30 protein-coding genes, 1 tRNA gene and 1 pseudogene (1 of these 32 cut by a window edge) are annotated in these 57,671 nt (G+C 49.6%); 18 read left to right on the forward strand and 14 right to left on the reverse strand.

Annotated features, from left to right (window positions below):
- From F1593_RS04300 to F1593_RS04310, 3 genes are all read left to right on the forward strand, one after another.
- On the forward strand, positions 1–1,674 hold a 1,674-nt coding region (locus F1593_RS04300; RefSeq protein ID WP_149400316.1), incomplete at its 5' end, for an amino acid adenylation domain-containing protein.
- 21 nt (positions 1,675–1,695) lie between these two features.
- Complete coding sequence (locus F1593_RS04305; protein WP_149400317.1) at positions 1,696–12,882, forward strand: non-ribosomal peptide synthetase; 11,187 nt, start codon at positions 1,696–1,698, stop codon at positions 12,880–12,882.
- A gap of 96 nt (positions 12,883–12,978) precedes the next feature.
- Positions 12,979–16,998: a non-ribosomal peptide synthetase gene (locus F1593_RS04310; RefSeq protein ID WP_149400318.1), complete on the forward strand. Its 4,020-nt coding sequence runs from the start codon at positions 12,979–12,981 to the stop codon at positions 16,996–16,998.
- A gap of 143 nt (positions 16,999–17,141) precedes the next feature.
- Here the strand turns inward: F1593_RS04310 and F1593_RS04315 are convergent, their stop codons facing one another.
- Positions 17,142–17,912, reverse strand: coding sequence for a helix-turn-helix transcriptional regulator (locus tag F1593_RS04315; RefSeq protein WP_149400319.1), 771 nt, complete (start codon positions 17,910–17,912; stop codon positions 17,142–17,144).
- Between the two features lie 322 nt (positions 17,913–18,234).
- Between F1593_RS04315 and F1593_RS04320 the strand changes: the two genes are divergently transcribed.
- Both F1593_RS04320 and F1593_RS04325 read left to right on the forward strand, forming a co-directional pair.
- Entirely contained in the window at positions 18,235–19,074 is an 840-nt protein-coding gene (locus tag F1593_RS04320; RefSeq protein WP_149400320.1) for a helix-turn-helix transcriptional regulator, read from the forward strand.
- A gap of 207 nt (positions 19,075–19,281) precedes the next feature.
- A complete protein-coding gene (locus tag F1593_RS04325) occupies positions 19,282–21,051 on the forward strand; it encodes a fatty acyl-AMP ligase (protein ID WP_149400321.1) in 1,770 nt (589 codons plus the stop codon).
- Between the two features lie 141 nt (positions 21,052–21,192).
- Here the strand turns inward: F1593_RS04325 and F1593_RS04330 are convergent, their stop codons facing one another.
- The 3 genes from F1593_RS04330 to F1593_RS04340 all read right to left on the reverse strand — a co-directional run bounded on the left by F1593_RS04330 (position 21,193) and on the right by F1593_RS04340 (position 38,899).
- Positions 21,193–36,774: a non-ribosomal peptide synthetase gene (locus F1593_RS04330; protein ID WP_149400322.1), complete on the reverse strand. Its 15,582-nt coding sequence runs from the start codon at positions 36,772–36,774 to the stop codon at positions 21,193–21,195.
- A gap of 141 nt (positions 36,775–36,915) precedes the next feature.
- Positions 36,916–38,136, reverse strand: coding sequence for a cytochrome P450 (locus F1593_RS04335; RefSeq protein ID WP_149400323.1), 1,221 nt, complete (start codon positions 38,134–38,136; stop codon positions 36,916–36,918).
- 151 nt (positions 38,137–38,287) lie between these two features.
- Positions 38,288–38,899 (reverse strand): TetR/AcrR family transcriptional regulator, encoded by a 612-nt coding sequence (locus F1593_RS04340; RefSeq protein ID WP_149400324.1) that lies wholly within the window; start codon positions 38,897–38,899, stop codon positions 38,288–38,290.
- Between the two features lie 166 nt (positions 38,900–39,065).
- Between F1593_RS04340 and F1593_RS04345 the strand changes: the two genes are divergently transcribed.
- The 3 genes and pseudogenes from F1593_RS04345 to F1593_RS04355 all read left to right on the forward strand — a co-directional run.
- Positions 39,066–39,944, forward strand: a complete 879-nt coding sequence (locus F1593_RS04345; RefSeq protein ID WP_216368771.1) for an SDR family NAD(P)-dependent oxidoreductase — start codon at positions 39,066–39,068, stop codon at positions 39,942–39,944.
- A gap of 65 nt (positions 39,945–40,009) precedes the next feature.
- Entirely contained in the window at positions 40,010–40,867 is an 858-nt protein-coding gene (locus tag F1593_RS04350; protein WP_216368772.1) for an SDR family NAD(P)-dependent oxidoreductase, read from the forward strand.
- 14 nt (positions 40,868–40,881) lie between these two features.
- A pseudogene (locus tag F1593_RS04355) lies at positions 40,882–41,136 on the forward strand (cysteine hydrolase family protein); the annotation flags it as partial.
- A gap of 34 nt (positions 41,137–41,170) precedes the next feature.
- On the opposite strand, the gene F1593_RS28865 reads toward F1593_RS04355, so the two are convergent.
- Together F1593_RS28865 and F1593_RS04360 are read right to left on the reverse strand one after the other, a co-directional pair.
- Positions 41,171–41,329, reverse strand: a complete 159-nt coding sequence (locus F1593_RS28865) for a hypothetical protein (protein ID WP_216368773.1) — start codon at positions 41,327–41,329, stop codon at positions 41,171–41,173.
- 54 nt (positions 41,330–41,383) lie between these two features.
- The gene (locus tag F1593_RS04360) at positions 41,384–41,998 is read right to left on the reverse strand and encodes an alpha/beta fold hydrolase (protein ID WP_216368774.1); all 615 of its coding nucleotides are present in this window, start codon (positions 41,996–41,998) and stop codon (positions 41,384–41,386) included.
- Between the two features lie 385 nt (positions 41,999–42,383).
- Here F1593_RS04360 and F1593_RS04365 point away from each other — a divergent pair, with 385 nt between their 5' ends.
- Positions 42,384–43,130, forward strand: coding sequence for a MerR family transcriptional regulator (locus F1593_RS04365; RefSeq protein ID WP_149400326.1), 747 nt, complete (start codon positions 42,384–42,386; stop codon positions 43,128–43,130).
- A gap of 23 nt (positions 43,131–43,153) precedes the next feature.
- A complete protein-coding gene (locus F1593_RS04370) occupies positions 43,154–43,384 on the forward strand; it encodes a hypothetical protein (RefSeq protein WP_149400327.1) in 231 nt (76 codons plus the stop codon).
- A gap of 32 nt (positions 43,385–43,416) precedes the next feature.
- Here F1593_RS04370 and F1593_RS04375 read toward each other — a convergent pair whose 3' ends face one another.
- Together F1593_RS04375 and F1593_RS04380 are read right to left on the reverse strand one after the other, a co-directional pair.
- Positions 43,417–43,878 (reverse strand): hypothetical protein, encoded by a 462-nt coding sequence (locus F1593_RS04375; protein ID WP_149400328.1) that lies wholly within the window; start codon positions 43,876–43,878, stop codon positions 43,417–43,419.
- Between the two features lie 302 nt (positions 43,879–44,180).
- Positions 44,181–45,059, reverse strand: a complete 879-nt coding sequence (locus tag F1593_RS04380; protein WP_149400329.1) for an AraC family transcriptional regulator — start codon at positions 45,057–45,059, stop codon at positions 44,181–44,183.
- Positions 45,060–45,555: 496 nt separating this feature from the next.
- On the opposite strand from F1593_RS04380, the gene F1593_RS04385 reads away from it, so the two are divergent.
- Positions 45,556–46,344 (forward strand): AraC family transcriptional regulator, encoded by a 789-nt coding sequence (locus F1593_RS04385; protein WP_149400330.1) that lies wholly within the window; start codon positions 45,556–45,558, stop codon positions 46,342–46,344.
- A 295-nt stretch (positions 46,345–46,639) separates the two neighbouring features.
- A complete protein-coding gene (locus F1593_RS04390) occupies positions 46,640–47,191 on the forward strand; it encodes a dihydrofolate reductase family protein (protein WP_149400331.1) in 552 nt (183 codons plus the stop codon).
- Between the two features lie 530 nt (positions 47,192–47,721).
- Here F1593_RS04390 and F1593_RS04395 read toward each other — a convergent pair.
- Positions 47,722–48,564, reverse strand: coding sequence for an NmrA family NAD(P)-binding protein (locus F1593_RS04395; protein ID WP_172631851.1), 843 nt, complete (start codon positions 48,562–48,564; stop codon positions 47,722–47,724).
- A gap of 187 nt (positions 48,565–48,751) precedes the next feature.
- Complete coding sequence (locus tag F1593_RS04400; RefSeq protein ID WP_149400332.1) at positions 48,752–49,309, reverse strand: luciferase domain-containing protein; 558 nt, start codon at positions 49,307–49,309, stop codon at positions 48,752–48,754.
- A gap of 216 nt (positions 49,310–49,525) precedes the next feature.
- Between F1593_RS04400 and F1593_RS04405 the strand changes: the two genes are divergently transcribed.
- From F1593_RS04405 to F1593_RS04425, 5 genes are all read left to right on the forward strand, one after another.
- Positions 49,526–49,879 (forward strand): winged helix-turn-helix transcriptional regulator, encoded by a 354-nt coding sequence (locus tag F1593_RS04405; protein ID WP_149400333.1) that lies wholly within the window; start codon positions 49,526–49,528, stop codon positions 49,877–49,879.
- 228 nt (positions 49,880–50,107) lie between these two features.
- Positions 50,108–50,959 (forward strand): sugar phosphate isomerase/epimerase family protein, encoded by an 852-nt coding sequence (locus F1593_RS04410; RefSeq protein ID WP_149400334.1) that lies wholly within the window; start codon positions 50,108–50,110, stop codon positions 50,957–50,959.
- A 304-nt stretch (positions 50,960–51,263) separates the two neighbouring features.
- Positions 51,264–52,367 (forward strand): 4-hydroxyphenylpyruvate dioxygenase, encoded by a 1,104-nt coding sequence (hppD, locus tag F1593_RS04415; RefSeq protein WP_149400335.1) that lies wholly within the window; start codon positions 51,264–51,266, stop codon positions 52,365–52,367.
- Complete coding sequence (locus tag F1593_RS04420; protein ID WP_149400336.1) at positions 52,368–53,258, forward strand: fumarylacetoacetate hydrolase family protein; 891 nt, start codon at positions 52,368–52,370, stop codon at positions 53,256–53,258.
- A gap of 45 nt (positions 53,259–53,303) precedes the next feature.
- On the forward strand, positions 53,304–54,464 hold the full coding sequence (locus F1593_RS04425) for a homogentisate 1,2-dioxygenase (protein ID WP_149400337.1): 1,161 nt from the start codon (positions 53,304–53,306) through the stop codon (positions 54,462–54,464).
- Positions 54,465–54,712: 248 nt separating this feature from the next.
- Here the strand turns inward: F1593_RS04425 and F1593_RS04430 are convergent, their stop codons facing one another.
- Complete coding sequence (locus tag F1593_RS04430; RefSeq protein WP_149400338.1) at positions 54,713–55,264, reverse strand: GNAT family N-acetyltransferase; 552 nt, start codon at positions 55,262–55,264, stop codon at positions 54,713–54,715.
- A 75-nt stretch (positions 55,265–55,339) separates the two neighbouring features.
- Here F1593_RS04430 and F1593_RS29225 point away from each other — a divergent pair, with 75 nt between their 5' ends.
- Positions 55,340–55,450 carry a heavy metal-binding domain-containing protein gene (locus tag F1593_RS29225; protein WP_268907011.1) on the forward strand — a complete coding sequence of 37 codons (111 nt, stop codon included), beginning with the start codon at positions 55,340–55,342 and terminating at the stop codon, positions 55,448–55,450.
- A gap of 428 nt (positions 55,451–55,878) precedes the next feature.
- Here the strand turns inward: F1593_RS29225 and F1593_RS04440 are convergent.
- The 3 genes from F1593_RS04440 to F1593_RS04450 form a co-directional block, all read right to left on the reverse strand.
- Positions 55,879–55,959, reverse strand: a tRNA-Leu gene (locus F1593_RS04440).
- 379 nt (positions 55,960–56,338) lie between these two features.
- A complete protein-coding gene (locus F1593_RS04445; protein ID WP_149400339.1) occupies positions 56,339–57,475 on the reverse strand; it encodes an RNA-guided endonuclease InsQ/TnpB family protein in 1,137 nt (378 codons plus the stop codon).
- Positions 57,459–57,671, reverse strand: partial view of an IS607 family transposase gene (locus F1593_RS04450; protein ID WP_149400340.1) — the final stretch only. The gene runs 414 nt beyond the window's last position; the window shows 213 of its 627 coding nt (coding positions 415–627); its start codon lies off the right edge, out of view; its stop codon occupies positions 57,459–57,461. Before F1593_RS04450 ends, F1593_RS04445 begins: the two co-directional genes overlap by 17 nt.

A 57,671-nucleotide genomic window follows, 5' to 3' on the forward strand; every position in this document is an offset into this window, starting at 1 on the left:
GCGGGCGGGGCGTATCTGCCCCTCGATCCGATGTATCCCACCGAGCGTTTGCATTTTATGCTTGCCGATGCCGGGGTAGAGCGCATCGTGACCGAGCCAGCTCATACCCGGCTCTTTGCTGCGCAGCCCGATCTGCAGCTGTTCCTGCTCGATCCCAGCGAACAGTGTTTTGTCGACGAGAGCATCCAGAATCTGGAGAACCGGAACACGCCACAGGATCTGGCCTATGTCATCTATACCTCGGGTTCAACCGGCAAACCGAAAGGGGTCTGTATTCCGCATGCCAATGTCCAGCGTTTATTTGCGGGTACCGAGCACTGGTTCTCCTTTGATGCCCGTGATGTCTGGACCTTGTTCCATTCCTATGCCTTCGATTTCTCGGTCTGGGAGATCTGGGGGGCGCTGCTCTATGGCGGCAAACTGGTCGTGGTTTCCTATGAGACCAGTCGGACTCCGTCAGCCTTTTATCAGTTGCTAGTGGATGAGCAGGTCACGATTCTCAATCAGACCCCCTCGGCCTTTGAGCAGTTGCAGCAGGCGGAAGCCCTGTTTGCAGGCTCTTCGACGAAGACGCCGGGTGCGCTGCGGGCCGTGATTTTCGGGGGTGAGGCGCTGGAATTGGGGCGTCTGCGCCCCTGGTTGCAGCGACATGGAGACGAGCACCCGCAGTTGATCAATATGTATGGCATCACGGAGACGACGGTTCACGTCACCTATCGCCGCATTCGCTGGGAGGATGTGGAGCAGGGGCGTGGAAGTGTGATTGGTCGGGCGATTCCAGACTTACAGCTCTATGTACTCAATCGGTGGTTACAACCTGTGCCGATTGGGGTAGCTGGTCAACTCTATGTTGGAGGAGCGGGATTGGCCGCAGGCTATCTCCAGCGCGAGGAACTGACGGCGCAACGCTTTATCCGCTCGCCATTCAGTCAAGGGGATCAGCGCCTCTATCAGACCGGGGATCTGGTGCGCTATCGCAGCAATGGAGAGTTAGAATATCTGGGCCGGATCGATCAGCAGGTCAAGATCCGTGGTTTCCGCATTGAGTTAGGAGAGATTGAGGATCGCTTGCTGAAACTTGCTGGCATCCGAGCCTGTACGGTGCAGGTTTCAAGTGATGCTCAGGGTGACAAGCGTCTGGTCGGTTATATCGTGCAGGAAGAGGAGGGGACCTGGGAAACGGGTTCGTTGCGCCAGCAGTTGCGAACCGACCTGCCCGATTACATGGTGCCATCTCTCTTTATCAGCTTGCCCGAGTTGCCACTGACGGCCAATGGAAAACTAGATCGGAACGCTTTACCGTCCCCGGAAAAAGCTGCCACGCATACTATTCGGGAATGTGTGGCTCCGCGCGATCCAGTTGAGGAAATTGTGGTTGATCTCTGGAAAGACATTCTAGGGTTAGAAACGATTAGCGTGTACGATAATTTCTTTGAAATCGGCGGCCATTCTTTGTTAGCAACCCGGCTACTCTCACATCTGCGCCAGCTCTTACAACTGGATGTACCTTTACGTGATCTCTTTGAAAAACCAGTTCTGGCGGATTTCGCTTTGCATCTGCAATCGTTTGCTGTTGATGAGACTGCTGATGCAGAGGCCGCAGAGATGTTAGCTGAGATCGAACAGCTTTCTGAACAGGAAGTCGAGCAGTACTTCCTTGAGAAGAATGCCTGAGTGCCATAGAGGAGTAGAATTATGCCTGGTCTTGCTCAACGCATTGCAACCCTTTCACCAGAGAAGCGCAAGCTTTTTCTGAAGAATATCGCCGAGAAGCGTGAGAATACGGCATCTTATCCAGTCTTAATGCGGCGTAAAAATGATGATCTGGCACCACTCTCGTTTGCTCAACAGCGTCTCTGGTTTCTTGAGCAATTGGAGCCTGGTCTCTCTACCTATACTATTCCGCTGGCTTTACGTTTACATGGCGCGTTCAATGTGTCTGCTCTCGAGCAGACACTACGCGAAATTGTGCGTCGCCATGAAAGCTTGCGTACGCGCTTTGTCTCTCGCGCTGGTGTAGCGTATCAACAGATTGATCCTATCGAGAGTTTTGTCTTTTCGATTGTCCCTGTTGAGCAGGAGGAGCAGGTACAGAGCTTGCTTGAGCAGGAGGCACAACAGCCTTTTGATCTGGAGCAGGGTCCCTTGTTTCGGGCATGTCTGTTGTTGCTCTCAGATCGGGAAGCGGTTTTACTGCTGACACTGCACCATAGTATCGCCGATGGCTGGTCAATGGGTGTCCTGACGCATGAGCTCGGTCAACTTTATCCAGCTTTTGTGGCTGGTCAGCCCTCACCACTGCCAGAATTGCCGCTGCAATATGCTGATTATGCGCTGTGGCAGCGCCAATGGTTGCAGGGAGAGGTTCTGGATGTACAACTGGATTATTGGAAAAAGCAACTGGGCGGGGCCGAGCCACTGGCATTGCCCACTGATCGTGCGCGCCCAGCCATACAGACACATCGAGGTGCCAGTCAGCGCATTGAACTGTCTGGTGAGCTGAGCCAGGCACTTAAACTGTTCAGCCAGCGCGAAGGCTGTACGTTATTTATGACATTGCTGGCCGCCTGGCAGGTCCTGTTGAGTCATTACAGTGGACAGGACGATATCAGCGTGGGTACGCCAATTGCTAACCGCACGCAAGCTCAGCTCGAAGATCTGATTGGTTTTTTCATCAATACATTGGTCTTACGCAGTGATCTCTCTGGTAATCCTGATTTTCGTGAAGTTTTACGCCGCGTGAAAGAGGTCTCTCTGGGAGCCTATGCTCACCAGGATATTCCCTTTGAACAACTGGTTGATGTGGTACAACCGGAACGTGACCGTAGCCGTTCCCCCCTCTTTCAGGTCCTTTTTGTGCTGCAAAATCTGCCTGAGAAGCAGCAAACATGGACAGATATTCGCATTGAGGCGATTGAGATCGAGCATAAGACCGCCAAATTTGATTTGAGCCTGGCGGCTTCAGAAGCACCACAGGGATTAATTTTTGACCTGGAATATAATACTGATCTATTTGATGCTGAGACCATTGAACGTTTGTTAGGCCACTGGCAACGCCTGCTGTCAGTTCTGATAACACAACCAGAGATCCCAGTACAGGAACTTACTTTCCTCAGTTCGCAGGAGCGGCAACAACTGTTGTTTGACTGGAATGAGCCGCAACAGCAATTTCCTGTAGTGGACACCCTGGTACAGCGCTTTGAGCAGCAAGCCCGGATGCATCCCCAGGCGATCGCAGTGAGTGATGAGCAACAGAGCCTGACCTATGCGCAACTGAATGCCCGGGCGAACCAGTTGGCGCATGCCCTGCGACGGCAAGGAGTTGAGCCCAATCAATTGGTCGGGTTAAGTATGGACCGTTCTGTGCAGCTACTGGTCGGTCTGCTGGGGATTTTAAAAGCGAGCGGGGCGTATCTGCCCCTCGATCCGATGTATCCCACCGAGCGTTTGCATTTTATGCTTGCCGATGCCGGGGTAGAGCGCATCGTGACCGAGCCAGCTCATACCCGGCTCTTTGCTGCGCGGCCCGATCTGCAGCTGTTCCTGCTCGATCCCAGCGAACAGTGTTTTGTCGACGAGAGCATCCAGAATCTGGAGAACCGGAACACGCCACAGGATCTGGCCTATGTCATCTATACCTCGGGTTCGACCGGCAAACCCAAAGGGGTCTGTATTCCGCATGCCAATGTCCAGCGTTTATTTGCGGGTACCGAGCACTGGTTCTCCTTTGATGCCCGTGATGTCTGGACCTTGTTCCATTCCTATGCCTTCGATTTCTCGGTCTGGGAGATCTGGGGAGCGCTGCTCTATGGCGGCAAACTGGTCGTGGTTTCCTATGAGACCAGTCGGACTCCGTCAGCCTTTTATCAGTTGCTATTGGATGAGCAGGTCACGATTCTCAATCAGACCCCTTCGGCCTTTGAGCAGTTGCAGCAGGCGGAAGCCCTGTTTGCAGACTCTTCGACGAAGACGCCGGGTGCGCTGCGGGCCGTGATTTTCGGGGGCGAGGCGCTGGAATTGGGGCGTCTGCGCCCCTGGTTGCAGCGACATGGAGACGAGCACCCGCAGTTGATCAATATGTATGGCATCACGGAGACGACTGTTCACGTCACCTATCGCCGCATTCGCTGGGAGGATATGGAGCAGGGGCGTGGAAGTGTGATTGGTCGGGCGATTCCAGACTTACAGCTCTATGTACTCAATCGGTGGTTACAACCTGTGCCGATTGGGGTAGCTGGTCAACTCTATGTTGGAGGGGCAGGATTGGCCGCAGGCTATCTCCAGCGCGAGGAACTGACGGCGCAACGCTTTATCCGCTCGCCGTTCAGTCATGGGGACCAGCGCCTCTATCAGACGGGGGATCTGGTGCGCTATCGCAGCAATGGCGAGTTAGAGTATCTGGGCCGGATCGATCAGCAGGTCAAGATCCGTGGTTTCCGCATTGAGTTAGGAGAGATTGAGGATCGCTTGCTGAAGCTTGCTGGCATCCGAGCCTGTACGGTGCAGGTCTCAAGTGATGCTCAGGGTGACAAGCGTCTGGTCGGTTATATCGTGCAGGAAGAGGAGGGGGCCTGGGAAACGGGTTCGTTGCGCCAGCAGTTGCGAACCGACCTGCCCGATTACATGGTGCCATCCCTCTTTATCAGCTTGCCCGAGTTGCCACTGACGGCCAATGGAAAACTAGATCGGAACGCTTTACCTGCGCCTGAGAGTAGTCTGGCGCAATTGGCACTTGAGTATGTCGCTCCACGCACGCCGCTTGAAATGCGACTCGCTGCCATCTGGAGTGCTGTGTTACAGCATGAAAAGGTTGGCATTCATGCCAACTTTTTTACCCTGGGTGGTGACTCTATTCGCAGTATCCAGATTGTTGCAAAGGCGAAGGAGCAGGAAATCTATTTTACTTTGCAGCAACTCTTTCAATATCAGACTATTGCTGAGCTGGCTGCACAACTTCAGACGTCACAAACGCAGCTCCCGCTTCAGGAGAGCGTTTTGCCATTTGCCTTGATCTCTGAAAAAGATCGTTTGAAGCTACCGGAAGATGTTGAAGATGCCTATCCTCTGGCTTTAATGCAGGCAGGGATGTTGTATCATAGTCAACTCAATTCTGCCAATGGTATGTATCATGATATAACCAGCTATCATCTTGAGGCAGTGTTTCATCCAGCCTATTTTCAGCAGGCAATCCAACTGTTAGCTATGCAGCATCCTGTGCTAAGAACTTCTTTTGATATTACGAACTATAGTGAATTTTTGCAGTTAGTACACAAAAATGTGCAGGTCCCTTTCTCTATCCATGACATCACCGCTATGACCGAGTTGGAGCAGCGCGAGGCACTCTTGCATTGGATTGAAGAGGACAAACTGCAGGTGCTCAACCTTGCTGAAGCTCCACTCATTAGGATTACGGTTCATCTGCGTAGTGAAAATTCATTCCAGTTTTCGCTGACCTGCCATCATGCAATTCTGGATGGCTGGAGTGTCGCTTCGTTTGTGACTGAAGTCTTTAAAGTCTATCTGGATCTCTTACAGGGTAAAAAGGATCTGCCTGTTGCGCCTCTTACCCATTCGCATCACGATTTTGTTGCTTTAGAGCGGTTGCAATTATCTGCGCCCGCTGAACATGTTTACTGGCAGGAGATGCTGGCGAACTATAGTGTGACACCTCTGCCCATATGGTCATCTGTAGAGCCTGACGAAGAGGATGTTCCTCAGTTTACCGTCACTATCAGTGCCGAAATGGGAAGAGATCTTAGAAAGCTTGCGCAACGACTGACGGTTCCCTATAAAAGTGTTTTATTAGCAGCTCATCTTTTTGTCCTGACGATGTTAAGCGGACAACACGATGTTATCACTGGCTATGTCTCGAATGGACGTCCTGAGACAATGGATAGTGAACGCATCCTGGGTCTGTTCCTGAATACGCTGCCCTTACGGGTTCATCTTGGTGGTGGCAGCTGGCGGGAACTGATTCAAGCGGTTTTTCAGCAGGAAAAGGAGTTGCTGGCTCATCGCTGGTATCCGTTGGCAGAAATACAGCGCCGCTATGGTGGGACCGCTCTTTTTAATGTCATCTTTAATTATACGCATTTCCATATCTACAAAGATCTGCTCTCTTCTCCCGGGGCCTCCGAGGTGAAAGTGCTTGGGCAACATGGCTTTGAGCGCAATAACTTTGCCTTAAGTACCAATGTAATGGTTGATCCGATTTCAGATCAGGTGCGCCTGTCTCTGCAAAGTAATGGGGAGACCTTTACTACCCCACATTTACAGCGTATTGCTGGCTATTATGTACAGGTCTTAGCAGCCATCGCTCATAATGCTATGGATGCCTACCAGTCGCAAAATGTGCTGCCTGATCAAGAGCAGGAGTGGCTTCTGCGCCGCTGGAATGCCACGACACAGCCTTATGCGCGGGACAAGAGTATTCATCAACTCTTTGAGGAGCAGGTGGAGCGCACACCAGATGCACCAGCCATCCATTTTGCGGATAAGCAGTTTACTTATCGCGAAGCCAATCAACTGGCGAATGTGCTTGCGCATCAGCTTCTGGCATCAGGAGTCGGTCCAGGTATGCTGGTTGGACATTGTATGGAGCGTTCAGCCGAGATGCTGGTGGCTTTACTGGGTATCCTGAAGACCGGGGCCGCTTATGTTCCTATTGATCCTGAATATCCTCAGGATCGGGTAGCGTATATGTTAGAGGATAGCCAGGTTCAGGTAATTGTTTCACAGCCCTGGCTTGTTGCTAGCTTACCAGCACATCAAGCTCAGATTGTTTGCCTGGAAGATCTTCCCGTTGACATGATTGTGAGTAATCCTGACATTCAGTTTTCTCCGCAACAGCCGGCGTATGTCATTTATACTTCTGGCTCAACGGGTAAACCCAAGGGGACAATTCTGCCCCATCAATCTGTGGTTAATTTCTTTGAGAGTATTGCCCGGCGTCCTGGTATGAGCGCGGAAGATCGTATTCTAGCCGTAACGTCACTCTCTTTTGACATTGCGGTCCTCGAACTACTCCTGCCCTTAACTCTTGGTGCACAGGTGTTTATCGTGAGTCGTGCGGTGGCGACAAATGGAACTGATCTCGTGCATTGGCTTGAGAAAACGCGTCCTACCCTGTTGCAGGCTACCCCGGCAACGTGGCGGCTGCTATTGGCGAGCGGCTGGTCAGGTGAAGAGCAAACTTCAAATGCTCCGGGTTTGAAGATGCTCTGTGGTGGCGAGGTCTTGCCACAAGAGATTGTCCAGCCATTACTTGAGCGTGGTGCTAGCTTATGGAATATGTATGGACCTACCGAAACCACCATCTGGTCAACGCTTGCTCAGGTGGTATCTGAGCAACAGATTCTGATAGGTCAGCCGATCGCTAACACACAGATCTATATCCTTAATGCCTGGTTCGCACCAACACCAGTTGGGGTCGCAGGTGAACTGTATATTGCAGGTGATGGCCTGGCCTGGGGATATCTCCATCGAGCAGATTTGACCGCGGAAAGATTCCTGCCCGATCCTTTTAGTGCTATTCCTGGTGCGCGCATGTATCGTACTGGCGACCTTGCCCATTGGAATGTCGATGGTAAGCTAGCGTGTCTGGGTCGTACCGACCGGCAGGTGAAGTTGCGCGGACATCGCATCGAATTGGGAGAGATTGAGACGGTGCTGGCACAGCATCCAGATGTGCAGTCCTGTGCGGTCATTGTCTATGAAATTGGGGCTGGCAATCAGCAATTAGTTGGATATGTGGTACCTGTGTCAGGTGCGAATCCGACGCAGAGCGAACTACGCCTCTACTTACTTGCCGTTCTGCCTGAATATATGGTGCCGAATATCTGTGTCCTGCTGGAAGCCTTACCACTCACACCCAATGGCAAGGTTGATCGGAAGAATCTGCCAGCACCTGTTGCGCTACCGGAGTCACAAAAAGGGCCACTGGTGGCTCCCCGTAACAGCTTTGAAGAGCTTATTCTAACATTCTGGCGTGAGATTCTGGGTTATCCACAGATCAGCATTGACGACAATTTCTTTGAGATTGGAGGTCACTCACTGCTGGTCAATCAACTTATCGCACGTTTGCGCTCAACCTTTCATGTGCAGATCTCTATGCGTAGTATCTTTCAAGCTGCAACAATTCAAGAGCAGGCTGTGGTGATCCAGGAATTGTTGCAGACAGAGCAGGATCTTCTGGTTCCACCGCTCCTGCCATTGTCTCGGGATGAGTCTATACCTCTTTCCTTTGCGCAGCAGCGTCTCTGGCTACTGGAGCAACTGGTTGAAGAGAGCAGTGCCTATACAATGCCACTGGCATTGAAGGTGCGGGGCAACCTGGATGTTACTGCGCTAGAACAAAGTTTACAGCGTATTGTGGTACGCCATGAGACGCTACGCACAGTCTTCCTGGATCGCGATGGTGTGCCTGTCCAGGTTATCCTGCCTGTCTCGCCTGTCCATTTGCGCCATCAAGACCTGCGTGGTCTTGATGCTGTGGCGTGTGAAGCGGAGCTTGAATGTTTAATTCAGCACGAGCTACAACAACCCTTCTCGCTTGCACATGGACCGCTATTGCGGGCCTGTCTCTTCTGGTTGGCGGGGAACGAGTATGTGCTGGTTATGGCAATGCACCACATTATCTGGGATGGCTGGTCAATGGGTATATTTGTACGTGAGTTGACCACGCTTTATAAAGCTGAGCACGAAAAATCAGATGCTCATCTACCGCACCTTCCAGTACAGTATGCAGATTATGCGAGCTGGCAGCGCAACTGGTTGCAGGGGAAACATCTGAACATGCAACTTGCCTACTGGAAAATGCAACTGGCGGGTGCTGATGTTTTGCAGTTGCCGTGTGACCATCCGCGACCAGCGCAACAGACTCAGAATGGGAACATTCTGTTGAGGCAAATGCCAGCCGAGTTAGCTACACATCTGAAACAACTCAGCCAGCAAGAGGGCGTAACACTCTTTATGCTGCTCCTGGCCGCTTTTCAAACGCTGCTCAGTCGCTATAGTGGACAGGACGATATCAGCGTCGGTACACCGATTGCTAATCGCGACCAGGTCGAACTCGAACACCTGATCGGCTTCTTCGTGAATACCCTGGTGCTGCGGAGCGATCTCTCTGGCAATCCAACCTTTAGCGAACTTCTGCGCAGGGTGCGCGAGACAACCTTAAATGCCTACATGTATAAAGATGTGCCGTTTGAAAAGGTTGTCGAAGCTGTCCAGCCCGAACGCGATCCCAGCCGCTCTCCCCTCTTCCAGGTGCTCTTTAGCCTGCAGAGTGGGACACAGACAAACCGTGTTATCGAGGTTCTTGATGATTTATCAATCAGTCCGCTTGAAGTGAGCGGACAGACTGCACGCTTTGATATAAGCCTGATTCTGGCGGATACTGAGGAGGGTTTGAGTTGTGCAATTGAATATAATACCGATCTGTTTGAGCAAGCTACCATTGAGCGTCTCTTTACGCACTGGCAGACGCTCTTAGCCAGCGTGGTGAGTAATCCCACACAGCATCTCAGTGAACTTACGCTTCTCTCAGAGCGTGAACGGGAACAAATTGTCTGTACCTGGAATGATACTGATCGTCCTTATACACCAGCTTGCTGGCATCATCTGTTTGAACTCCAGGTTGCGCGTACACCACAACAGGATGCCTTAGTCTTTGGCGAGCAGAGCTTGAGCTATCAGCAACTGGATCAGCGCGCGAACCAGCTGGCCCATTATCTGCTCCAGCGGGGTATTCAACGTGGGGATCGGGTCGGAGTATGTATGGAGCGTTCCTTTGAGATGGTGGTGAGTATTCTGGCGATCTTAAAAGCTGGCGCCGCTTACGTTACTCTGGACCCTGCCTATCCTTTCCAACGCCTGGATTATATGGTCGAGGACGCGCAGATCCAGCTTATCCTGAGTCAGCAATCGCTTGCCAACCAGCTATCATTCAGACAGGCACAGTTAGTGTATCTGGACATGCTGGCCCCACGTTTGGCGCAAGAGAAAGGGAGTTCACCCGATGTCGAGGTCGGGGCGAGCGATCTGGCCTATATCATTTATACCTCGGGTTCTACCGGCAAACCCAAGGGTGTGCTTGTCCCACACTATGGTCTTGCGAATCTGGTTGAGACGCAGCAGCAGGCTTTCGCCCTCACCCCAGCAGATCGGATCTTACAATTTGCTTCCATCAGTTTTGATGCCTCTGTCTGGGATATCGTGGGTGCACTCTGTACGGGAGCGACGCTCTGCCTGGCTCAAGCTGACGAGTTACTCTCACTTCATACGCTGATCGCTTTGATTGGTCGGCAGCGCATCAGCATGGTCACGCTAGCGCCATCGATGCTGGCACAGTTAAATCCAGAAGATGTCCCTGGCCTGTCCAGAATTGTAGTAGTGGGGGAGGCCTGTTCAGAGGAATTGATGCGTCGTTGGGTCGAGCCAGCGAAGCGCCGCTTCTATAATGCTTATGGACCGACTGAGAGTACTATCTGTGCGACCATCATGGAGTGTACGCCGCAGTTGCAAGGCCGTCCACCGATTGGGAGGCCAATTCCGCGCTTCCAAATCTATCTTTTAGATAGCTCTTTGCAGCCAGTGCCCGTAGGGGTTGCCGGCGAACTGCATATCGCTGGCATTGGTCTGGCATGGGGCTACCTGGATAAGCCTGAATTGACGGCAACCAAATTTATTCCTGATCATTTCAGCGCAAAGCCGGGAGCACGGCTTTATCGTAGCGGTGATCTGGCTCGTTATCTCCCGGATGGCACAATAGAGTTCTTAGGACGTATTGACCATCAAGTGAAGTTACGCGGTTTGCGTATCGAGTTGGGGGAAATTGAAGATGTCCTCAACCTTCATGATGCAGTGCGTGAATGCCTGGTACTGGTTCGTGAGGATCGACCGGGCCATCAATCCCTGGTCGCTTATCTGGTCGGCCCATCCCTGTTGCCAACGGTGGTTGCTGAGCTACGCGAAATGGTGCGTGAGTGTCTCCCTGAATATATGTTGCCGTCTGCCTTTATCTTGTTGGATGCGTTTCCCGTGACACCCAATGGCAAAATTGATCGCAATGCACTGCCTGCACCTGAAACACTGGATCGCGCTACAGAGCAATCCCTGGTCGCGCCACGTAGCGCTCTTGAAATCCAGTTACTGGATCACTGGCGAGCGATATTGGGACGGACCCATATCGGTATCCATGATAACTTTTTTGAGCTTGGTGGTCACTCTTTGCTGGCTACCCAACTGTTGACACGCCTGCATAAGGCAGGCATGGAACTGTCACTCCGTAGTATCTTCACTGCAACGACTATCGCGGAACAAGCCACCCTGCTTGAGAGGCAATTGCATGGCAATCAATCCATGCACCAGGCTGCTTTGACGGTCGTCGCGAGAAACCAGCACATACCGCTTTCCTTTGCTCAACAACGCCTCTGGTTCCTGGATCAATTGCATCCAGGTGACGCATCACAAAATATTCCTTTGTTTTTGCAACTGGAAGGCATGCTTGATCAAGAGGCACTAAGCTGGAGCGTGCAGGAGATTATACGCCGTCACGAGAGCCTGCGTACAACCTTTCAAACGATTGAAGGTGAGGCTGTCCAATGTATTGCTCCTCCTGACGAGAATTTTGTGCTTCCATACCTGGATTTTAGCGTTATGGAGAGAGACCAGCAGGAACAAGCGGTCAAAGAGTTACTGTCGCAGGAGGCAGGCCGAGCCTTCATTATTGCCCAGGATCGCCTCTTGCGCACCCTGCTCGTCAAGGTACAGCCACAGAAATATCTGTTCCTGCTAATTATGCACCATATTATCACTGATGGTTGGTCAATTGGCATCTTCTCCTCCGAGCTTCAGGCACTCTATCAGGCGCGTGTTCAACGTCAACCATCTCCATTGTCGGAACCAGTTCTTCACTATGCCGACTTCGCGGTATGGCAGCGGCAATGGTTACAGGGAGATGCCTGTACTGAGCATTTGAACTACTGGAAGCAGCGCCTGAATGGTGCTCAGGCCCTTGAATATCCTGTAGATCATCCACGGCCTGAAGTAAGCAGCCATCGTGGCGCAAACTATACCTTTACGCTGTCTGAGCAGATAACCCGGTCCCTAAAAGCGTTGAGTCAGCAGGAAGCGGCAACCATCTTTATGACGCTACTGGCGGCCTTTAAATGTGTGCTTGCCCGCAAGACTGGAGTTGACGACATTGTGGTTGGTACTGATATTGCTAATAGAACGCATCAAGAGACAGAAGGGATGATTGGCTTTTTTGTCAATCTATTGGCACTCCGAACGGATTTGAGCGGAGAGCCTTCTTTCCGTCAGGTGCTGGCCCGTGTCCGAGAGAATGTGTTGGGGGCATTTACCTATCAGGATCTGCCATATGATGTATTGGTAGATCGTTTGCACCTCAAGCGTAGCTATGATCGTACCCCATTGATTAATTTGCTCTTTGTGTTACAAAACATTAGTGCTGCACCCGCTATTATCCCGCAAGAGCAGCAGGAGAGCTTGCGCATTTCCTCTTTACCAAATGAAGTGACCAGTTCAAAATTCGACTTTGCTGTTTTTATGGCGGAAACAGTAGAAGGAGGCATGTCTGGTTCTATCACGTATAGTACAGATCTCTTTGACGCTGTGAGCATGCAAAATTTGATTGTGGCCTTTGAGCATTTTCTCCAGGCTGTCTTAGCACAACCTGATCGTAAGATTTATGAGGTTCCACTGCCTCTCAGCGCCGAAATGAATCGAACAGATGCAACTGGAAATGCACTACAGGTGTTGCATGTAGATAATGGTGTGCGCAAGCAAGAGCGTCGCTCTGCCAATCTGCGCAAATTAGGCAGCATCAAAGGTAATCGCACGAAACTCACCAACCATTAAGTGGTAGGGCGGATCATGGAAGGAGCAATCCCTCTGTGATCCGTGGCTCTCGATGTTTAATCAGACCCGAATAGAAATAGAAGGAGCTACGATTCCATGGAAACATTTCAACTTCATGCTTCTCCCTTATCAATGCAGCAGGCGCGTTTATGGGACTTTTATCAGCATACTGCTATATATCATGCGGTCGGCGTCATTGAGCTGGAAGGTGCGGTTGCTCTGGATCTTCTTCAGGAGGCTATTGCGGACATCGTTGCACGCAATGAGATTTTACGCACAGCCTTCTCTGCCCTGCCAGGTATGGATGTGCCGATGCAGATTGTGAGTAAGCCACACTATGGCTATCAAGTCACGTCGCTTGAACACTTATTGCCGGTTGATCAAGATGATTTTCTGAAGAATATCGTGCTACAACTGCGCACACAGCCAGTTGCTATCAGTCAGATGCCCTGTCTGCATTGCCATCTCCTCACGCTGAACGCTAATCAGCATTTCCTGGTTCTCAGCCTGCCAGCCTTCTGTGCGGACAGTAAAACCCTCCAGCTTTTGACGTCGGCATTGCAGCAAACATATTATGGCTTGCTCTCTCCTGCTACTAGCGAGCATGAAGAAGAGGATGAACCGTTACAATATATCGATGTATCCGCGTGGCAGAACGAGCTGCTGGCAGAAGAAGATGCTGTTGAGCATAGTCTGTTCTGGAAGCATCTGGACTTAACCTTGCTCGATACCTTTTCCATGCCAGGTGCCACTGCTGCGACGGAAGCAGCCTTTCGTCCAGAAATTTATCATATTCCTTTTCATGCTTCTCTGATGCCGACCCTTGAAGCACTGGCCCTTGAGTTCCATGCCTCGATTGATACGCTGCTTTTATCTGTCTGGTATCTGTTCCTGGCCTCGTATACCAATCAGGAAGAGATCATCATGGGAGTAGGGAATGATGGTCGCACCTATGATGAACTTGCAACAGCCCTGGGATTATATACCCGCTTTGTGCCTTTGCCCGCTGTTATCGATGCAGAAGAAACATTTGCACATATCGTGAGCCAGATTGGCAGCACCTATAAAAATGCTATAGAAGAGCAAAACTATTTTTCCTGGGCTGCGCATGAGCACAAGCAGAGCCAACAATTACCAGTTCAGTATATCTATGAACAGGCTTCATCGTCGTATAGTCATACTAACGCTGAGCCTGTCCATTTTTCATTGCGGGCAAGTTATCAATGTAGTGAACCGTTTCTGCTGAAGTTAGAGGCGGTACACACTGCTGAAAGCCTGAAATTCCAATTACACTTTGCGGCTAACCGCTTTACGCATGAGAAGATCGAGCTGCTTGCGCTTGCATTTCAAACCATCTTAGAGGATGCTTTGTCCCATCCTCATCTGCCAGTGAAAAATCTGCACCTGCTTCAACCCTGGCAGGAAAAACAGTTGCGTACACAATTTCAAGGTCCTATCGTCCAATTTCCCGCTCTCCATCTGGTGGATCTCTTTGAGCAACAGGTGGCACGTAATGCCTCGGCGCTGGCGGTCAGACATAATGACAGCACCCTGACCTATGGTGAGCTGAACCATCGAGCTAATCTTGCCGCGCATGCTTTGCGGGCCCGGGGCGTTGGACGGAATACCGTGGTTGGAATCTGCGTTGAGCGTTCCGTTGATATGATTGTGGGTTTGCTGGCGATTCTCAAAGCGGGTGCTGCGTATCTGGCGCTGGATGCGCAATTGCCGTTGCAACGGCTGCAGTATCAACTGCAAGATGCTCAGGTGGCTATGGTGGTGACACAGCAAAAGTTGAGTTCGCTCTTTCTGGATTATCCAGTTGAGACCTGCACACTTTCTACACTGTATGAGCACAACGTACCTGGCGCTGCTGAGAACGTCCCGGCTGGCATACAGCTCTCCGATCTCGCCTATGTGATCTATACATCTGGTTCAACTGGTAATCCCAAAGGTGTACTGATTGAGCATCAGAATGTGAGCAATTATATTCAGGGTATGCAGCAGCAATTGGCCTGGCAAGCTGGTTGGCAGTTTGCGACGGTTTCGACGCTGGCCGCCGATCTTGGCAATACCGTGATCTTTGGTTCACTTATTGCAGGTGGTTGCCTGCATATTCTGGATTATGAGATTGCAACTTCCGCCTCACGATGGAGTCGCTATCTTCAGCAGCATCCCATTGACGTCCTAAAGATTGTGCCATCTCATATGAGTGCGCTCCTGTCCGCTGAGACAGAGGTATCAGCCAATGCATTTTTGCCGCGCCAACAGCTTATTCTTGGCGGTGAAGCGCTGAAGCGCACATTATTAGCGCGCCTGATCGAAATGCAGGCTGGCTGTCAAATCATTAATCACTATGGTCCAACGGAGACGACGATTGGGGTACTGGTTAACCACCATGTGCACATCCAAGAGGATGAGATTATTCCTCTCGGTAAACCTCTGAGCAATCTTTCAGCCGTGATTCTCAATGCTGGAGGGAATATGGTTCCAGTCGGGGCGGCTGGCGAGCTGTATATTGCCGGTGCGGGGCTGGCACGAGGCTATCTCAATCAGCCAGATCAGACGCAGGCAAAATTTGTGCTGAAAAGATGGAGCGAGCAGGAGTGCGTCCGTTATTATCGGACAGGCGATCTGGCTCGTGCTACTTTCGATGGTACTATCGAGTTTCTAGGTCGAGCGGATACGCAGGTAAAAATACGTGGTTTCCGTGTAGAACTGGGTGAGATTGAACAGACATTGCAGCAGTGGCCGCAAGTACAGGAATGTATCGTCTTATTGGATGAAGCACAGCCGGGCGAACAACGGCTTGTTGCTTATGTCATCGCGACCCAATCCTCAATCCTGGTTGAAAAAGAGTTGAAAGCATTTCTACAAGAGCACCTACCAGCATATATGGTTCCCAATAGCATCATTCAGCTTGCAGCCTTCCCATTAACCCTCAATGGAAAAATTGATCGCAAGCAGTTACCTGCGCAACAACCCGTCTCTACTGGTAGTAGCGCGTCTGTTCCTACTGAGAAAACCTATATCCGTCCACGTGATCATGTTGAAATGAGACTTGCCACTATCTGGTCAAAGATTCTCAATGTGCATACGATTGGTGTGCTGGACGATTTCTTTGATCTGGGGGGAAACTCTATTATTGCTGTCCGTTTAATGTCATTGATCCATAAAGAATTTCATTGTGATCTAGCTCTTTCCACATTATTCAAACATCCTACTCTGGGTGCCTTTGCTCATATTTTGCGTGAAGATGGGCTGGAAGAAATATCTGCCATCATTGTACCATTACAAACGCATGGCGAGCGTCTACCTTTCTTCTGCGTGCATCCTTCAGGTGGGACCGTGTTTCGCTATCAGGCGTTTGCGCAGGCGCTAGGAGCTGAGCAGCCCTTCTATGGACTTCAGTCGCCGGAGTATGAGATAGGTAGCCTGCGTTTAGAAGATATGGCCGCTCAGTATGTGCAGGCTATACAAAATATTCAGCCCACAGGTCCCTATCAAATAGGAGGATGGTCGTTAGGAGGAGTGGTAGCATTTGAGATTGCGCAGCAATTAACACGGCAAGGAGAGAGCGTTTCACTGCTGGCGCTTTTCGATAGTAGCCTGCCACCTTCATGCCTGTTAGAACCATCCGCACGCACTCCTGGTATCCAGCTGCTCGATGATCGAATAGTAGTCAATGTCTTGCGGGAAGAAGGGGTCTTGTCTCTCAGTGAAGAGGATGTGATGCGCGCCGAGCCACAGATACAACTGATCCATGCATGGGAGCAAGCCAGGCAGACTAATTTGCTGCCAGCAGACATTGGTTTTGAGCAATTTCGTCGGCTCGCTTATATGAACTGTCGCAACCTTTTAGCGGTCAAGCAGTATGAGCCGGAAGTATATCCCGGTCGCATTACCTTTTTCCGCTCAAGTGAAGTTCTGCAATTGCAGCAAAGCCAGCCGAATGCCTTGACGGGCGGCTGGGAACAGCTCTGTCAGCAAGAGATTATTGCCTATGTTGTGCCAGGGAAGCATAGTGAGATGGTTGACGAGCCATATGTACGAGAACTGGCCCGGTTTCTGACTCTCTCGTTAGGCACACAGGCGCAGAATCTTTCAGCTGCCTGAGCGCATATTGGCAGCTCACTCCCAGTGGAATCTCGTTGCTTGCTCATTAGATTATGCGCCCGCACTCTTTTTATTCTATGGTATAGTCGGGCGCATGACAAAAGTGTATGTGCTATCCTGATTGTGAGGCGTGTGATAGAGTATTATCCTTGCCAGAAAGAAGAAAGCGTTTGAAGGTGTTGTTCGCAAAGTGGAAGTTCCCACACAACGCGGTTTGGTGTCAATGAGCTGGTTTGAACCTTGTGAAAACCAGCATGAGCTGCGAGCTTATCTGCTTCTTTTGTGCTGGTAATAGTGTATACCTTGTCAATCAAATATCCATTGTTCTGCAAAGAGCGCAGTAAACTGAATAGATGAGATACAAGGAGACCGGCATAAAGATTTCTCAGGTGATGAGAAAGAAGAGGATCAGTTACCAGAACATCGATATAGATATGGAAAGGCTCAAGCCGTGTAAAAGATAACATGTCATCAATGCTGATGCTACGTTCGATCTGTTCTCCGTGTAAAAGCTGATCCAGAAAAGTATCTGTCAAGCGAAATAGTGAGAAATAGCCGACAACTTTACCGTGAGCTTTTAGAGAATGAAAGGTAAACTCGCATTTTTTTTGAAAGGAGATCCGTTCTGCAAGAGGTGTAATAAAATCTTTGCCGAAGGCGCGAATGCCAATTTCCATCTCCTCTTTCTGGTCTTCAGGACTAGAGCAGCTGAAAACAATTGTTTGGAATTGTTCAAAAATAGTATGCATTGAAAGAGCTAACGCATCGATATCTCGTTTCGGATAAACACCCTGTTTCATTCCTGGTGGAACTACTTTCCTGATGATGCCCTGCTTCACTTTGCGGAAGAATGCAGCTCTGGAAAAACCAAGTTTTTTTTGTGCCTCTGAGGCGGTATAGTACTGTTGGGGCATATCTCGCTCTGTCTCCTTTAGGCGTAAACCAGATTATCTTGTTCTATCTCCTTTAGGTGTAAATCGGAATATTTCATAATGTGTTTATTATAGCATAGATAATTTTTGATGTATACAATAGAGATAATAAATCAACCTGGTTTAAGATAGTTTAAAGATTCTCAAGGCTACTAAAGGTTTAATTACTATCGACCTGTTGATTAACAAAACCGAAGTGTAAACCAGGGTGCTTCATGTTTTTTTCATCACTATTGTTTTCAATCAGGAAGCTGAGTAGCCATAGTGTTTCCATATTTCCAAAAGTTTACAAAGTCTCGACAATATGTTATATTTTATAATGGTTAATTATAGGACAAGAAAGGCTAATTCCATGGCAGATCAATACTATACAGCTTCAGAAGCGCAACAGCGGCTTGGATTATCAAAGGCCATGTTTTTTCGGAAAGTGAAGCAGGGTTTCATCAGGAAAGTAGTTCCACCAGGGATGAAGCAGGGGGTCTATCCGAAACGAGATATCGATGGATTGGCTCTCTCAATGCAAATACTTTTTGAGCAGGACCAGGGCATTACATTTAGTCGCTCGATGATCGCTGATCAGGTAGAAGAGTTGGAGATAGGATCGCGGGCATTTGGACGGAATTTTATTACACCGTTGCCTGAGCGCATCGCTTTTCAACAGAAAAGCGAGTTCACCTTTCATTCGCTAAAGATTGAGGGGTCGGTAGTCGGGTATATCTCTATGTTTCATTTTTCTGATGAGTTGCTGGATCACCTTTTGACTGGTAAGAAAATTGAGCGCGAAATTAAAGTCAATGATGTGCTGCCATTCCCACGCCTTGAGCCTTTTACTATTTATATTGATGTCCTGGTCATTGATCCAGCACTCTCCAACCACCTTCAGAAATTGTATGCCGGGATTCTTATTTCTCGTTTTGTGGATCTCCTTTTGCATTTAAGAAGCAATGGCTATCTGTTTGATAAAATATATACAGTTACTTCGTCAGGTGCAGGGGAACGATTGGTGAAAAAGCTCGGCTTTGAAAAATTAGAGCATAAATCATTAGTTCCTGCACGAATACCCTTTGTGGCATGCTTTGATCAGGAGCATATTTATACTTTGCAAATGAAGCAGCGAAAAATGTTAGGTTTCGCTCGTCGTTGAGGGGTGTGATGCGGTTCTTTTATCTACTCTCCTACCGAAAAGTATTTCACTACGTGTAAGAATATGCTCTATCTACATAATACGGACCTTCCCAGGCAGCGTTTATAATCAGACGGTAGAGCAATGTGCCTGCTGATACGGTACGTTGTGAGCTAAAGTCTAGTTTTGCTGTTGGCCTTTCGAAATTGCAGAGGTAAGGAGTAGAGCATGAGCCAAACAATGACTTCTACAGTTGTAGAAGTGGATACGATTGTAGATCTTTTACAGTTGCGTGCACGAGAGAATCCATTTAATGCTGCTTATACTTTTTTGCGCTATGGTGGAGCGGCGAATGAATGCATCAATTATTTGGAGTTGGATAGGAGAGCACGTGCGATTAGCAATGTACTACGTCAGCATGGAGGTGAAGGCAAGCAGGTTCTTTTGCTCTATCCTTCGGGCATCGATTATATGGCGGCCTACTTTGGCTGTTTGTATGCTGGTGCTATCGCCATCCCTGCTTATCCGCCCCATTCACAACGAGCGCTCCCACGTATTCAGGCGATTGTTGAGGATGCCAATGCTGCTATTGTGGTAACTACAGCGGCTGTTTTGCATAAAGTTCAGCAATGGACAGAAAATGTTGCGGAATTATCTCATTTGGTGTGGCTGGAGACCGATACTATAGATGTGTCTACTGCTGACGCATGGGTGGCACCAGACATTGATGGCGCTTCGGTAGCCTTTCTCCAATACACCTCGGGCTCTACCACTACTCCCAAGGGTGTCATGGTCAGCCATAACAATTTGCTGCACAATCTTTCAATGCTTCATGATCAGCTTGGTATTGATACTCATTCAGTTGGTGTTTCGTGGTTACCGATTTTTCATGACATGGGGTTAATTGCTGGCATGTTATTGCCGCTATATGGGAATGTGCCCTCTGTTTTTATGACCCCGGCTGATTTTCTCCAACGTCCGTTACGCTGGCTCCAGGCTATCACTGATTATCAAGGCACGTTTAGTTGTGCCCCAAATTTCGCGTATGAACTTTGCCTGCGTCGTATTGCTCAGCAAGAACTCTCTGATCTTGATCTGAGCTCATGGACGGTTGCACTTAATGGAGCCGAACCTATTCGAGCCGAGACATTGCATCGTTTTACGCAAATGTTTGCCCGCTGTGGTTTTCGTCCTCAGGCATTTACGCCTGGTTTTGGTCTGGCCGAGAATACCTTAATGGTCTGTTGTGAACAGGCTGACCAGATGCCATATATTAAGAATATCAGTAGATCAGCTCTGGAAGAGAACCTGGTCCTTCCCGCCGGTGCGACGATCGATGATGTACAGCAACTGGTTGGCTGTGGAGGGGCGGTACGTGAAAAAGGTGTAGAGATTGTGATTGTTAATCCAGAAACGTTACAGGCATGCGATGCAAGTGAAGTTGGCGAAATCTGGGTATCTGGCCCTAGCGTCGCCCAGGGATACTGGCAGCGGCCTGAAGAGAGCGCTCAAACGATGCAGGCACATCTGTCAACGGGTGAAGGACCTTTTTTACGTACGGGTGATCTTGGTGCCTATCAGAATGGACAGCTTTTTGTCACTGGACGTCTGAAAGATCTGATTATTCTGGGTGGACGTAATTACTATCCACAGGACATAGAGCAAACTCTGGAATATAGTCATCCAGCGCTCCGTCCGGGTTGTAGTGTTGCCTTCTCTGTTGAACATGAGGATGAGGAACGTCTGGTTGTAATGGCAGAGGTTGATCATCGCTATAAGTTCTCCGAGGGCACTCCTTCTGAGCAGACCTTAGCCACGGGCCGGCAAGAAATTCTGCGTGCTATTCGTAAAGCGATTGCTGACTATCATGATCTGTCTGTGTATAAAATTGTCTTATTACGTATGAATGGTGTTCACAAGACATCGAGTGGTAAAGTTCAGAGACGCTCATCTCGAGCAGCCTTTTTACGCAATGAATATCAGGAATGGAAAGCCTGAGCTGCCTACTTGAGGGTTGAAAAAAAGGTTAAGCATTCCTGTTTAATTGAGGAGATAGTGAAAGAGGAGAGGGCTGGCGGCGCCAGCCCTCTCCTCTTTCACTATCTCCTCAATTAAAGTGTCCTGTCTTCTCCTCTTCTCCTATTCGCCCAGATCGATTTCAGCTAGCAGATATTCCAATTCTTCCTGGCTCACTTCAAGATCGGGAAAATCGGATGGTGTATAGATCGTTTCGGATTGTGGTGTCTGGGCCAGTGCGATGATAGCTTGTAAGGCCTGTATATAGGCATGAGCCAGGCCGACAATCGTTTCGCGCTTATGAATCTGTGGGCTAAATTCCCAGGAAACATGCAGCTCTCCTGTTTGAATGAGACTGTTGATTGCCAGCAGATGGCTACGTGTACTCTCCTGATGATGCGTGGGTCCAGGTGATGGTTTGAGCTGGCTAAATGCAGTCCCTGGATTCGATGAAGCGGCCCCCAGTTGTCCTAAGTAGTTGAAAACAATCTGTGGCTGTCGGCATCCCTGAAGTTCTCTGCTCAACGAAGTGCTTGTATTCAGGTAGCGTAGAATACCATAGCCAATGCCATGTTGTGGGATACAACGCAAATGTTCTTTGAGCTGTTTCAGTGTTTCAAGCGTACTTGCATCTGCTGGTATGGTAAGTTTGACTGGAAAGAGAGAGGTAAACCAGCCAACGGTACGAGAGAGATCACTGTTGGCGAAGAGTTCTTCTCGTCCGTGTCCTTCCAGGTCGATCAAAACGTCTTCGTGATTACTCCAGCGGGCAAGTACCTGTGCTAACGCTGTCAGCAGAACATCATTTATCTGTGTATGATACATTTCTGGTAATGTTTCCAGCAATATACGTGTTTCTGCAGTTGGAAGGATAACTTCAACCTGTTCAATATCATGACTTTGTTCCTGCGTATCATAATCAACTGGAATTGATTGATGAGTACCGCTGGTCTCACGCAACCAGTATTCGGCTTCTTGTTGAGCCTGTTCTGCCTGGGCGTAGGTCACCAGATGTTCTGCCCAGCACTGAAACGAAGTGGTTTTCTTTGGTAACTGAATAGATGTATGCTGGCAACATTGTTGATACGCTGTTTGCAAATCATCGAGCAAGATGCGCCATGAGACACCATCAACCGCCAGATGGTGAATGATGAGGAGCAGTTGATCCGGCGTCTCTCTTTGATCCAGATGGAAGTAAACGGCTTTAAACAAGGGTCCCTGCGCAATATCTAATGACGCCTGAGCTTGAGCCTCTTTATCCAACATCTTGCGTTGTTGTTCCGCTTCTGGTAGCGCTGAAAGGTCAACATAGTCGAAATCAAGAGGTGCGCCTGGTGCATCGTTGCGTTGTTGCCAGCCTGTTTCTGTATAGGTGAAGCGCAAGCGTAGCGCGTCATGGTGTTCGAGTAGTGCTGCCAGCGCCTGTGTGAGATAGTGATAATTGATAGCTCCTGTGATTGAAACCAGGACAGATTGATTCCAGTAGTCTGGATGAGGTTGTTGTTGTGCAAAAAACCACTGTTGAATTGGCGTTAATGCCACCGGCCCTGTGACAGGTTCCTGTTGGGCTTGTACCGTGGGTGTATGATTGACAACCTGGCTCAATTGCTCGATGGTTTGATATTGAAAGAGTTGCTTGGGTGTCAGGTGTAATCCGAGCTGATTTGCTCGTCCGATAATCTGGATACTCAAGATAGAATCGCCTCCCAGGGAGAAGAAGTTATCTTGAATTCCCACGCGTTCCAGGTGCATGATTTCAGCCCAGACATCTGCAAGTTTTTGCTGAATATCGTTTTGTGGTTCAATATAGTGTCTTTCACTCTCTTGCACAATGCTCTCTCTCTCAGGGAGCGCCTGACGATCAACTTTCCCATTGTGATTGAGTGGTAGTGCCTCCAGGAAAACGATGGTGGAAGGCACCATATAGTGTGGCAGTTTTTCTTGCAGGTGAGCCTGTAGCTCTGCCTCACTCAGCTCCTCTCCTGGTTTTCTGACGACATATGCGACCAGTTGTTTGGTGCCCATATGATTCTGACGAGCCAGCACAATATTCTCTTGTACCGCAGGCTGCGATCCTATCGTCGCCTCAATCTCTCCAAGCTCAATACGGAAACCGCGTATCTTGACTTGATGATCAATACGGCCCAGATATTCTATATCGCCGTTGGGCAGGCGACGTGCTAGATCCCCAGAGCGATAGAGTCGCGCACCTGGTTCGCTACTAAATGGATGAGGGACAAAGCGCTGGGCTGTTAAATCTGGTCTGTGTAAGTAACCGCGGGCGATACCAGGGCCTCCCACATACATCTCTCCGGCCACACCCAGCGGTGCTGGTTGGCCATAATGATCCATGATGACCACGTGGAGATCATCAATCGGAAGGCCAATCACGCTTCCGAGATTATTGGAGAGCTCTTTTTCTGTGATTGGACGATAGGTAACATGCACAGTTGTTTCTGTGATACCATACATATTCACCAATTGGGGCTGTTGATCTCCATGGATAGAGAACCAGGAGCGTAAGCTTTGGAGTTCTAATGCCTCTCCTCCGAAGATAACGAGCCGCAGGGCTAATTGCTTCCGTTGTTCCGCCACACGTTCAATTTGCATCAATTGATTGAATGCCGATGGTGTTTGATTAAGTACAGTGACCCTGTGGGTATGTAATAACTGATAAAACAATTCTGGCGAACGACTGATCCAGAATGGTACAACGACCAGGCTTCCTCCATGAAGTAGGGCTCCCCAGATCTCCCAGACTGAGAAATCAAAGGCGTACGAATGGAAGAGTGTCCATACATCCCGATTATCAAAGTTATAGTACGACGCTGTCGCTGTAAAGAGACGGATGACATTGGCATGTGAGACCACCACGCCCTTTGGATTGCCGGTAGAACCAGAGGTGTAGATGATATACGCTGCATTTTCTGGATCTGCCGTCTGGATTGGATTGAACACCTCCTCCAGTGAGAGGAGTGGATCAATTGCATCCAGACCAATGACGTATTCGCTGATGATCGGCAGCTTCTGCCTGAGGTGCTCTTGCGTGAGTATAATCGAGATATGGGCGTCTTCGAGAATATAGGCCAGGCGCTCAGGTGGATAGGTTGGATCAAGAGGAACATAGGTTCCTCCTGCCTTAAGGATGGCCAGAATACCAATGAGCAATTCAAGAGAACGTTCCACGCACAGGCCGACGTTGACATCGGGTCCGACTCCAAGCTGACGTAAGTACCAGGCCGTTTGATTCGCTCGTCGATTTAGTTCCTGATAATTCAGCGTTTCATGTTCACAGATAACTGCGGTAGAGAAGGGCGTTTGTTCTACCCGGGCTTCAAAGATCTCATGTAAGGTCTGCCCCACCGGGAATGAGCGTGTTGTCTCTGCGATAGTCGCTTTGAGGTGTTCATGCTCGCCCTTTGTCCAGAGCTGTATCTCTGTGAGTGGGCGATCCGCTTTCTGCGTGAAGTCTACTAATATCTGTTCAAGCTGTTGCAACATCTGCGTGATGGGAGCAGACGAGAAACGCTCTCGATCATAAAGCACTTTGAATTTGAGCTGCTGTCCAGGTATCACTATCAGTGTGATGGGATAACTCGTTTGCTCTGCTACTTTTATGCTCTCAAGAACTGTTGCGATATGTTCATTCTCGCCACTGATTGCAGAGGAGTCGAGCGGATAATTTTCAAAGACGAGCAGGCTTTGAAAAAGTTGTGTACCGTGTGGGATCTCGCTCCAGGATTGTATCTGTGCCAGTGGTGTGTATCCATATTGCAAGATTTCGGTCTGTTGTTCATGGAGCTTGTAGAGCCACTTCTGAACGGAGATCTGCGGTTCGAGTTGTACGCGAACTGGGAGTGTATTAATGAGCAGACCTACCATTTTCTCAATATCTGTGATTGTGGCGGTCCGTCCTGACGTGACTGCGCCAAAGATGACATCGTTTTCACCACTATAATGGCTGAGCAGGAGAGCCCAGGCACCTTGTATCAGTGTATTAATAGTGACATGTTCCTGGCGAGCCAATTGGGTCAGTGCTTGTGTTGCCTGTATCGAGAGTGTGCCCGCCCACTCATCATAGCCAGATTGTTGAGCCTCTTGTTGTGTATGATCGATACCAAGTGCAGTCGGTGCGGAGAAGCCGCGCAATGTCTCCTTCCAGAACTCCTGTGCTTTCTGCATATCTTGCTGGCGTAACCAGCGGATATATTCTCGATAGGGTGGTCGATTTACCTGACCTATCAATTGCTGTTTTTCCAGTGCTGCATAGGATTTAAAGAACAATTCAAGTACGAGTGGGAGGCTCCAGCCATCGAGTAGCAAGTGATGATATGTCCAGACCATAGTATACTCTTCATCACTTAGACGGGCGATAAACAAACGCATCAACGGGGCCTGGGAGAGTTGAAAGCCGCGCAAACGGTCTGTATGGTGGTATTCCTTTATGCGTTCTTGTTGTTGTTCGCCGGTCAGATGCCGCCAGTCTTGTCGTTCGACTGGTAGAGAAACGTCTTGATAGACCACCTGATGAGCTTCCTCCAATCCTTCCCACCAGAAACCTGTTCTCAAGATAGTATGATTCTGTATAACATGTGTCCAGGCATCGAAGAAGGTTTGCTCATTGAAACCTTTTTCAAAGGTCATGCCCACCTGAATAACATAGTCACCATGGTCAGGCTCATAGAAAGAATGGAAGAGCAAACCTTGTTGGAGTGGTGTGAGCGGATAGATATCCTCAATATGACGACTATTCTTTAAGTGCAAATCGATCTGTGGCTGTGTCAGAAGTGCCATTGGGAAGTCTGAAGGTGTATAGCCACCGGCCTCGGGTTGCTGACAATGCTCAATGATTGCACGCAGGGTCGCCATAAATTCTTCCGCAAGTTCGCTAATGGTCTCGGGATGATAGATGTTCTGACTATACGTCCACTCAAATTGGATCTTACCATTGATGATGCGACAGGCTACGTCCAGCAAGTGACGGCGCAAGCCGTGTGGACTATAATCTGAACCGAATTTCTCTTTCGCGAGCGCAAACATTTGGTCTTCGGAGAGTACTTGATGAAATTGTCCCAGATAGTTAAAGCTGATCATTGGTGTCGGAAGCTCAGCCAGTTGGGACCTTATAGATTCTGGCGCGAGATAGCGTAACAAACCATAGCCAATACCATGCCCGGGCAGATTATGAAGTTGCTCTTTCACAGTTTTGATGGCTTGGTCCAGGGCATTACACCCGCTGAGATCAAAGTGGACTGGATAGATACTGGTAAACCAGCCGATTGTACGTGAGACATCTAATCCAAAAAGATCTTCCCGCCCATGACCTTCAAGGTTAATGGTGATCTGCTCTTTTCCACTCCAGCGGGTGAGTGTGAGTGCCAGGGCTGTCAGTAAGATATCATTCATGTGTGTCTGATAGAGTGGTGGAACATCATAGAGGAGTGCATGTGTCTCCTCCTGGGTGAAGGCAACCTCAAGCGTGTCTGCAGATGCGACGGTATTTCTGCCGTCGGCTCTGTCTGTTGGGAGTTCAACTGTGAATTTCTGACCTTGCTGTTGCCAGTAAGCGAACTCTTGAATGCATGCTTCCTCCTGCGCATATTCCTGCATATGCCGGGACCATTGTTGGAACGAAGCCGTCTTAGGGGGAAGTTGGACCTCTTGCTGGATATCGAGTTGTTCGCAGATATTCTGAAGATCTTCAAGCAAGATGCGCCAGGAAACGCTATCAATGATGAGATGGTGAATAGTAATGAATAAGCGCACCTGCTCATTCTCTCCAGGCTTGAAATATAGAACGCGTAGGAGCGGGCCATGTTCAATATTCAGACTTTTTTGTGCCTCATCTGTATGGGTGAGCATGGCCTGTGATTGCTCCTCAGGTGATAGATGTGAGATATCAATAACCTGGCAGAGAACGGAAGACGTTAATGTTTCGTCGACGCTTATCTCCTGGCGCCAGGTGCCGTCCTCCCGGGTAAAGCGCATGCGGAGCGCATCATGATGACGCATCAGATAAGCAAAGGCCTGTTCAATGATCTCAGGTTCAACAGGATAAAAGAGCCGCAGGATGGCCGCTTGATTCCAATGATGTACAGGGACATCAAGTTCAAAAAACCAACGTTGAACAGCCGTCAGTGCTACCTCTCCTTCAACCAGACCATACTCAGCTATTGCATTGGCATCCTGGGTGATGGTAGTGGCTTGCTGTTCCCTTATCATCTGAGCCATCTCAGCGATCGTTTGATATTGGAAGAAGTGTTTGGGATGGATGCGCACTCCATGCTGTGCAGCCTGCGCCACAATTTGAATACTGAGGATGGAGTCTCCGCCCGATCCAAAGAAGTTATCGTGCAGGCCAATACTTTCTATTCCTAGAGCCTGACACCATAGCTCTATGAGAATAGTTTCCACCTCATTTTGTGCAGCCTCCGGCTCCGGTCCCGCTATCTCATTGGATTGGCCAAAGTTTGGATTGGGAAGTGCCCGGCGATCTATTTTGCCATGCGTGGTGAGAGGCAGTTGTTCCAGGGGAACAAAGCAAACAGGGATCATGTAATCAGGCAGGATCTCTTGCAGATAGCCACGTATCTCGTGGGCTGACAGAGGAGCTTTCTGTACCAGATATGCTACCAGGCGTTTGGTGCCAATATCATCAGTATGGACGATGACTGTACCATCGGCAATGGCTGGATGTTGTAACAGGATACTTTCAATCTCTCCCAGTTCGATACGAAAACCTCTTATTTTGACCTGGTTGTCGCGTCGTCCGATAAATTCGATCGACCCATTACTCCGATAGCGGGCGAGATCTCCTGTTCTATAGAGACGAGTACCAGATGTACTGAATGGATTTGGCACAAAGCGTTCGGCCGTCAAGTCGGCGTGGTTGAGGTAACCGCGAGCCAGACCAGCTCCTCCTGTATAGAGTTCACCGGCAACTCCAATGGGAACGGGTTGCATCAATGCATCCAGAAGGTAGACGGTCGAGTTGCTAATCGGCATACCAATGGGAACTGATGTTCCAACCTGCTCACTATTCTGCATGGGATAGCAGCAGGTGAAGGTGGTGTTCTCTGTTGGACCATAGCCGTTGATAAGCGTACAATTGCTATTCTGCTGCAATACTTTCTGCACTTGTGCGCTAGCCAGGACATCGCCACCAGCCAATAGGAGACGCAAACTGGCCAGAGCAGGCAGATGATGTTCGACCATTTGATGAAACAGTCCCGCTGTCAGCCACAGGATACTGATCTGTTCCTCATGTAAGATCCGTGCCAATTCTTCTAGAGATGGTGTATGAGCCGGGAAGAGAACCAGGCGACCTCCATTGAGTAAACTTCCCCATAACTCTAAGGTTGAGGCATCGAAAGAACTGGGTGCTAGATGTAAAAAGATATCCTCTGCATTGAAGGTAGCATAGTTTGTCTCGCGTACCAGACGCACAATGGCGCGATGGACAGCGCCCACTCCTTTCGGTCGTCCTGTTGAGCCAGAGGTATACATAACATAAGCCAGTTGATCTGGATCTAGCGTGTGCTGCAAGTTCTCCTGAGAGAATTCAGCGAGTAGATCGTCGTATGTCTCCGCACAGATAATCTGGTGTCGCCCATCTAAGGGGAGCTGTGTGGCAACCTCCTCACTGGTCAGAATGAGTGAAAGATTGGTATCCTCAAGCATATAAGTCAGGCGTTCTTGTGGATAACTGGGATCGAGAGGAACATAGGCTCCTCCAGCTTTGAGAATTGCCAGAATACTGATAACCATAGACAAAGAGCGAGCCATGCTCAATCCTACCAGTGTCTCTCTTGTGACCCCCAGTGTTTGTAGATAATGAGCTAGCTGATTGGCGTGTGCATTCAGCTCCCGATAGGTCATCTCTTGACCCTGGCAGCGTAAGGCAACTGCATGTGGTGTTGCCGCCACCTGTTCTTCAAACAACTGTGGAATGGTTCCCTGCTGTGGATAGTTGCTCGACGTTGTATGCCACTCTTTGAGTAGCTGATGCTCTTCTGTCTGGCTCAATAGAGGTAGAGAAGCAATAGTTTGTTGGGTATCTTTAACGATGTTTTCCAACAGTATTTGATAGTGTTCAGCCATGCGTATGATTGTACTCTCATCAAACAGATCTGTATTGTATTCCAGGGTTCCTGTGATGCCTCCTTTGTTTTCTGTCAATGATAAAGTAAGATCAAAACTTGCAGTACCTTTATTAACCGCCAGGAATTCAAGCTCTACATCCTGAAGATGAAGATCAGAAAAGGGAGTGTTTTGCAGCACAAACATTACCTGGAAGAGTGGCGAGATACCGGCATGGCGTTCTGGTTGTATGACCTCAACAACTTGTTCGAAGGGAACATGTTGATTGGCATAAGCATCCAGACAGACCTGGCGTATCTGTTGCAGGAATGTACGAAAGTCCGGGTTGCCCGTCATATCTGCATACATAACGAGTGTATTGACGAAAAAGCCAATCAAGGTTTCCATCTCAGCACGGTCCCGATTTGCGATCCCGGTTCCGACGGCTATCTTCTCCTGCCCACTATAACGATAGAGCAGTACGTGCCAGGCTGCCAGCAGTGTCATGAAGAGCGTGACCCCTTCATGGCGACTTATCTCCTGAAGCCCCTCGGTCAACTGTTCTGACAGTTTGAATTCGATCTGTGAGCCAGTGAATGTCTGCTCCAGGGGGCGAGGACGATCAGTTGGTAGTTCTAGCCGGGCCGGGGCATCTGCTAGATGCTCTTTCCAGTAGCGCAGTTGAGATTGTAGTGTACTACTATCCATCCATTTGCGCTGCCAGACCGCGAAATCGACATATTGAATCGGCAAATCTGCCAGTATAGCTGGTTGTTGGGTCAGGTATGCATTATACAGGGTACTGAATTCGCGAATGAACACGCCCAGTGACCAACCATCAGAAACGATATGATGAACGGTGAGGAGAAAGACGTATTCCTGGCTATCCAGTTGGAACAGGTGTGCCCGCAAAAGTGGACCATTAACCAGATCGAAAGGCTTTTGTACGTTGCGTTGCATTAAAGATTCAAGGGTCGATGCTCGTTGTTCAGGAGAAAGCTGTGTCAGATCGACGGCTTCTACGTCGAGGGGCATTGACGGAAGAATAACTTGTACCGGATTGCCTTGCGTCGCCTGGAATACTGTGCGCAATGCTTCATGGCGGCGAATAATCTCCTGCAAGCTATATGCGAGTCCGGCACGATGCACTTTTCCTGTTAAACGTATCGCGACACAGAGATTATAGGTTGCGCTCTCATGCGCGAGTTGATCCAGGAACCAGAGGCGTTGTTGTGAAAATGAGAGTGGGAGTAAGGAATCACGCGTAACTGATTGGATCGCTGGTAGTGTATGTTCTTGCACTACTTGCTGATAGGTTTCAATCAGGGCTGCGAATGATTCGATCGTTGGAGCTTGAAACAAGCTACGTAGTGGCAGTTCAACATGCAACTGATCCCTGACCCGTGAGATCAGCTGTGTTGCCAGTAGTGAGTGACCTCCACATGCAAAGAAATTTTCGCGCCTTCCCACCCAGGGGCGACCAATCAAGGATTTCCAGATCTCGGTTAATGATTGTTCTAGCGCGCTGAGAGGCATGGACTCCTCATCCTCTGGCTGTTTTTCATAGGTTGGTATTGGCAGTGCTTGACGATCTATTTTGCTATTGGCGCTTAACGGCATTGCTTCAAGGGAGACAAACATGCTCGGAATCATATACGCCGGCAGTTTGGTATGGAGAAAAACCTGTAGCTCTGCTTGCGTTGGTATGTGCGAACTTGTGGAAACGATATATGCTACCAGTTGCTGATTCCCAGGAACATCTTCACGTATCAGCACCACATTTTCGCGAATGCTGGGATGCTGTTGTAATACTGCCTCGATTTCTTCTAATTCAATGCGATAGCCACGCAGTTTCACTTGATGATCAATGCGTCCTAGAAACTCAATCGTTCCATCTGGCTGGAAGCGTGCGAGATCGCCAGTACGATACAGGCGAGCTCCTGCTTGCTGACTAAAAGGATCTGGCACAAAGGACTGAGCGGTGCGTTGTGGATTGAAGAGATAGCCTGGTCCTACTCCCATGCCACCTACACAGAGTTCGCCAACGACACCTACTGGCACCGGTTGCCAATACCTATCCAATATATACAATTGTGTATTCGCGAGTGGCTGTCCAATGGGCATAATCGGTGCTATAGCGTTGGGTGTATCATCTATAATCAGATGGGTCACATCGTCTGAACACTCTGTTGGCCCATAGGCATTAAGCAATGGAACCTGCTGATTGGCTTGCCACCAGCGCTGACAAAGTTCTGTTGGCAAGGCTTCGCCAGTTACAAGCAACCAGCGTAAACTCCGAGGTTTTTGTGCTAAGTCTGTTGAACTGTTTGTCTCCAGGAGAGAACGTAAAAGAGACGGTACGACCTCAAGAATAGTGATCTGTCTATGTTCAACCTCTTGTAGGAGATAGAGAGGATCGTGAGCAATCTCATCTGGCAAGATATGAACCTCTCCGCCGCTCAACAGGGCTGCAAAGAATTGCCAGACAGAAATGTCAAAGCAGTGAGATGCTGTTTGGGCGATTTTGTCCCGTGGTGCTAGCTGTAGAGCATGTATTTTGGCGTAGAGATGATTGACCATCCCCTGATGATTGATCATCACTCCTTTGGGTTGGCCCGTTGAACCTGATGTATAGATCACATACGCCAGCTGCTGTGGATGGGAAGGTATTGCTAACGATGGCACTGTGCTTATTTGTAGCTCTGGTTGTTGCGTATCCAGGCAGATGAGAGGAATTGAGTGAGCCGGTAAATCCTCTTGCAGGGTAGAGATGGTCAGGATGGCGACCGGTTTGGCTTCAGCAAAGATCGTTGCAAGGCGTTCGGTTGGCATAAATGGATCGAGAGGGAGATAGGCGCCATTGACCAGCCAGGTAGCTAAAATACCAACGACCATCTCGATGGAGCGAGGGAGATAGAGCCCGACTAAGCGATTGGGACCTACGCCAGCTTGCTGGAGTGTATATGCCAGACGTTGGGCCTGTTCTAGTAATTGAGCATAGGTTAGTTGTTGGTTCTGATCTACGAGTGCGATGGCATCTGGCTGTAACTCCATTTGTTGCGCGATCAGTTCGGGTACTGTTTTGTCGAGTGGATAGTGTGTGGCGGTTGTATTCCACTCTTTGAGCATCCTCTGTTGTTCGTTCTGTGTGAGCAGCGGGAAGGTCATAATAGTCTGTTCTGGCTGTGCGGTCATGGTCTCTAACACTACCACGAAATGTTCCACCATACGCTGAATGGTTTCTGGTTGAAACAAATGGGTATTATATTCCAGTGATCCATAGAGATCGTCTCCACGATCCGCAAGAGAAAGATACAGATCAAACTTTGCCACATGGCTTTCTAATTCAAAGGTATCGATGTCTAGCTCTGGCAGCGTGAGATCAAACCAGGCTTTATCTTGAAGTACAAAGAGCACTTGAAAGAGTGGTGAACGGCTAAGATCTCTTTGCACCTGTAATGCCTGGAGTAGTTGTTCAAATGGCATATCGCCGTGTTGGAAAGCTTCCATAACGGTCCGTTTTGTTCGTTGTACGCATTCCTGGAAAGTAGGATTACCATGCATGCGTCCACGCATCACGACGTTATTCAGAAAGAGACCAACAATCCCTTCAAGTTCAGGTCGCGAGCGGTTAGCTAAAGATGTGCCGATGAGAATGTCTTCTTGCCCGCTATAGCGACCGAGCAAAATATGGAGAGCTGTTAGCAACGTCATATAGACAGTGATGCCTTCCTGTTTACTAAAGGCTCGCATACGTTGCGTGAGCTCCTGCGAGAGTGTGAAGACATGATGTTTCCCATGTGTCTCTAACACGGCTGGACGAGGATAATCGGTAGGCAACTCCAGGATCGAAGGTGCATCTGCCAGTTGTTTGATCCAGTATTGTTTTTGTTCGGCTAGCGCCTCTCCTTGTAGCCATTGATGTTGCCAGCTGATAAAGTCGGGATAGGTGATAGATAAGGAAGGCACTGCGGGACGTTGATCCATGATATAGGCCGTATAGTAGGTTTCCAGTTCCTTATAGAGAACACCCAGGGACCAGCCATCCCCGATAATATGGTGGAAGGCAATGAGCAAGATGAAATCGGCTGGACCAATCTCAAATAAGCAGAAGCGTGTAAGCGGGCCTGTTGTAAGATCAAAAGGTTCACTGAGCGCCTGTTGGGCGAGCTGGAGGGCAGTCGTTTCGCGTGCCTCTTCGGGCAGATGGGAGAGCGTTACGTGTGATAGCCTCGCTCTGGCATCAGGGGTAGTGTGCTGTACAGGTTGTCCATTTTGTTCATGGAAGGTCATATTCAGCATTGCATGGCGCTGGTGTAACTCATCAATGCCATGTGCCAGTGCCGCGACATGTACATTGCCGCGAATGCGTAGAGCGCTATGCTCGTTATAAACGCTTGTGCCGGGAGTTAGTTTTTCCAGGAACCAGAGTCGTTGTTGTGCAAAGGAGAGAGGCATCTCACGCTCATGCTGTGTTGCTACAATTGGTAGCAGTGCCTGATCGAGTGTAGAACCTGTGGCCTGACTATCCTCTAGCGGGAAAAGCCTCTGGAGTAGTGCTGTGATAAAGTCTCCCAGGGTATTACTCTGAAAGAGAAGTGTAAAAGGAATGGAGCCTTCCAGGTTTTTCTGCAAGCTATTGATTAACTGTGAGATGGTCAGCGAATCCAGGCCAAGGGCAAAGATAGCGTTTTCCTGGTGGAGTGTGGGTAACTCGTCCAGTTCCAGGAAGGAGGCAATCAAGGTGCTGATATGTTGCAGGAGCAGCGTGGTTTTTTTGGTATCCGTGGCATCCGCCAACTGGCGACGCAACGAACTATTTGGGATTTGTGCCTCCTTTTCTCTCCGTTCCTCTGCGACGATTTCTCCTTGACCACTGGCATATATCTCCCATTGTGTGCTGCCTGCTCTCTGCCAGAAGATTTGAAAGCTCAGTTTTTGCTCATGCTGTGTCGTAACTAAAAGTTGTCCTTTACTTCCATCGTCTGGTTGCTCTGCATTATGCAATGTCAGCTCGTTTAAATGGAATGATTGTTCTTTTTGTGCCAGGGAAGCGAAGCTTGCCAATACCAGGCTTTCATAGATATTTTTCAGTTGTTCGCCAGATAGTTTTGTGGACGGAGAAGCTGATCGGTTGGTATCATGCTGTAATGGATGGATCTGCCAGAGGTGTGTGTTTGCAGGATACGCCAGTGCCGTAGATGAATGCAAAAGTGGGTGTTCAGATGAAGATTGCCGCCATGACTTGTGTTCAGGTGGGGTATTCATCTCCTCCTGGTCCAACCAATCTAACCAGACGCGTTTGCGTTGCCAGGGATAATGGGGGAGATCAACATGTTGGAATGGCTCGGAATTGACCTGTGACCATTGAATAGTGCACCCATGTTGATAGCAGATGCTCACAACTTCCAGCAAGGCGGTCCGATAGGAGGATGGGTTGACCGTCCCCAATGATGACAGGATAAGCATGGGCTGATGGTGTTCTGCATTGAGCTTCGCGAATGAGCTTATGAATTCTGAACAGTACGTGAGTTCTAGGATGAGCGTACAACCCATGGCATATAACTGTGCCACTTCTGCGTTGTGAACGATTGGCAATGGCGTGGATTCATCAGGTATGAATATCTCAGGGAGCAGTTGTACCTGTGGAATGGAGTACTGATGGTGCTGGCAGAACGTGTGGAATACAGAAGCTAATGATCTTCCTTCAAGCGCCAGCGAAATGGCATGGGCTAATAGCTCATCATCTCCCAGGATAGCGCCAGGAGCCAGGCCCCATTTTTTCCAGAGAGCGGCCAGACCAAGTTGGAGCACAAAATTTCCTATGCGTGCCGTTGTCTCTTCTGACAGCTCGTATTCTTGTGCTGTATTATCTAAATAGGTCAGGAGTGACCAGTTGATCAGTGCATCGAGGTGTTGATCACATTCAGACACAAGCTGATAGAAAGCTGGTTCTCGCAGCAATTCTTTGCAAAAGCCCTGCCAGAGTTTTTGAGGTTTAGTGCTAAGGGCAAAGGCAATTTTAGGTTCTCTGCCACTTTTTTTGTTTTGTGCCAGATAGGAAGGGGCCGCTAGAAAATTGTGTATTTTCTCTCCCAATTGTTGCGCCGTTGCTCCCTGGAAGGCAAGACGATATGCGTGATGGCTGCGCCCTATAGACGCATTTGAGCAGAGATTATGGGCTGAAGGTAGCTGTGCCTCAGACTGCGCTAGAAGCTGGCTATAGTTATTGGTAAGTTCGATAAGCGCGTCAGTTGAACGAGCTGAGATTGGCAAAAGATAGCTTGTAGCAGCGGGATGTGTCGTATTTTTATCCTCCGACTGTGGCGCAGCCTGAAGGATGGCATGGGCATTACTGCCAGTAAGTCCAACCGAAGTCATCGCCGCCAGGGGAGTCCCTTCTTTCGCCGGCCAGTTTGTTAAAGTTGTTTGTGGTTGGAGTCTATTGGCGGCAAGGTCAATGGCGGGATTAACTGTTTGCAGATGAAGGGTTGGAAAGATCTCACGATGAAAGAGCGAGAGCGCTACCTTCATAAAGCCTGCCATGCCTGAGGCAGCGCCCAGGTGTCCAAAATTTGTTTTCACCGAGCCTACCAGGCAAGGGTTTTCGCTTGACCGCTCGCCATGCCAGATAGCACCGAGGATCTGAGCTTCTAGAGGATCGCCTTTTGGCAAACCAGCACTATGCAGTTCGATATAGTCAATCTCGTTTGGATCAATACCTGCCTGGGCATGAGTTTGTTGAATAACTGCCTCTTGTGCCTGAGGATTAACTGCCGTGATCCATTCATTATGACCATTATGATTCAAGCCAATGCCGGTGAGAAGCGCATAAACACGTTCGGAGGAACGCACGTGTGAGAGTGGTTTAAGAATAACAACGCCAGCACCTTCCCCACGGACAAAGCCATCGGCTTCGGCATCAAAGGTACGGCAACGTCCGGTAGGTGAAAGCACACCTGCTTTTGACAACATAATAGAGCTATCGGGAGAGAGCATGAGCTCGACTCCACCCGCGATCGCCAGATCCGCCTCTCCTGACCAGAGGCTCTGGCAGGCATAGTAGATGCTGGCTAGAGAGGACGCACAGGCCGTATCGAGTGTAATGCTTGGACCCTGGAGATCAAAGATATAGGATAGGCGGTTGCTGGCGAGTGACGGCATGGCCCCAAGTCCTGTATAGCCGTCTAACTTAGACCAGTTCTTACTCTGCATTCGCAGATAATCATTCCATACCTGCCCAATTGTCACGCTCGTCCGACTCTGGACTACATCCTCAAGAGGAATGCCCGCATCCTCAAACGCCTCCCAGACGATTTCGAGGAGCAAGCGATGTTGCGGATCGAGATATTTCGCTTCGCGAGGAGAGATATGGAACGCTTTCCAGTCGAACTGATCAATTTGGTTCAGAAATGAACCCCAGCGGCTCGTCATCTTACCGGGTTCCGTTATATCAGGATCATAAAACTGGTCAATATTCCAACGCTCTGGAGGTACTTCGCGTACCATATCTCGTCCTTGACGTAACAATTGCCATAATTCGTGAGCAGTACTGGCACCCGGGAAGCGAAGCCCCATACCAATTACGGCGATTGGCTCTCTGCCTGGATTATGTATCGTATTCATAAGGTTTATCACCCTCCGCGTCTATGTAGCTGTGTCATAGAGCTTAACCATTTTTGTCTGCTTTATTTTTCAAGCATACTGTTACGCTGTTAGTGCAGCTGTTAGTTCAGCCGTTAACTTGTATAAAAGTAGCGCCAATGCTTATTGGTGTGGATCAAAGGTGACGGGACAGGAACGAAAGCCGCCCAGAATCGGATTAGGATTCCATACCGCTGGATGAGCTGGATCAAGCTTTAGATGCGAAAGGTGAAGGAGTTCTTGAAGCGACGCGTGCGCTTCAATGCGAGCGATTGATGCTCCTGGACAGCGATGCTTTCCGAATCCAAATGTCAGGTGCTTTACTGGACGATGGGCTAAATTAAATTCCTTCGGATTCTCAAAATACCTGGGATCATAATTGGCGGCTTCCAGGAAGAGGAGCACCTTTTGTCCACGACGGATGTGATGTTTCCCGGGAAATTGTTCCGATAGATCCGCGTCTTGGCGGGCCCAGCGAGCGATATAGCGGGTTGGTGGGCTCATACGCAATGCCTCTTCACAGATCAGTTTTGGCAGTGCTGGATTATTTACAAATTCTGCCTGTAACTCGGGCCAGCGATCGAGTATTTTCGCGGTGCCGGTTCCGATCAGTTTTTTCGTGGTGACGTGTCCTGCTGTCAAGATCATCAACGTGCTTGACAGTACGGCTTCCTCATCAGGGAAAATATCAGGAGCTGCGAGAAAGGCGCTAATCAGATCGTCAGATGGAGCCTTCTTTTTTTGTGCAACTTGCTGGCGCAGATAAGAGATAAGCATGGCGAGGTCTTGCGCGTTTCCGACTGGATAGCCGCTAGCGATATCTGAGATTGTTTCTGAATAGCCCAGGAAACGTATAAACTTCTGTTGTTCATCAATATCGATACCAAGGACGCGTAATGTTGCGGCAAAAGAGATCGCTGAAGCAAAATCTTTGACAATATCCATCGATCCGTCAGGGGCCAGGGTTGAGAAGCGTTGATGCACGATGGTTTTAATATCGTTTGTTAAGCGTTTAGCCGTTTGCGCTATATGCTTGAGTAGATAATGATTCGCGTGTTGATGTTCAATGCCATCTTTAAAAAAGACAGACTGCGTCAAGGTCGCTTGCACTGCATCCCAGCCCATGGCTGATTTTGGTGAGTAGGTGCCCAGATCGGAAGTAAAGCGCTCATCTTCCAGAATCGCGATAACTTCTGCGTAGCCTGTCACGATCCAACACTGACTTAAGGAATCAAAATAGATTGGATCAGTCGCACGCAGATCATCATAGAGTTTGTGTGGATTTGCATAGCCTCGTTTGAGGGCAGAAAAGCTAAACGGTTGGTGACTATTAGTCAAAGTCATGATGACACTACTCCTCTTTAGACATATCTACTCTCATTATGTAAAGCACATGAGATAATCGAAATATGGTAATACCCATCATTTTTCATTGTAGATAACAAGAGGCATTGCTGTCATGCTCTTTATTGCGTATTTTTCATACCGATGATTCTTACGTGCGCGACGCTTCTGATCGCAAGCGGAGAATCAGCTTGACAATTTCCCTGGCGAACACATCATCCAATGGCGCAGGATGTAAGAGAAAGCGATACCATTTGGCTCCATAAATCAAGTCCGCTAGAACCTCTAGATTGGTATCAGGGGCCAGTTCCCCTCGTTGGAGACCGCGTTGCAAGAGAGCAACCAGCTCTTGCTTTCGTGGCACAATGAACGTGCGTTGAAATTCATGAGCAAATACCGGGTCCAACTGCGCTTCAGCAGCGAGCCCGCTCAGCACTGTTCCTGATTTTCCTTGCAAGCCCGGAAAAGAAAGCTCAAAGTACAGAGTCAAATCCCTCTCCAGAGAACCTGTATCGGGAAAAGGCACATACACCTCGGTATGCGAGGTCAGAGATTCAAGCGCCACTGCTGCTTTGGAAGGCCACCAGCGATAAATAGTTTTTTTTCCCACACCAGCTCTTGCAGCAATCGCTTCAATCGTCATGGCTTGATAACCCACCTGCTCCAGGACTTCTCTAGCTGCTTGCAAAATTGCCTGGTGAGATTGGCTACTTCGCCGACGACCCCGTGCGAAAGACTCCTGATTTTTCTCCTGTTCAGCCATCGTTGTTTACCTCTTTTCGACGTCAAGAAAATTCTCTTGACATATACGACTCGTATCGTATATATTTACTTTGTTAGATATGACACGCTACGTATAGTTTATTCTACCAGAAGCCGGATGGAGAGACAAGTAGTCTTCTTCTTCCAGCGAAAGGAATGTAGGTTCTATGGCAACAATGACTCAGGCACAGCGAGGAGCTGTTTTGATTACGGGAGCCGCTGGTGGCATTGGTATGGCTGCTGTACGACGGCTTGATGAATTAGGATTTCGGGTCTTTGCAGGTGTGAGAAAATCTTCTGATGGTGAGAGGCTTCAGCGCGAAATCTCTGCCCGGATCACCCCTGTTTTGTTCGATATCACTGACGATGCCTCCATCGCTCAGGCTGCTGAAATCGTAACCAGGGCAGTTGGGGAGGTTGGGCTTGTTGGACTGGTGAATAATGCCGGTATGATCGTTGAAGGACCGCTTGAATTGATCCCTACCGATGAGATACGCAAACAATTCGAGGTAAATGTCATTGGACATATTGCGGTCACACAAGCTTTTCTGCCTCTGTTGCGGAAAGCGAAAGGACATATCGTCAATATTAGCGCGCCGACAGGACAAGTGGCGATGCCTTATCTGGGAGCGCTTTCGGGCTCCAAAGCTGCGCTAGAATTTGTGACTGACGCGCTGCGGAGCGAGCTTCGCCCCTTCGGGATATCCGTCTCTATCATTGAGCCAGGGGCTATGCAGACGGATATCTTTAAAAAGTCGGCGGCTAGCGCCCAACAGTTCAGGCAGCGGTTGCCTGGAGAACTTCTGCAACTGTATGCACCGGCACTTGCCGCAGTAGCTAAAGCTTTAGCTAACCAGCGTCTGGAGTCTCCTGGTGTGGTAGTCGCTGCCATTGTCCACTCGCTGACCTCTCGCAGTCCCAAAACACGCTATCTCGCTGGGCGAGGGACCGGAATGATTGCTGTTCTCCGCCTGTTGCCTGACCATGTACGTGATGGGCTGTTGCTGAGAGCATTTGGCCTTGCAAATACCCGACGCGTCTCATAGCTGAAGGAGACGCAGAGCAAAATATCCTCGTAGGCAGAAAAATAGCTTGCTTGAAAAGAGAACAAATGATGAAACCTCTTGCGCAACAAACGATCCTGGTTACCGGATCGACAGATGGACTTGGGAAACAGACTGCACTTGCACTGGCCAGACAGGGCGCAACTGTACTGCTTCATGGCCGCAATCAGCAGCGGTTGGATGCGACGTTACGGGAAATCAAAGATATAACAGGAAATAGACGGCTGGAGGCTTATCTTGCTGACCTGTCCGAGCTTTCAGCAGTTCGCAGGCTGGCTGAGCAGGTGCAAACGCAACATCCCCAGCTTGATATGCTCATCAACAACGCAGGCGTGGGTGGCGGAAAGCTCCTCGGTGCGAGACGTGAACTCAGTCGAGACGGGTATGAGCTTCGTTTTGCGGTAAACTATCTCGCTCCTTTCTTACTCACCCATCTACTATTAGCCAGTCTGCGTTACGGCCCGCCTTCTCGCATTATCCATGTGGGATCGGTGGGGCAGAGTCCGCTTGATTTTGACGACATCATGTTTGAACGTCGCTACAATGGTGTCGAAGCCTATCGTCGCAGTAAACTCGCGCTGATGATGTTTACCATTGATCTGGCTGATGTGTTGAAAGGAGAGCATATCACCGTTAACTGTGTCCATCCTGCCTCATTGATGAACACCAAAATGGTTCGTGAGACAATCCCTTTTACCCAGACCACGGTCGAAGAGGGACTCCGTTCCGTGATGTATCTGGCAACGTCGCCTACGCTAGACAATGTGACAGGCCAATATTTTGATCAGCAACAGGAGGCACGCGCGCATCCACAAGCGTATGACATAGCTGCACGCCGCCGACTCCGACAGATCAGTGAACAGTTAACCGGGTTGTCTGACATGGAAGCCTCTCAAGCAGGTTAAATCTCTTTCCCAATGGGAGCGATCTAGAGGTGGTGCTTCGATCACAAGATATCTCGCATCTGGTGCTTTGTGGGATAGCCACCAGCGGAGTGGTCTTATCAACACTCCGAGAAGCGGCCGATAAAGATTATCAACTGACAGTCTTAGCCGATTGCTGTGCTGATGCTGACGAAGAAGTCCAGCGCGTCCAACTCTCCAAAGTTTTCCCACGCCAGGCCAGCGTTGTATTCGCAAATGCATCCTCCCGCATCATGCAAGAATCTTGCTAAGTCCAGCTTAGCAAGATTCTTGCACTGACACCTTTTAGCGTTCCAATTTGGAAGCCAACCACGAATGTAGGATTGGCACAACTTGCGTCGCCTGCATGGCCTGGATATGATCGAGACCATCGAGTATTTTCACATCCCAGCCAAGCTCTTCCAGCTGTGCTTGTTCGTGTATGATCGGGCCGGCTAAGCTCACATGCACGTCACCCCAATTCTTGCCATACTCTATCTCGTCCGCTGAACCCACAAATCAGAGGCGGGGGCAGGTGATCCGGGACTGGACAGTTCGGTTGTTGAACTTCTGTAGCGCCTGATAAAGAGTAACGAACTGCTGAGTCTGGCCTTTCGAGAGAGCCGCCGTCGACCACTCATCTTCATCCGATGTTTGCGAGGACTGATCTGCCCCCGCCATCTCGTTGGCTGCGGTGGTGACGCGGAGCATTTCCATATATGGCCCGCCCACAGGTGGAAAACCGCCCATGATGAGAGCTGATAGACGGTCGGTCCGCATGGCGAGTTGAAGACCACTCATCGCAAGCCAGGAGTATCCATAGTAGGCGAACCGATCCACTCCCACGGCATCAGCCACGGAGAGGAGATCAGTGACAATGTTTGCTGGCGTCAGCGTGTCGGGTTTTGGTGTGCGAAGGCACTGTCCCTCATAGTCGAAGACAACCACACGAAAAGTATTGCGGAGTCCTTTGATCAGAGATTGGCCAAGGGCTGGATCTACGCCATAATTGAGCATTTGCTCCGCCTGCGGTCCTTCGACCGGGTGCGGATTGACCGGCAGCAGCAGGGTCGGTCCTGCGCCAGCGACCTCGATCTCGATGGTGCTTCCGTCATGCAATCTCGCTTCAGACATTTGAATTACCTCCATAATTTTCTCTATGGCTGCCTCGAATATAGGAGGCAGCATCTTGTCGTATTGTGCGTCGTTTATGCAGGGGTATTGCTCCTTCTGCTATCTATCTAGCTTTTGGTTCCCGCTTCAAGAGCAGCACCCCTTTATCTTCTAAGTAGATTGCTCATTTAGATGCACGCATGCGTTGTGATCCAAGCTGGCCAGGCTTTTTATCTGGATCATATCTCTACTATACAACACCCATGCCCAATTTGAGTGTTGAGCAGCATTCAGTATTTGCATAGAGACACAATAGAGTCCTATTTACGCTCAATTTCCTCGTTAAATATGGTAGAAAGAAGAGTGTTTATTGAAAGAAGTCTCTAAAAGAACCTGGGGGTTTTACATGACAGATCATCTCTATCTGCGCACACGAGATCTCGCACTGGCCGGGCATATCAGCGTCCAACAAGTACGCAATTACGAAGCCAGTGGCTTGATCCCGAAAGCACAGCGCAGTCCAAGTGGTTACCGTCTCTACACCCAGCAACATCTTGTTGCACTCAAAACGGTGAAAAGCATGGTTCCTGGTTATGGCTGGCAGTGGACAGCAGCGATCATACAGGCGCTTCATCGAGGAGAACTCTCAACTGCGTTTGCGACTATCGACACGCGCCACGCCGAGCTTGCCAGCAAACGTCTTCAGATTGAGCAAACGCTGGCCGCCCTGCATACATTGGCCGCACAACCCGCTCCTCTGCCTGGTACGTATCATCCCCAACGCTTCCGAGTGGGAGAGGCAGCCAAACAGGTAGGAGTACGTGTCTCGGCCCTGCATTTCTGGGAACAACAGGGCCTTTTGCAGCCACTACGCGAGCAGAACAGCCACTATCGCCTCTATGACGAGCAACAGATGCGTCGCTTGCATATCGTGGTCCTGCTCAGAGATGCAGGCTACGACTCCAAGGTCATCCTATCGGTATTAGACGAGTTGGCGGCAGGTCGGCCAGAAAAAGCCATCGCGGCCGTGGAGGCGAGAAGCGAGGAACTGACGCGGACAAGTTGGGTGTGTATTGAAGCAATGGCCTTTTTTCAGCGCTATGTGAGCGAGTTTTGGGCGCAGCACATCTTTGTACGCGGATCAACCCTTTAACCCTTAGATCCCCAAACGAGGTGGTGTTTTCCGATGAAACCAGGCTGGTGATCGCACGCCGCTGGTGCTGGCGACAAAGTAAAGCAAGCGCTGCTGTCGAGCAGACGCGAGAGTGCCTGATTACGATCGAAGCACACCATGCTACAGGTCGCCATGACATCGAGGCCGCATTGGACGACCTGCTTGCTTTACTGAAAGAATATGCCGGGGAACCTCTACCTTTGACATCCTGGATGCACACCATCCGGCACTGATTTGTTCACTCGAGGATTGAGAAGCTCTTCTCCTACTTTCTCTCTCCGCCATAGTAGTCAAGCCATGTTTCCTTTAAGGGCCATGGCCCACTACTATCTGGAAAAGGATCTGATGCAAAGCGTAAGAGGTATGAATAAATGGACTGCTGACTATCAAATGGCTTGTCAATGAAAAACGGACCATCCAAGAGATGAAACGCGACCATTTTCAAAGCATTCTCCTCTGTTCTTTCAAACATCTTTTTTCCTCCCCAGAAAGGGGTCCAGTAGGGATCAACTGTGTCAAAGAACTCGAAATGGATTTGCATATCGGCAGAGATATCATAGCGAAAATGAATGATGCTTTTTACAGCCTGGCACTCTCCATACACCATCTCGCCAGTGCCATCCTGACGGAATTCAATGCTCAGGATAAAATCATACTCTTCAAGGCCGGAATTCCAACCATGAGAACCATGCAAAATGTCCTTGATCTGTTCAATCTTTCTGCTCATCAGAAAAGCCTTCCGCTTTTTTTCTTCCGGCTCTGTTCAAGACCTGATCAAAGCCGGACAGTGGTCATTTCTCCCTTATTGTATAAGTATATCGTTTTTTTGACGATATACATTGTCAAAAAAATCGTGAATTTTTCGCCAGCTTGTGTAGGTGGACAGCATTGGACAAACGCTGGAGCGTAGTCAAATTTGGAAAACCCCTCTTAGCGGTAGAAAAAGTTCCTGCCGGTAAACTGAACGCTGCGCATTACGTCAGAAATCTGAGCAGGAACCGACCGGACAGGTGTCACATTGAAGATGATTTATGCTTTTTTCATGATGGGGATATAGACCTCAACATTGTTTCCCTCTAAGTAAAGTTCATAATCGACTTTTCCTTCGGCAAACTCATAGCCGGAGTCAGGGAACCAGGTGCCATGAATGTATTTCCATGTTCCCTGGATCGCATCAGAGAACTCAGGCCCCATGCTCTCAACTGGCGGAACCTTAAATACCGCATAGGTCGCTTCTGGTATCTTGCCACGAAACATGTCTGATGCGACACCAGCATAACCATGAACCTCTACCGCAACCACATAGGAAAAGTCGCCAGTGACAGGATCAGGGGGGAAGCAGGCCCCGAGTTCGTGATGATGGACAACATGGAGTTGTTTGTGGAGTACATCGAACTTCTCAGGGGTCATGTTCCCCCAAAATGCCGGGATCTCCTGGAGGTTTTTCCCCTCGTTGCACGTCGTTTTGAGCTCATAGCCTGCGATTTTGACTGCTGGTTTCGTCACAATCTTTGGTTCCACGACAATTGCTCCTTTCAAGTTGCATTGCGTCAAAAGTAGTAAATCTACTTTTTTGGGCAGCCGCCCTGAGACATGGATACGGTATTGTTCAGGAGAACAGCCATACGTCTTACGAAAAGCTTTGGCAAAGCCATTGTAGGTATCAAAGCCATAGTCCATTGCGATATCGATGATACGTTTGCCGCGTGCGAGTTGTGCTGCTGCGTGAGCCAGGCGTCTGCGTCTGATATAGTCCACAACGGGGATACCCACATAAGCGTTAAACACACGATAGTAGTGATAGGAGGAGAAACCTGCAATCTTTGCCAGCGTATCGACCGTAAGGCTTCCTTGCAGGTTCTCTTCGATATAATCAATACTATTCTGGATACACTTGAGGTAGTCCACAACGTTCCTCCTCTGAACCGATGTCAAGATTATAGCAGGCGAAAATGCGTTCTACTGTTCCATTTTTGCGCTTTTCTTTCATCTCCGGCAAACTTGGTGATGGTAAGCAATCTGTGCTGTACAACCTTTGTATTCTTTGAAGCGTATCTCAAAGAAGAATGCAGAGACTCATAGAAAGATTAAATGCGTGAAATAATGCATGTGATGCTCAACACTCTTTGAAGAATTGAAAATGAAGGAACAGATATTGATGTAGATGTGTTCACGACCATGACCGCTGCTTTGGTGGTTAGATACACCGCATATGTGGTGGGGGCATCTCGAACTGATTCTACCGTAGGGGACTTCCGAGAATAAATAGACAAAGAGAGGCCGGGATGATATGCCACACCATCTCACACCAGGCGTTCATACACTGTTTCCGTTTTTCTGGGCCTCTGTGAGAATGCCAGCTTAAAGCAAAAAGAAGGCATTGCGTTTTGCAGGGAGGAACCATTTGGAGACGTATTTTGAGGGGAGAGGTTCGGACTCTCCTTCTATTGAGGCCGTCTGGCGTGGCGGAGCGGGGCAAGGGTATACCCCTGTCTGCCCGGCCTCCGGACAATGGCATTTACTCTTTCTCAAGCGGTACGACAGGCTGCATATTTTTGTACAGGGACCGTTGACCAGAGCGACCCCTGTGGCTCAACCCGAAGGGACCGAGTGGTTCGGGGTCACGTTTCCTCTCGGCACTTTTCTGCCCGCACTCTCCATTCAACGCTTGTTGGATGAGCAGGCGTTCCTGCCCCTGGCCTCGCAAACATCCTTTCATCTGGCTGACTCCAGCTGGCCGATCCCTGACTATGAAAATGTTGAGACCTTCATTGAGCGCCTGGTTCGCCAGCATGTGCTGGTCTCTGATCCCGTGGTGCAGGCGGTCCTGGCTCATCACCCGGTAGAGATGTCGTTGCGCACCATCAGGCGCCGCTTTGTCCTGGCGACCGGGCTCCCCTACAAGACAATTGAGCAGATCGAGCGCGCCAAACAGGCTACCGAGCTTCTGGGGCAGGGCGTTTCGCTGATCGACGCGGCATATCAGACCGGGTATGCGGATCAGTCCCATCTGACCCGGGCGCTGAAGCATTTCATTGGCTACACTCCCGCCCTCATTGCTCGGACTCAACATGGGCTCCCGCTTGTTGATAAAACCTTAGCGGATGACCATTTTCTTCAAGACGCTTCCCCTCTGTTAGAGTATACTCGTGTTGCTGACTCTTCATGTGAAGAAAGCGGCTACACTGGTTAAATCAGAGTTGAACGATAAAAGGAGCATGCTATGAGAAAAATCATTTCTCTGAATGGCCATTACCCCACAGGCTTTTGCCGACTTACTTGATTTCTAACTCACACCAAGCGTATGCCGATGGCATGGAGACGGGATCGAAACAACACATCTATCAAGAGATGTGAGCCTTACTCAACGAAAAGCAGTGAAGGCAATATCTTGCCACAGCAGGAAAGAGTAAGATGTGAGAAGTTTTTTTCGGTGGAAGCGCGTAAGCTTGTGGTAAAGAAAGTTTGATGCATTGCATGGAGGTGTTATGGGAAACGTTATTATCGGTGCAACCATGTCACTGGACGGGTTTATGAATGACCGAAATGGCGATGTGAGCCGCCTGTATCCGGATCTGGAAGCATTGCGAAGCACAGAGATGTTACAGGAAGAAATACAGACGACAGGCGCGGTGGTGATGGGCCGACATGCCTACAATATGGCAGAGGGGGATGTCACGGATTACGAATATCAAGTGCCGATCTTTGTCCTGACGCATGTGGTTCCAGAAAAGGTGGCCAAAGGAGAGAATGACAAGTTGACGTTTACCTTCGTTACCAATGGTATTGAAAGTGCTATTGAGAAGGCAAAAGCAGCCGCAGGAGACAAACATGTCATGGTGGTAGGTGGCGCGAATACCGCTCAGCAATGTCTACGAGCCGGGCTCGTAGACGAAATCCACATTGGTATCGTCCCGGTCCTCTTTGGTGAAGGTCTTCGGTTTTTTGAACCCCTGGACAATGAGCAGATAAAATTGGAAAAAATGAGGATATTCGAGATTCCGACGAGAACCGATCTATGGTTCCGCGTTGTCAGGTAAGATCCGTACTTAACTATGGTCAGATGATTGTCCAGGTCTGGAATGGCAAAGGCACTCTACCTCTATCACACGCCGGGCAGAGCGTTGCCATCAATGAAAGGCTGCCTCAAACCCACTCACTGGCTATGATCACGCTGCTGCGTATCAGGGTATCAGGTCACATGCTCTCTCTGTTACAATCGCATCGATGTTGTTGTGTGTCACTATAGTTGTGTGTCACTATATAAGATAATATTTTACTGCAGCCGCCATCAATTTTATTCGTCTCGACGCCTTTTTGGAGGGAACGAAGGCAACGAAGACGCGTACTTCACGTTTCGCCGCCTTAGCTTCCGTCGAACTCGCTGGCTAATCAGCGTTTTCTAACGGTATCAAAATCCGATACCGTTGGGAAACCCTTGCGCGGTGCTCATCTATTTGGAGTGAGTACGCTCAAAAGATGTTTCGTAACAGGGTTTCCCAACGGTATCAAATCCGGGATGACTCATAGTTCCTCTTTCTCATGCACCTCAACCTGGCTTCCTACACAATCAGGAAAATGTGGAAACGTAGTCGGTGGCAAACTCTTCAAGGGAGCGTGCCGGGCGACCGAGGAGGACTGGCACATCCTCACTGAGCCAGTCACAGTCGCCACCAGCGACCATGCCGAAGAACTGAGCGTTCATCTCGGCTAACTCTTTCGGAAGACCAGCATGAATCATCGCGTTCTTGTCCTCCTCGAAGCTCAGCTCGTGGTAGCTGACCGGTCGACCGAGTACCTTTGAGAGTGTCGCCGCCACCTCGGAATAGGTGATCAGTGCCGGGCCGGTGAGTTTGTATGTCTTTCCGACATGCGTGACGGATGAAGCGGCAATCTCGGCGGCTACTGCGGCGACATCTCGGGCATCGATCATGCCCATGCGCCCCAGGCCAGCCGAGGAGCCGAATCCGCCGGTCTTCTTGATTGCTGGAGCGAGCGCCAGGACGTTTTGCATGTAGGCATTTGCACGTAACAGCGTGTAGTTGAGTCCAGAAGCAAGAAGCTCGGCTTCGATCTCATACTGCCAACGCCGCCGGGCGATGGGAGAGTCTGCCGATGCGTCGTTCGTGATCTTAATGACCCGTTTGACACCCGCACGTTTTGCGCTATGCACGACGTTCAGCTCCTGAGCAGGGATGCCCGGGCTGACGAGCACCACGGTTTGTATCCCCTTCATCGCCTTGTCGATGCTTGGCAACGAGTCTAAATCACCCACGACGATCTCCGCTCCGATCTCTACCAACGACTTCACCTTTTCAGGGTTCCGAACCAGCACACGGACAGACAATGCTTTTTGCCGTAGTAAACGCACGGTTTCGAAACCGACCTTCCCTGCTGTTGTGACTAAAATCATGATTGGGTCCTCTCTCTGCCACAAAAATGGCTAATACAATTTACTCTCGTTATCGATTGGATCACTCTGTGTCGTCATTTTCTGATCATTGCCTGTCGTAAAACACCTATCCTCTCATCAAAAACATAAATGGACAAATGAACGACCTTTCATATCAACGTCATCTCTTTTTCTTTTTCGTTCTCTTCTACTTTTTTTCACCTGGGATTGGTTTTTCTGTGTGTTCAGGCAAGCGACCACCGGCATAGCGATAGGCAGCTTGCAGCAAGGCAAACAGAACATTGACCTCTTGCTCGTCGCGCGGGCTATAGACCATTACCAGGTTCTCTGGTGCCATCCCTGCTGCCGCGACAGGATGGACCTCAGCCCATCCAGAGGCGACGGCTTGTCGCGCAACGTCAGGTGGCAACATGACATGCATGCTCCCATCCCAGGGGTGAAAGTGACCAATTTCGCGCCTTCCAAGAAAGGCGTTCGGTGGGCCAGCAGGCACAGAGCGTTTGAGCCAGAAGGCTCGTGAACGAGGATCGGAGATCGTACTCTGACCCTCCTCGATGTCGGGAAGCGCGAACACGCGCTCGGCAAGCATGGCAGACATCTCTGGTGCCCCATGCTGATCCTGTTGAAGGTGAGGGGTCCGAGGCGTTGTGCGCGGACGAGGCCCGAGACGCTGAGGAACGGCCATTGTTCTCTCTGAGAGAAGAGCCTCCTGCTTCTGCCCTTCTTCCCTCTCTCTCTTTATCATTGAAGACTTTCCTTTCTGTTCACAGGGTGTTGAGCCCATTTCGCTCTCCTCCCCGTGAAGGTAAAAGCAGCGAACGTGGAACACCTGGTTCACATCGACACAGTAAGTATGGACGACAACGCCTGTTTGGACAAGTACGCAGTTTTTTGTGCTATACTTACAAAAAAGTAACTATAGGCGACAGTCGTTGCGACGATTGTTGCGGAGGAGGCGCGAATGGACATCAGAGGAGAGGACGACGGGTGCCCGAAGGGCTACGGATGCCCAGTAGAGGTACTCATGGAGGCGATCGGCGGTCGATGGAAGCCAGTCATACTGTATCATTTGATGGGCGGGACCCGCCGCTTCAACGAATTCCGCCGCCTGGTGCCGGGGGGCAGCCAGCGGATGCTGACCCAGCACTTGCGTGAGCTGGAGGACGATGGGCTTGTCCATCGCGAGGTGTACCGGGAGGTGCCGCCGAAGGTGGAGTATTCCTTGACTGCGCAGGGTCGGACCCTGGAGCCACTCCTCCTTCAGATGAACGAGTGGGCCGTGATACATATGGTCGAGGCGTCGAGGGGCGAGTAACCCTGGGTAATCTCTTAATAAGGGCGTGAGTTTCCTGAAAGCAGTGGATTAATATCACACTGTTTCATACCTTCCAATGGTAAATGTGGGAAAATGCTGGCGTTTATGCTTGAAGTGCTTCAGTTGTGTGATAAATTTAGGCAGATACAATGGTTTAGCATGGCTGGAGTACATTGTTGTATTGTACAGTAGCTGCGATGTTTTTTTATTGGCGAGAGAGGCATTGAGATGAGCGAAAATACGGCTGTTCAAACGCTACCACGAGTTTCGGTGTCAACATGGAGTTTGAAACGAACAATTGGTAGTCCACCGATTTATGCTGTCGGCGAGGATATTCCCCAGGCTGCCCATGGCAATGGGGAATTGACGTTGTTGGAGTTACCTGCGAAATTGGCTGCTTTTGGCATTCATACCGTAGAAATTGTCTATTTCCATCTGCCCACTTTGGAGCGTAGCTATCTGTTGAAGTTGCGCCAGGCTCTGGATACAGCTGGTGTAGAACTTTTTTCATTGCTGATTGATAATGGGGATATTACCCATCCACAATATGCTGAACGCGATCTGGCCTGGATTAGTTCCTTTATTGAGGTGGCAGGTGTTCTAGGTGCCAAAAATGCACGCGTGATCGCTGGAAAGTCTGCACCTTCAGAGGAGAACCTGGCGCTAAGTGTACGCAATATGCAGCGTCTGCTCAAAGTTGCCCGGGAGAATAATGTGCACTTGATGACAGAGAACTGGTTTGCTCTCCTCTCGACTCCATCTGCAGTTTCCTATGTATTGGATAATCTGGCTGGCAAGGTTGGCCTGTGCTTTGATTTTGGTAATTGGAGTGGAGCAACCAAATATGCGGACCTGCAGGCGATTGCCCCGTATGCCCAATCCTGCCATACCAAGGCCCATTTCTCGGATCAGGGAGAAATTGATCGTGAGGATTATGTACGTTGTCTGGATATTACACGGGCCGCCAATTTTTCTGGCCCCTATACATTGATCTACGATGGCCCAAATAATGACGAGTGGGAAGGATTAACGACAGAACTTGCGATTGTCAAACCCTACCTGACGGGCACTCTCGTCTAAAAGCTAATCCCTTCCCAATTGGGGGATTACATTAGCCCCCCATTAGTTTCCTGTTTAAACTGATGCGACGATCCTTTGGGCGGCGGCGAGGACGCGGGTGGAGATGCTTTCTTCGTCAAGATACCCTGGCATGATGACGCCGAAATCCTCTCGTATTGCGCCTGGATAACCTTGACATTCTATTATAGATCATGTACACAGAGTAGTGTACCTATTATCGGATTAACTGTTCGATTATAGAACATTGGGCGAGTATGACGCTGTGTTGCTAACTGCTCGTAGCATCCAAAGAAGGAGCCCTGCAATGATCAATGCTGATTTTATGCCGATTCAAAATTTTGATTATCTGGAATTTTATGTTGGTGATGCTCGCCAGGCAGCCTATTACTTTTGTCATGCCTGGGGCTTTGTACCTGTGGCTTACGCCGGCCTGGAGACCGGGATACGGGATCACATGAGCTATGTGTTGGAGCAGGGGAATATCCGTTTCCTGGTTACTTCGCCGATGGGACCCGATGGCGAGATTGCGGCCCATGTGCAGCTCCATGGAGATGGTGTGAAGGATGTGGCGTTTCGCGTTGAGAGCGCTGAGCGGGCTTATCGAGAGGTGACCAGTCGAGGGGCGCACGGGATCTTGCCACCCACGGAGCGCAGGGATGCCTATGGCTCGGTCAAGCTGGCTACGATCCAGATCTATGGAGAGACGACCCATACTTTTGTGGAGCGGCAGGATTATCAAGGTGCATTTCTACCCGGCTTTCGGGCGGTAGAAAGCACGTTGCCGCGCCGGGCTCGGCCAGCTGGTCTGGCTGGTATTGATCATGTGGTTGGCAACGTTGAATTGGGCAAGATGAATGAGTGGGTCTCTTTCTATGAGCGGATTATGGGCTTCTCCCAGATGATTCATTTTGATGATCGCCAGATCAGTACTGAGTATTCGGCGTTGATGTCGAAGGTCATGCAGAATGGGAGCGGACGCATCAAGTTGCCGATCAATGAGCCTGCGCCTGGCCGTAAGAAATCTCAGATTGAGGAATATCTGGACTTTTATCGTTCACCAGGGGTGCAGCATCTGGCTTTGATTACCGATGATATTGTTGCGACGGTACGTAATCTGACCGAGCGGGGCGTTGAGTTTTTGCAGACTCCGCAGAGCTATTATAAGGATGTGTTGGATCGCGTCGGGCCTATCGATGAGGATCTACAACAACTGGCGGATCTCGGTATTCTGGTTGATCACGATGAGGATGGTTATCTTCTCCAAATTTTCTCCAAACCTATTGTGAGTCGTCCAACGGTTTTCTTTGAGATTATTCAGCGTAAAGGGGCGCGTGGTTTTGGTGAGGGCAACTTTAAAGCGCTCTTTGAGGCTTTGGAGCGAGAGCAGGAACTACGAGGGAATCTCTAGATGAAGCTAGTAACTGTGCAGAACGAGCAGAATGTCTCGGCTGGCGTATTGCGCGGAGAGCGTGTGCTCCTCTTAAACTATCCTACGCTACTGGAACTCTTGCAAGATCCTGCTGGTATGACTTCGGCACGTCAGGCTCTGGAGAGTTCTGAGCAAGGTCTGGCGCTGGATACGGTTACGCTGCTCGCGCCCATCCCTGCTCCACCGACATTACGGGATTTCTATGCCTTCGAACAGCACGTCAAGAGCGCTCGGGCCAGGCGTGGGGCTGGGATGATCCCGGCGTGGTATGAAATCCCTACGTTCTACTTCTCTAATACCAGCGAAATATATGGCCCCCGGCAGCCCGTGCCGTATCCGTCGGGCAGCCAGGAACTGGATTTTGAATTAGAAATTGCCTGTGTTGTTGGACGTGCTGGCAAGGATATCCCGGTAGATGACGCTGCTAACTATATTGCTGGCTATACTATTATGAACGATTGGAGTGCGCGGGACTTTCAGCGCCTGGACATGCAATTGAATCTAGGCCCTGGCAAAGGCAAAGATTTTGCGACCTCCATTGGTCCCTGGCTGGTCACACCGGATGAATTGGTTGCGCGGCGCACTGGAGAGGGTGCAAGCGAGCGCTACGATATGACGATGCTGGCACGCGTGGATGGACAGGAGATTTCGCGTGGTAATTTTCAGCAGATCTATTATAGCTTTCCCCGGCTGATCGCTTATGCCTCACGCAATGTTCGTCTGCGTCCTGGTGATATTATCGGCTCTGGTACAGTGGGGAGTGGCTGCCTGTTGGAGCTTAGCTCCACAGTTCACCCCTGGCTGCAGCGCGGAGAGACAATTGAGTTAGAAATTGATGGTATCGGAATACTGCGTAACAAGATTGTTTAGTAGTGCAGTGGAAAAGCCTGTAAGCCTGCTTTTCAGGAGGACGAGATGCCACCTTATCATCACCTGGGAGAGATACCGCCCAAACGACATACACAATTTCGTAAAGCAGATGGTTCGCTCTATTCTGAGGAGCTCTTTGGCACCGAGGGATTCTCAAATAACTACTCGAATATCTATTATCATTATCCACCAACGCGCGTGACTAGAATTGAGCCCTTTCAAGAGTTGCAATTAGAAGCCTGGAATGTAGGTGTGCAACGCCATCATCACTTAAAAACCGCTCAATTACAGCCTGCTAAGGATGCTGTGTTGGGCAATCAGGTCTTGATGTATAATCAGGATCTAACGATTGGGATTGCTCTACCGAGCGAGACGATGAATTATTATTATCGCTCCGGTGATGCAGATACTCTGTATTTTGTGCACGATGGTCATGGTGTGCTTGAAACTACTTTTGGCCTCTTGCCTTATCATGAGGGCGACTATATCATCATTCCGCGCGGTACCACGTATCGTTTTGCTCTCTCTGAAGAGAGTGTGCAGAGTCGTTTTCTGGTGGTTGAGGCTCATGGGAACATTGAGCCGCCGCGTCGCTATGTTAGTCCCAGTGGTCAGCTGCTAGAGCACGCACCATACTGTGAGCGTGATCTACGCCGACCTGAAGAGCTGGTGACCCATACCGAACAAGGCAAGTTCGAGGTACGTCTGAAGGTAGATAACCTGATCACTAGCTACTGGTATGACTTTCATCCTTTCAACGTGGTTGGTTGGGATGGCTGTGAGTATCCCTGGATCTTCAATATCAGCGATTTCGAGCCGATTACTGGACGGGTGCACCAGCCTCCACCCGTGCATCAAACCTTCCAGGGACCGAACTTCGTGGTGTGCTCTTTCGTACCTCGCAAGCTAGATTACCATCCCCTTTCAATTCCTGTTCCTTATAATCACAGCAACATTGACAGCGACGAAATGCTCTACTATGTCAATGGCAACTTCGGCAGTCGGCGCGGCATCGAACGTTCCTCGATCTCTCTCCATCCTCGTGGCATTCCCCACGGCCCTCATCCAGGTGCCGTCGAAAAAAGCCTCGGTGTTCAACAAACCGATGAACTTGCCGTCATGATTGACACATTTCATCCCCTTAAATACACTACTGCCGCCCAGACCATCGACGATCCAGCTTACCCTTACAGCTGGCTGTCCTGACGTACGTCTGTTGTATTAACATCAGGATTGTGAAGAACAGGTGAGCGCAGCACGCAGGAAGGGACATTGACATTAAACTCTGTTCATATACGCTGTATCGCATTGTTGTCAAAATCCTCAGGACAACAAGATATCTATCTTACTATCCTGAGGATTTTTATAACCTCCTGACCTCCTGGCCTACTGATGAAGGTCCTCATGCGAAGTTTGTGAAAGGAAGGGCCTTTGAGTGAAAATAGCCAGTCCTTTCATTCGCCAGGTACAATGGGAAGATGGAAGAAATGGGCGCTTGCTTGAGCATACGCACTTGCATTGAAAAGGGCAAGGCCGGACACGCGACCTTCAGAGATGACAAGATCACTTTCTACATGAAAGCCAGCTTTCGTGATGCCACGCATTGAGGCTTCATTCCCCGGCTCATATCCGATCCAGAAGCGATCAACAGATTGTTCCTGCTGGATGATTGCCTGCAGGAGACGAGGATAGATGCCGCGCCCTCGCCATTCAGGAAGCGTCATAAAATCCCACAGATAACAGTTTTTCGTTTGAATGGGAAAAGAAAATTGTAATTCAGCGATTCTTCCTTCGTGTGTCGCGGTCCATCCATAGGCAACTGGAGTTTCATCCATGAACGCGATATAAGGGTAATTACCACTTTGAATACGCGTGTTTATTTCCTGATCAGAAAGATGGGCAAGCTGTGCAATCACATGTTTGTCTGTCGAGAGACAAGCTGAGAACGGTAATAGAGGCGAGAGTTTGGGGAAAGGATCTCCTCGCCACCAGGTTGCGAAAGGCATAGAAACAGGGACCTCCTTATAAATGCTGACACAGAGAGCTTACTCGTTTCTTTTGCTAAAAGCAATGCTTTACTACTGGAGGATGCGCGCCGACACGCGATTGACCGCATAGTCCAAAACGCCGCCGTGATGGGTGCGAATGCGGTTGTGCGCATGCAGTTTGATTCTGCGGAGATTGGCAACTAACCTGTACAACCTCTTTGTTTCAATTGTGTTACTGCGCATCTTGTAGGCGACTTCTTGACAAGGGTTGCAGGCTCGAAACACCGGTCACGCGCACCAGCCAGCATGGATGAGCGCGTTGGAACCAGCAGGCCCCGAAAACCAGGGATGCCAAAAATAACGATGTCAGGGAAGAGTATATACAGATCCTCCCGGGTATGCAAGAGGCAGCGATGGGAAAAATGAACGATGCATTTCAAACGTCCAGTGATGATCATGATAAGGATTTATCGAATGATGACGGCCTGGATGAGGGGGATGAATTGCCATAAAAACAGGGAAATTTGAGGAACTGCCGTAAGATTTGCCGTAAGTAGAGGGTTGCTACAGAAAAGAAAAGCGTCTCAAGTGGCTTGTGGCCTTGCTTGAGACGCTTTTTCCTAACAACTGAGTGCCGATGGAGAGATTCGAACCCTCAACCCTTGCGGGATCTGTTTTTGAGACAGACGCGTATACCGTTCCGCCACATCGGCTTGTCCTTGACGGGTTGTATAATACCGCATCTATACGTGGTTGTCAATAGCTTTTTGGGCTTTTTTTGTCAGTCGGTATTTTTGATCCGGTTTTGATGCGTGGATGTCTTGCGCGTGTTGTTTTTTTGCCCGTTCCTGAATCAGGTTGCGCCTCGTCTCGCCTCGCCTCGTCGGGACCTATGGTTGATTGGTTGGTTGGTTGGGCCTTCTGGGCCAAAGAATGTGATAGCACTGGATGCTTCTTTATACTGCTCCGATTTTCGTATGCAAATGTGTGCAAGCACACCTCCACGCAGAATTTCGTTGTTGCTGCTTCATCCTCAACAGCCTCCCTGCCGAAGCATTTTGGTCTTCTATCAAGTCCACAGCCGATTTTACGTCATTCGTCCAAGCCAGTACCGGAGACGGCTTGATCAATGAGCCCGATCAAGCGAAGGGCTTCCTGCAAGATGTTGAGCGAGGCGTTATAATCGCGATCTTGCCTCAATTCGTAGTAAGCGCAGGTAGGGTCCTGGCACACAAAGATCCGATCGGAAAGCGTGATGTCGTCCCATCTCCACTGGCATGCATGGCACTGTTTGCTCGAAGGGAAAAATCGCCCTACTTTCACGACCTGCCCACCCCGTTGCTCGACCTTACTGGTCAACAGCGCCAGCAGTTTGCCCAGGGCCGCATCAGAGAACGAGCGAGCCAGATGGCGATTCTTGAGCAACCCTTTGAGATGCAGATCTTCAATGCCAATGATGCCGTAACAGTCTGCCAGCCGTGTGGTAAGCTTTTGGAGCACATCATCACGCTTACAGGTAACCCGATAATGCAATCGAGCTACCTGCCGTCGTGCTTTCTCGCGGTTCTTTGACCCTTGTTTGCGACGGTGGAGCCGTTTGTTGGCTTGCCGAAGCTTCTTGAGGTTCGTTTTGAGGAACGCTTGGTTCTCGCATTCCTCGCCCGTACTCAAGGTCGCTAATCGGTTCAAGCCGACGTCCCCGCCCACCGCTGCGGGTCGCTTCTGTGGCACTTCATCAGGAACTTCCACTGTGATCGAAATGAACCACCAATCTGCCTGGCGGGTTACACGAGCCCCGCTGATTTTCCCCTTGAAGCGAAGATTTTCGGCGAGGTTCACCCAACCGAGTTTTGGTATCCAGACGCGATGATCACCAAGCTCAAACTGATCGTTTGCGAGATAAAAGCTTGGTTTGCTTTTCTTTTTGCTTTTGAACTTCGGATAGTGGGCTTTTTTCTCAAAGAAAGCGGTAAATGCCTTGCCCAGGTCGAGGAACGGTTGATCTGACGCGTTTTTCGTTACTTCCCATGTCCAAGGAAACTGTTCCCGACGGATGGCATTAAACTGTTTCTTGAGCTTCAATGCAGTAGGTTTCTCTCCTGCAGCATACTGCCGGTTCCACTCCGCCAGCGCCCAATTCCACACATATCGCGAGGTTCCGGCAGCCTTCGACAAAGAGACGAACTGCTCGGCAGTAGGATGGAGGCGCATCTTATGAGCTTTGATCATCGTTCGCCCCTTTGCCCAAAGCCGCTGCTCGCAGAGCATTCTTGTGGGAACGCAAGCCATGCAGCCGCGCAGAAAAGACCGTCACAATGGCGATAACATCACGCACCAGTTCTTCCTCGGGGGAGAAGGTTTCATCATTGATGACCACGATATCCGTCCCATGGCGCTGACAGAACGCCTCAAACCAGTCGTAGCC

This window comes from Dictyobacter arantiisoli (genome assembly GCF_008326305.1).
In the GTDB taxonomy this organism is placed as follows: Bacteria; Chloroflexota; Ktedonobacteria; order Ktedonobacterales; family Ktedonobacteraceae; genus Dictyobacter; species Dictyobacter arantiisoli.

What these genes read in the sequence shown, in the direction of transcription:
- F1593_RS04305 (WP_149400317.1), top strand. Translation starts at nt 1,696, where the DNA reads ATGCCTGGTCTTGCTCAACGCATTGCAACCCTTTCACCAGAGAAGCGC.
- F1593_RS04310 (WP_149400318.1), top strand. Translation starts at nt 12,979, where the DNA reads ATGGAAACATTTCAACTTCATGCTTCTCCCTTATCAATGCAGCAGGCG.
- F1593_RS04315 (WP_149400319.1), bottom strand. Translation starts at nt 17,912, where the DNA reads ATGCCCCAACAGTACTATACCGCCTCAGAGGCACAAAAAAAACTTGGT.
- F1593_RS04320 (WP_149400320.1), top strand. Translation starts at nt 18,235, where the DNA reads ATGTTATATTTTATAATGGTTAATTATAGGACAAGAAAGGCTAATTCC.
- F1593_RS04325 (WP_149400321.1), top strand. Translation starts at nt 19,282, where the DNA reads ATGAGCCAAACAATGACTTCTACAGTTGTAGAAGTGGATACGATTGTA.
- F1593_RS04330 (WP_149400322.1), bottom strand. Translation starts at nt 36,774, where the DNA reads ATGAATACGATACATAATCCAGGCAGAGAGCCAATCGCCGTAATTGGT.
- F1593_RS04335 (WP_149400323.1), bottom strand. Translation starts at nt 38,136, where the DNA reads ATGACTTTGACTAATAGTCACCAACCGTTTAGCTTTTCTGCCCTCAAA.
- F1593_RS04340 (WP_149400324.1), bottom strand. Translation starts at nt 38,899, where the DNA reads ATGGCTGAACAGGAGAAAAATCAGGAGTCTTTCGCACGGGGTCGTCGG.
- F1593_RS04345 (WP_216368771.1), top strand. Translation starts at nt 39,066, where the DNA reads ATGGCAACAATGACTCAGGCACAGCGAGGAGCTGTTTTGATTACGGGA.
- F1593_RS04350 (WP_216368772.1), top strand. Translation starts at nt 40,010, where the DNA reads ATGATGAAACCTCTTGCGCAACAAACGATCCTGGTTACCGGATCGACA.
- F1593_RS04360 (WP_216368774.1), bottom strand. Translation starts at nt 41,998, where the DNA reads ATGTCTGAAGCGAGATTGCATGACGGAAGCACCATCGAGATCGAGGTC.
- F1593_RS04365 (WP_149400326.1), top strand. Translation starts at nt 42,384, where the DNA reads ATGACAGATCATCTCTATCTGCGCACACGAGATCTCGCACTGGCCGGG.
- F1593_RS04375 (WP_149400328.1), bottom strand. Translation starts at nt 43,878, where the DNA reads ATGAGCAGAAAGATTGAACAGATCAAGGACATTTTGCATGGTTCTCAT.
- F1593_RS04390 (WP_149400331.1), top strand. Translation starts at nt 46,640, where the DNA reads ATGGGAAACGTTATTATCGGTGCAACCATGTCACTGGACGGGTTTATG.
- F1593_RS04395 (WP_172631851.1), bottom strand. Translation starts at nt 48,564, where the DNA reads ATGATTTTAGTCACAACAGCAGGGAAGGTCGGTTTCGAAACCGTGCGT.
- F1593_RS04400 (WP_149400332.1), bottom strand. Translation starts at nt 49,309, where the DNA reads ATGATAAAGAGAGAGAGGGAAGAAGGGCAGAAGCAGGAGGCTCTTCTC.
- F1593_RS04405 (WP_149400333.1), top strand. Translation starts at nt 49,526, where the DNA reads ATGGACATCAGAGGAGAGGACGACGGGTGCCCGAAGGGCTACGGATGC.
- F1593_RS04410 (WP_149400334.1), top strand. Translation starts at nt 50,108, where the DNA reads ATGAGCGAAAATACGGCTGTTCAAACGCTACCACGAGTTTCGGTGTCA.
- hppD (WP_149400335.1), top strand. Translation starts at nt 51,264, where the DNA reads ATGATCAATGCTGATTTTATGCCGATTCAAAATTTTGATTATCTGGAA.
- F1593_RS04420 (WP_149400336.1), top strand. Translation starts at nt 52,368, where the DNA reads ATGAAGCTAGTAACTGTGCAGAACGAGCAGAATGTCTCGGCTGGCGTA.
- F1593_RS04425 (WP_149400337.1), top strand. Translation starts at nt 53,304, where the DNA reads ATGCCACCTTATCATCACCTGGGAGAGATACCGCCCAAACGACATACA.
- F1593_RS04430 (WP_149400338.1), bottom strand. Translation starts at nt 55,264, where the DNA reads ATGCCTTTCGCAACCTGGTGGCGAGGAGATCCTTTCCCCAAACTCTCG.
- F1593_RS04445 (WP_149400339.1), bottom strand. Translation starts at nt 57,475, where the DNA reads ATGATCAAAGCTCATAAGATGCGCCTCCATCCTACTGCCGAGCAGTTC.